The 56,962-nt window shown below is 69.1% G+C and carries 52 protein-coding genes (2 of these 52 running past the window's edge); 33 read left to right on the top strand and 19 right to left on the bottom strand.

Annotation, left to right across the window (positions count from 1 at the left end; translation table 11 throughout):
• From ACYQ1K_RS12430 to alc, 12 genes are all read left to right on the top strand, one after another.
• Positions 1-532: the final stretch of an ABC transporter ATP-binding protein gene (locus ACYQ1K_RS12430; protein ID WP_459983306.1), read on the top strand. The gene continues 590 nt to the left of window position 1, outside the view; the window shows 532 of its 1,122 coding nt (coding positions 591-1,122); its start codon lies off the left edge, out of view; its stop codon occupies positions 530-532.
• The gene (locus ACYQ1K_RS12425; protein ID WP_459983305.1) at positions 529-1,566 is read left to right on the top strand and encodes an ABC transporter ATP-binding protein; all 1,038 of its coding nucleotides are present in this window, start codon (positions 529-531) and stop codon (positions 1,564-1,566) included. Before ACYQ1K_RS12430 ends, ACYQ1K_RS12425 begins: the two co-directional genes overlap by 4 nt.
• Positions 1,563-2,708, top strand: a complete 1,146-nt coding sequence (locus ACYQ1K_RS12420) for a M24 family metallopeptidase (RefSeq protein WP_459983304.1) — start codon at positions 1,563-1,565, stop codon at positions 2,706-2,708. Before ACYQ1K_RS12425 ends, ACYQ1K_RS12420 begins: the two co-directional genes overlap by 4 nt.
• Positions 2,705-4,075, top strand: coding sequence for an amidohydrolase family protein (locus ACYQ1K_RS12415; RefSeq protein ID WP_459983303.1), 1,371 nt, complete (start codon positions 2,705-2,707; stop codon positions 4,073-4,075). The genes ACYQ1K_RS12420 and ACYQ1K_RS12415 overlap by 4 nt, the downstream gene beginning before the upstream one ends.
• A 2-nt stretch (positions 4,076-4,077) precedes the next feature.
• Positions 4,078-5,127, top strand: a complete 1,050-nt coding sequence (locus ACYQ1K_RS12410; protein WP_459983302.1) for a sugar phosphate isomerase/epimerase family protein — start codon at positions 4,078-4,080, stop codon at positions 5,125-5,127.
• A complete protein-coding gene (locus ACYQ1K_RS12405) occupies positions 5,124-6,590 on the top strand; it encodes a chlorohydrolase family protein (RefSeq protein ID WP_459983301.1) in 1,467 nt (488 codons plus the stop codon). Before ACYQ1K_RS12410 ends, ACYQ1K_RS12405 begins: the two co-directional genes overlap by 4 nt.
• Complete coding sequence (locus ACYQ1K_RS12400; RefSeq protein ID WP_459983300.1) at positions 6,587-8,104, top strand: amidohydrolase family protein; 1,518 nt, start codon at positions 6,587-6,589, stop codon at positions 8,102-8,104. Before ACYQ1K_RS12405 ends, ACYQ1K_RS12400 begins: the two co-directional genes overlap by 4 nt.
• Positions 8,101-8,835, top strand: a complete 735-nt coding sequence (locus ACYQ1K_RS12395) for an aspartate/glutamate racemase family protein (protein ID WP_459983299.1) — start codon at positions 8,101-8,103, stop codon at positions 8,833-8,835. Before ACYQ1K_RS12400 ends, ACYQ1K_RS12395 begins: the two co-directional genes overlap by 4 nt.
• Before the next feature lie 64 nt (positions 8,836-8,899).
• The gene (gene aceB, locus ACYQ1K_RS12390; RefSeq protein WP_459983298.1) at positions 8,900-10,498 is read left to right on the top strand and encodes a malate synthase A; all 1,599 of its coding nucleotides are present in this window, start codon (positions 8,900-8,902) and stop codon (positions 10,496-10,498) included.
• Positions 10,495-11,766 (top strand): DUF6986 family protein, encoded by a 1,272-nt coding sequence (locus tag ACYQ1K_RS12385; protein WP_459983297.1) that lies wholly within the window; start codon positions 10,495-10,497, stop codon positions 11,764-11,766. The genes aceB and ACYQ1K_RS12385 overlap by 4 nt, the downstream gene beginning before the upstream one ends.
• Complete coding sequence (gene allB / locus ACYQ1K_RS12380) at positions 11,763-13,115, top strand: allantoinase AllB (protein ID WP_459983296.1); 1,353 nt, start codon at positions 11,763-11,765, stop codon at positions 13,113-13,115. The genes ACYQ1K_RS12385 and allB overlap by 4 nt, the downstream gene beginning before the upstream one ends.
• Positions 13,112-14,140 carry an allantoicase gene (alc, locus tag ACYQ1K_RS12375; protein ID WP_459983295.1) on the top strand — a complete coding sequence of 343 codons (1,029 nt, stop codon included), beginning with the start codon at positions 13,112-13,114 and terminating at the stop codon, positions 14,138-14,140. The genes allB and alc overlap by 4 nt, the downstream gene beginning before the upstream one ends.
• A 4-nt stretch (positions 14,141-14,144) precedes the next feature.
• Here alc and ACYQ1K_RS12370 read toward each other — a convergent pair whose 3' ends face one another.
• On the bottom strand, positions 14,145-15,077 hold the full coding sequence (locus tag ACYQ1K_RS12370; protein ID WP_459983294.1) for a LysR substrate-binding domain-containing protein: 933 nt from the start codon (positions 15,075-15,077) through the stop codon (positions 14,145-14,147).
• An 84-nt stretch (positions 15,078-15,161) separates the two neighbouring features.
• On the opposite strand from ACYQ1K_RS12370, the gene ACYQ1K_RS12365 reads away from it, so the two are divergent.
• From ACYQ1K_RS12365 to ACYQ1K_RS12345, 5 genes are read left to right on the top strand one after another with little or no spacing between them, the layout of a single operon-like run.
• Positions 15,162-16,631 carry a 2-hydroxymuconic semialdehyde dehydrogenase gene (locus ACYQ1K_RS12365; protein WP_459983293.1) on the top strand — a complete coding sequence of 490 codons (1,470 nt, stop codon included), beginning with the start codon at positions 15,162-15,164 and terminating at the stop codon, positions 16,629-16,631.
• Between the two features lie 14 nt (positions 16,632-16,645).
• Positions 16,646-17,449 (top strand): 2-keto-4-pentenoate hydratase, encoded by an 804-nt coding sequence (locus ACYQ1K_RS12360; protein WP_459983292.1) that lies wholly within the window; start codon positions 16,646-16,648, stop codon positions 17,447-17,449.
• Complete coding sequence (locus ACYQ1K_RS12355; RefSeq protein ID WP_459983291.1) at positions 17,442-17,870, top strand: RidA family protein; 429 nt, start codon at positions 17,442-17,444, stop codon at positions 17,868-17,870. Before ACYQ1K_RS12360 ends, ACYQ1K_RS12355 begins: the two co-directional genes overlap by 8 nt.
• Complete coding sequence (locus ACYQ1K_RS12350; protein ID WP_459983290.1) at positions 17,867-18,391, top strand: 3-hydroxyanthranilate 3,4-dioxygenase; 525 nt, start codon at positions 17,867-17,869, stop codon at positions 18,389-18,391. The genes ACYQ1K_RS12355 and ACYQ1K_RS12350 overlap by 4 nt, the downstream gene beginning before the upstream one ends.
• A 4-nt stretch (positions 18,392-18,395) precedes the next feature.
• Positions 18,396-19,412, top strand: a complete 1,017-nt coding sequence (locus ACYQ1K_RS12345; protein WP_459983289.1) for an amidohydrolase family protein — start codon at positions 18,396-18,398, stop codon at positions 19,410-19,412.
• A gap of 464 nt (positions 19,413-19,876) precedes the next feature.
• Here the strand turns inward: ACYQ1K_RS12345 and ACYQ1K_RS12340 are convergent, their stop codons facing one another.
• From ACYQ1K_RS12340 to ACYQ1K_RS12290, 11 genes are all read right to left on the bottom strand, one after another.
• On the bottom strand, positions 19,877-21,385 hold the full coding sequence (locus tag ACYQ1K_RS12340; protein WP_459983288.1) for an AMP-binding protein: 1,509 nt from the start codon (positions 21,383-21,385) through the stop codon (positions 19,877-19,879).
• A gap of 49 nt (positions 21,386-21,434) precedes the next feature.
• A complete protein-coding gene (locus ACYQ1K_RS12335) occupies positions 21,435-22,151 on the bottom strand; it encodes an ABC transporter ATP-binding protein (RefSeq protein ID WP_459983287.1) in 717 nt (238 codons plus the stop codon).
• Complete coding sequence (locus ACYQ1K_RS12330) at positions 22,148-24,007, bottom strand: branched-chain amino acid ABC transporter ATP-binding protein/permease (protein ID WP_459983286.1); 1,860 nt, start codon at positions 24,005-24,007, stop codon at positions 22,148-22,150. Before ACYQ1K_RS12330 ends, ACYQ1K_RS12335 begins: the two co-directional genes overlap by 4 nt.
• Positions 24,004-24,912, bottom strand: coding sequence for a branched-chain amino acid ABC transporter permease (locus tag ACYQ1K_RS12325; protein WP_459983285.1), 909 nt, complete (start codon positions 24,910-24,912; stop codon positions 24,004-24,006). The genes ACYQ1K_RS12330 and ACYQ1K_RS12325 overlap by 4 nt, the downstream gene beginning before the upstream one ends.
• Complete coding sequence (locus ACYQ1K_RS12320) at positions 24,909-26,075, bottom strand: ABC transporter substrate-binding protein (RefSeq protein WP_459983284.1); 1,167 nt, start codon at positions 26,073-26,075, stop codon at positions 24,909-24,911. The genes ACYQ1K_RS12325 and ACYQ1K_RS12320 overlap by 4 nt, the downstream gene beginning before the upstream one ends.
• Before the next feature lie 142 nt (positions 26,076-26,217).
• Entirely contained in the window at positions 26,218-26,712 is a 495-nt protein-coding gene (locus ACYQ1K_RS12315; RefSeq protein WP_459983283.1) for a flavin reductase family protein, read from the bottom strand.
• Positions 26,709-27,476, bottom strand: coding sequence for a creatininase family protein (locus tag ACYQ1K_RS12310; protein WP_459983282.1), 768 nt, complete (start codon positions 27,474-27,476; stop codon positions 26,709-26,711). The genes ACYQ1K_RS12315 and ACYQ1K_RS12310 overlap by 4 nt, the downstream gene beginning before the upstream one ends.
• A gap of 13 nt (positions 27,477-27,489) precedes the next feature.
• Positions 27,490-29,391, bottom strand: a complete 1,902-nt coding sequence (locus tag ACYQ1K_RS12305; RefSeq protein ID WP_459983281.1) for an AMP-dependent synthetase/ligase — start codon at positions 29,389-29,391, stop codon at positions 27,490-27,492.
• Between the two features lie 61 nt (positions 29,392-29,452).
• Positions 29,453-30,232 (bottom strand): enoyl-CoA hydratase/isomerase family protein, encoded by a 780-nt coding sequence (locus ACYQ1K_RS12300; RefSeq protein ID WP_459983280.1) that lies wholly within the window; start codon positions 30,230-30,232, stop codon positions 29,453-29,455.
• 75 nt (positions 30,233-30,307) lie between these two features.
• Positions 30,308-31,162: an enoyl-CoA hydratase/isomerase family protein gene (locus ACYQ1K_RS12295; RefSeq protein WP_459983279.1), complete on the bottom strand. Its 855-nt coding sequence runs from the start codon at positions 31,160-31,162 to the stop codon at positions 30,308-30,310.
• A complete protein-coding gene (locus tag ACYQ1K_RS12290; RefSeq protein WP_459983278.1) occupies positions 31,159-32,349 on the bottom strand; it encodes an LLM class flavin-dependent oxidoreductase in 1,191 nt (396 codons plus the stop codon). Before ACYQ1K_RS12290 ends, ACYQ1K_RS12295 begins: the two co-directional genes overlap by 4 nt.
• Positions 32,350-32,583: 234 nt before the next feature.
• Between ACYQ1K_RS12290 and ACYQ1K_RS12285 the strand changes: the two genes are divergently transcribed.
• A complete protein-coding gene (locus ACYQ1K_RS12285; RefSeq protein ID WP_459983277.1) occupies positions 32,584-33,195 on the top strand; it encodes a TetR/AcrR family transcriptional regulator in 612 nt (203 codons plus the stop codon).
• 117 nt (positions 33,196-33,312) lie between these two features.
• On the top strand, positions 33,313-33,966 hold the full coding sequence (locus ACYQ1K_RS12280; protein WP_459983276.1) for a 2-oxo acid dehydrogenase subunit E2: 654 nt from the start codon (positions 33,313-33,315) through the stop codon (positions 33,964-33,966).
• Positions 33,967-34,080: 114 nt separating this feature from the next.
• Here the strand turns inward: ACYQ1K_RS12280 and ACYQ1K_RS12275 are convergent, their stop codons facing one another.
• Positions 34,081-34,830: an IclR family transcriptional regulator gene (locus ACYQ1K_RS12275; protein WP_459983275.1), complete on the bottom strand. Its 750-nt coding sequence runs from the start codon at positions 34,828-34,830 to the stop codon at positions 34,081-34,083.
• Positions 34,831-34,915: 85 nt separating this feature from the next.
• On the opposite strand from ACYQ1K_RS12275, the gene hutH reads away from it, so the two are divergent.
• The 9 genes from hutH to ACYQ1K_RS12230 all read left to right on the top strand — a co-directional run bounded on the left by hutH (position 34,916) and on the right by ACYQ1K_RS12230 (position 45,389).
• Complete coding sequence (gene hutH / locus ACYQ1K_RS12270; protein WP_459983274.1) at positions 34,916-36,460, top strand: histidine ammonia-lyase; 1,545 nt, start codon at positions 34,916-34,918, stop codon at positions 36,458-36,460.
• Positions 36,457-38,157: a urocanate hydratase gene (hutU, locus tag ACYQ1K_RS12265; RefSeq protein WP_459983273.1), complete on the top strand. Its 1,701-nt coding sequence runs from the start codon at positions 36,457-36,459 to the stop codon at positions 38,155-38,157. The genes hutH and hutU overlap by 4 nt, the downstream gene beginning before the upstream one ends.
• A 4-nt stretch (positions 38,158-38,161) precedes the next feature.
• Complete coding sequence (locus ACYQ1K_RS12260; RefSeq protein WP_459983272.1) at positions 38,162-39,358, top strand: allantoate amidohydrolase; 1,197 nt, start codon at positions 38,162-38,164, stop codon at positions 39,356-39,358.
• The gene (locus ACYQ1K_RS12255) at positions 39,355-40,674 is read left to right on the top strand and encodes a formimidoylglutamate deiminase (RefSeq protein ID WP_459983271.1); all 1,320 of its coding nucleotides are present in this window, start codon (positions 39,355-39,357) and stop codon (positions 40,672-40,674) included. The genes ACYQ1K_RS12260 and ACYQ1K_RS12255 overlap by 4 nt, the downstream gene beginning before the upstream one ends.
• Positions 40,671-41,849, top strand: a complete 1,179-nt coding sequence (gene hutI, locus ACYQ1K_RS12250) for an imidazolonepropionase (RefSeq protein WP_459983270.1) — start codon at positions 40,671-40,673, stop codon at positions 41,847-41,849. Before ACYQ1K_RS12255 ends, hutI begins: the two co-directional genes overlap by 4 nt.
• On the top strand, positions 41,846-43,087 hold the full coding sequence (locus ACYQ1K_RS12245) for a Glu/Leu/Phe/Val family dehydrogenase (RefSeq protein WP_459983269.1): 1,242 nt from the start codon (positions 41,846-41,848) through the stop codon (positions 43,085-43,087). Before hutI ends, ACYQ1K_RS12245 begins: the two co-directional genes overlap by 4 nt.
• 68 nt (positions 43,088-43,155) lie before the next feature.
• Positions 43,156-43,626: a M20/M25/M40 family metallo-hydrolase gene (locus ACYQ1K_RS12240; RefSeq protein WP_459983362.1), complete on the top strand. Its 471-nt coding sequence runs from the start codon at positions 43,156-43,158 to the stop codon at positions 43,624-43,626.
• A complete protein-coding gene (locus ACYQ1K_RS12235) occupies positions 43,623-44,432 on the top strand; it encodes an MBL fold metallo-hydrolase (protein ID WP_459983268.1) in 810 nt (269 codons plus the stop codon). The genes ACYQ1K_RS12240 and ACYQ1K_RS12235 overlap by 4 nt, the downstream gene beginning before the upstream one ends.
• 354 nt (positions 44,433-44,786) lie before the next feature.
• A complete protein-coding gene (locus ACYQ1K_RS12230) occupies positions 44,787-45,389 on the top strand; it encodes a hypothetical protein (protein ID WP_459983267.1) in 603 nt (200 codons plus the stop codon).
• 191 nt (positions 45,390-45,580) lie between these two features.
• Here ACYQ1K_RS12230 and ACYQ1K_RS12225 read toward each other — a convergent pair whose 3' ends face one another.
• From ACYQ1K_RS12225 to ACYQ1K_RS12215, 3 genes are read right to left on the bottom strand one after another with little or no spacing between them, the layout of a single operon-like run.
• The gene (locus ACYQ1K_RS12225) at positions 45,581-46,204 is read right to left on the bottom strand and encodes an HAD family hydrolase (protein WP_459983266.1); all 624 of its coding nucleotides are present in this window, start codon (positions 46,202-46,204) and stop codon (positions 45,581-45,583) included.
• A gap of 44 nt (positions 46,205-46,248) precedes the next feature.
• Positions 46,249-46,992 (bottom strand): alpha/beta fold hydrolase, encoded by a 744-nt coding sequence (locus ACYQ1K_RS12220; RefSeq protein ID WP_459983265.1) that lies wholly within the window; start codon positions 46,990-46,992, stop codon positions 46,249-46,251.
• Between the two features lie 32 nt (positions 46,993-47,024).
• Positions 47,025-47,993 (bottom strand): SDR family NAD(P)-dependent oxidoreductase, encoded by a 969-nt coding sequence (locus ACYQ1K_RS12215; RefSeq protein WP_459983264.1) that lies wholly within the window; start codon positions 47,991-47,993, stop codon positions 47,025-47,027.
• Positions 47,994-48,165: 172 nt separating this feature from the next.
• On the opposite strand from ACYQ1K_RS12215, the gene ACYQ1K_RS12210 reads away from it, so the two are divergent.
• Positions 48,166-49,956, top strand: coding sequence for a flavin-containing monooxygenase (locus tag ACYQ1K_RS12210; RefSeq protein WP_459983263.1), 1,791 nt, complete (start codon positions 48,166-48,168; stop codon positions 49,954-49,956).
• A 22-nt stretch (positions 49,957-49,978) separates the two neighbouring features.
• Entirely contained in the window at positions 49,979-51,403 is a 1,425-nt protein-coding gene (locus ACYQ1K_RS12205; RefSeq protein WP_459983262.1) for an aldehyde dehydrogenase family protein, read from the top strand.
• Positions 51,404-51,469: 66 nt separating this feature from the next.
• Here the strand turns inward: ACYQ1K_RS12205 and ACYQ1K_RS12200 are convergent, their stop codons facing one another.
• The gene (locus tag ACYQ1K_RS12200; RefSeq protein WP_459983261.1) at positions 51,470-52,306 is read right to left on the bottom strand and encodes a class II aldolase/adducin family protein; all 837 of its coding nucleotides are present in this window, start codon (positions 52,304-52,306) and stop codon (positions 51,470-51,472) included.
• A 63-nt stretch (positions 52,307-52,369) separates the two neighbouring features.
• Positions 52,370-53,125 carry a response regulator transcription factor gene (locus ACYQ1K_RS12195; RefSeq protein ID WP_459983260.1) on the bottom strand — a complete coding sequence of 252 codons (756 nt, stop codon included), beginning with the start codon at positions 53,123-53,125 and terminating at the stop codon, positions 52,370-52,372.
• A 226-nt stretch (positions 53,126-53,351) separates the two neighbouring features.
• Here ACYQ1K_RS12195 and ACYQ1K_RS12190 point away from each other — a divergent pair, with 226 nt between their 5' ends.
• From ACYQ1K_RS12190 to ACYQ1K_RS12180, 3 genes are all read left to right on the top strand, one after another.
• On the top strand, positions 53,352-54,041 hold the full coding sequence (locus tag ACYQ1K_RS12190) for a TetR/AcrR family transcriptional regulator (protein WP_459983259.1): 690 nt from the start codon (positions 53,352-53,354) through the stop codon (positions 54,039-54,041).
• Between the two features lie 324 nt (positions 54,042-54,365).
• Positions 54,366-55,370, top strand: a complete 1,005-nt coding sequence (locus ACYQ1K_RS12185) for an NADP-dependent oxidoreductase (protein WP_459983258.1) — start codon at positions 54,366-54,368, stop codon at positions 55,368-55,370.
• Entirely contained in the window at positions 55,367-56,140 is a 774-nt protein-coding gene (locus ACYQ1K_RS12180) for a crotonase/enoyl-CoA hydratase family protein (RefSeq protein ID WP_459983257.1), read from the top strand. The genes ACYQ1K_RS12185 and ACYQ1K_RS12180 overlap by 4 nt, the downstream gene beginning before the upstream one ends.
• A gap of 105 nt (positions 56,141-56,245) precedes the next feature.
• On the opposite strand, the gene ACYQ1K_RS12175 is transcribed toward ACYQ1K_RS12180, so the two are convergent.
• Positions 56,246-56,962, bottom strand: partial view of an enoyl-CoA hydratase-related protein gene (locus tag ACYQ1K_RS12175; RefSeq protein ID WP_459983256.1) — the 3' portion only. Its footprint extends 96 nt past the window's final position; the window shows 717 of its 813 coding nt (coding positions 97-813); its start codon lies beyond the right edge, outside the window — the gene reads right to left on this strand; the stop codon is at positions 56,246-56,248.

Genomic DNA, 56,962 nt, shown 5'->3' with positions numbered 1-56,962 from the left:
CAACGATCCCAAGGCGCTGATCGCGGACGAGCCCACCACCGCGCTGGACGTGACCACCCAGGCGACGATCCTGCGGCTGATGAGGCGGCTCTCCGACGAGCGGGGCGCGGCGATGATCCTGATCAGCCACGATCTCGGCGTGGTGGCGCAGCTGTGCGACACCGTCCAGGTGATGTACGCCGGCAAGACCGTCGAGCGCGGGCCGGCGCTGGAGGTGCTGACCAACCCGAGGCACCGCTACACCGAGGCGTTGCTGCGATCGGTGGTGCGTCGGGACCGGCTGAACGGAAGCACGCTCCCGTCGATCCCCGGCGTACCGCCCAACCTGCGCGAGCTGCCTCCGGGCTGCCCGTTCGAGGCGCGCTGCTCCGTCGGCCACGGCCGCGCGGAGTGCCGCACGGTCGTCCCGCTGTCGCGCAGCTTCGCCTCCGAGCACGGCTCGGTGACGGCGAAGTGCCACTTCCCGGCCGGGGAGCCCGGCTCCGACGGGGCCGGCACCGCCGAGCTCGAGCAGGACGGAGTGCACGCATGACGACCATCGCAGAGGCGCTGCCCGACCGAGGGCCGTCGCGGACCGCGCCGATCCTGCGTGTCGAGGGCCTGGTGAAGGTCTTCGGCGGCAGCAAGCGCCGCCCGGGCACCCGGGTCCTGCACGGGGTCGACCTGGAGATCGGCCGCGGCGAGACGCTCGGCCTGGTCGGCGAGTCCGGCTCCGGGAAGTCGACCACGGGCCGCTGCATCGTGCGGCTGACCGACCCGACGGAGGGCAGCGTGCTCTTCGACGGCGTCGACCTGGCCGCGCTCGGAGGCGAGAGGCTGCGCACGCAGCGTCGCCGGATCCAGATGGTCTTCCAGGACCCGGCGAGCTCGCTGGACTCCCGGATGACCGTGCTGCAGAGCGTCGTCGAGCCCCTGCACGTCCACGGGATCGGGAAGCCGGCGGAGCGCGAAGGCGTCGCGCTGGCGATGCTGGAGCGGGTCGGTCTGGTCGACCGGCTCTGCCGGAGCAAGCCGCACATGCTCTCGGGTGGCCAGCAGCAGCGGGCCGCGATCGCCCGCGCGCTGGTCACCGAGCCGGACCTGGTGATCCTCGACGAGCCGGTCTCCGCGCTCGACGTGTCGGTGCGCGCGCAGGTGCTCAACCTGCTCAAGGACCTCCAGCGCGAGCGTGGGCTCTCCTACCTCTTCATCGTGCACGACCTGGCCATCGCCGAGTACTTCAGCGACCGCGTGATGGTGATGTACGGCGGCCAGATCATGGAGTCCGGTCCGGCAGAGGACCTGTTCCGGGCTCCATCGCATCCCTACACCCAGGCGCTGCTCTCCGCGGTGCCGCTCCCCGACCCTCGGGTCCGCCCGGTCGAGCAGCCGCCGCCGATGGCGGTCGAGGGCAACGCGCCCCGCGTCGCCGACAGCGGCTGCGCGTTCGCCAACCGGTGCCTCCTGCGAGCCGGACGGGACCGGTGCGCCGAGCAGGCTCCCGAGCTGCGCCCCGGGCCGGCGGGCCACCTGGTCGCCTGCCATTTCTCCGACGAGATCACCGACAACGAGAGCGAGACACGATGAGCACCGGACAGGCAAGCGTGGTCGAACGGATCGCCGCGGCGGCGGATCGCCGAGGTCTGGACGCGGTGCTGCTCCTGGGCCTGGAGAACGTCCAGTTCGCGGCGAGCGCGCCGCTGCGCTCGGCCAGCGAGCTGGACCGCCCCAACGTGGTGCTCGTGGCCCGCGACGGCAGGGCGACCGTCTTCACCAGCCAGGAGACCGTCCCCACCGTCGGCCTGATGGCGCCGCACCTGCACGCGATCGGGTACGACGAGCGCGGCGCGGCCTTCCCGAGCGGGATCATCGACCCCGTCTCGGCCGAGCTCGGCCGGCGCTGGCCCGACGGGCCGCGGCTGGGCGTGGAGAGCGACCGGATGAGCATCGGCGTCCGTGACCGGGTCGCCGCTCTGCTGCCCGGTGTCGAGCTTGAGGGGTTCGAGGAGGAGCTGCGCTCTCTGCGGATGGTCAAGTCGAACGCAGACATCGACACGATGACCGAAGCGGCCGGGCACACCGAGCGGGCGCTGCGGCGCACCGTCGCCGAGATCGAGGTCGGTCTCACCGAGCGCCAGCTCGCCGACCGGCTGGTCGCGCACATGCAGGCCTCCGGGTTCACCACGGTCGACCCGCTGGTCGGCGCCGGCCCGAACGCCTGCCGGATCGGGCCGCCCACCGACCGGCCGATGGCGTATGGCGAGTGGGTCCGGATCGACGTGAAGTCGCGCTACCGGGGCTACCTCTACACCGACGTCGGGCGGATGGCCGTGGTCGGCGAGGCCACCGACGGGCAGCGGGCAGCGTACGCCGGGCAGCACGAGCTCAACATGCGGGTGATCGACTTCGTCCGGCCGGGTCGTCGGTGCAGCGAGGTGTACCTGTACGCGCGTCAGGTCTGCGACGAGCTCGGCCTGCGGCTGTTCAACTACGGACACATCGGCATCGGCCACGGCATCGGCGTCGGCGGGACCGAGCGTCCGGTGCTGCACGAGCGTGACGAGGTCGTGATCGAGCCGGGGATGATGCTCAATATCGAGCCGAACACCTACGGGCCGGGCGACGAGATCATGCACATCGAGGACACCCTGCTGGTCACCGACGACGGCGCCGTGGCCATCTCGCACCAGGAGGACTGGACCGAGCTCCCGGTGGCGGGTGGCGCATGAGCCAGGCCCCGACCGGTGCGCGGGTGGAGCTGCTCGTCCGCGATGCCGACTGGGTCGTCACGATGGTCGGCGAGGACATCGCGGGCGGCTGGGTCGCCTGCGAGGGTGGCCGGGTCGTGGCGACCGGGCCGCGGGGGACCGAGCCGGCAGCGGCCGAGGTCCTCGACGCTCGCGGGACGCTGGTCACACCGGGGCTGGTCAACGCCCACCACCACCTCTTCCAGAACCTTACCCGGGCGCACCGCGACACCAGCACCGAGACGCTCGGCGGCTGGCTGCAGGCGCTGCGGCCGCTGTGGGCCAGACTCGACGAGGAGACCGCCTACCTGTCGGCCTGGGTCGGTCTCGCCGACCTGGCGCTCGCCGGCTGCACCACGACGGCCGACCACCTCTACCTGCACCCGGCCCCCGGGCTGGTCGACGCCGGCCTGCGGGCGGCCGCGGAAGTCGGTCTCCGGCTCGACGCGTGCCGCGGGTTCGTCGACGCGCAGGCGCTCGACCTCCCCGGCGCCGAGCCGCTGGACACGGTCCTGGCCGACGCGCAGCGACTGCTCGAGCAGTGGCACGACCCGGCGCCCGGGTCGATGAGCCGGATCTCGGTGGGGCCGACGGCGCTGCCGGCCACCACATCGATCGGACTACGGGCCGTCGCGGACCTGACGCAGCCGTTCGGCGCGCGTTTGCACGTGCACCTGTTCGAGGAGGCCGACGAGGCGCCGCGGGCCCGTGCCCTGCACGGCGCGGACGCGGTCGACCTGCTGGTCGCCGCCGGCTGGTCCGGCCGGGCCTGGATCGCCCACGGCAACCACCTCGCCGAGGACGAGGCGAAGGCGCTGGCCGCCGCCGGCATCGGCGTGGCGCACTGCCCGAGCTCGAACCTGCTGCTCGGCGGACCGCCCGCCCGGGTGCCGATGCTGGCGGCCGCGGGCTGCACGGTGGGTCTCGGCACCGACGGCAACGCCTCGGCAGGGACCTCCTCCCTGTGGGTCGAGGCCCGGACGGCACTGCTGCTCGGTCGGTTGGATGCCGGCGCATCCGGGTTCACCGCGCGAGAGGCCTTCGCGCTCGCGACCGTGGGCGCGGCGGCCTGCCTCGGCCGCGCAGGCGAGGTCGGCGTGCTCGCACCAGGCGCGCAGGCCGACCTGGCGATCTGGGACCTGGGCGGTCCGGCGTACGCCGGTGCCGTCACCGACCCGGTCGAGGCCTGGATCCGCTGCGGCCCCGCCCGCGTCCGGCACACGCTGGTGGCCGGTCGACCGGTGGTCCGCGACGGACTCCTGGTCGCCCCGGGCCTGGACGACGTCCTGGCCGCTCACGACAAGCACGCACGCGCCTGGCAGTTCGCCGGGCACTCGGAAGGAGCATGACGATGAAGGTCGGAGTCGATGGACGCAAGCTGCCCGGTGCCGCCACCCGGGGCCCGTTGGAGAACCTCGAGGCGGCAGCCAAGCTCGGCATGGACGGGGTGTTCTTCCGCACCGTGCTCGACCTGACCCCCGACCTGGACCGCGGTCTCCTGCGCGACCTGAGGCAACGGGCTGACGAGCTGGGGCTCTACCTCGAGATGGGTCTGGCCAAGGTGAACCCCTACGCCAACGCCGAGGCGCCGGAGGTGCGCGAGCTCGGCGGCGGCGACTACCGCCGCGGCATGATCGCGATGATGGAGGTGGCCGCCGAGATCGGCTGCACCGAGCTCTGGGTGGCCACGGCGAACTACAAGCCGAGGCTGCCCGGCTACTTCGTCTTCGACCGGTTCCGCACGGACGTCACCTGGCCCGAGCAGCTGGAGGCGACCGAGCGGTTCCTGCACTCGCTGGCGCCGGCAGCGCGCGATCTCGGTTGCCACCTGAACCTGGAGACGCACGAGGAGATCACCTCCTTCGAGCTGGTGCGCCTGGTCGAGGCGGTCGGACCGGACACGATCGGGATCACCTTCGACACCGGGAACGTGATCGCTCGCGCCGAGGATCCGGTGGCCGCGGCCCGACGCGTGGCGCCGTACGCGCGCATGAGCCACGTCCGCGACATCGCCCTCTTCCGCACCGACTACGGGATCGGGCGGATGCTGGCCCCGTGCGGCGAGGGCGTCATCGACTGGCCGGAGGTGCTGCGCATCCTGGCCGCGCACAACCCCGACCTGCAGCTGTCGATCGAGAACTCCCGGGATCGCACGGTGATGCCGATGCACGTCGAGGACGAGGTCTGGCTGGCCGCGCACCCCGACCTGACCGACGAGGAGCTCGCCGAGGTGCTCCGACTCACCCAGGAGTACGAGGACCGGGCCGCGCGCGGCGAGCTGCCCACCCCCGAATACCTGCTCAGCCACCCGTGTGGCGAGGCCGAGCAGGTGCGCTTCATCGAGACCACCGCCGCCCACCTGCGCGCCGTCCTGGCCGATCTCGCGGTCGCGCCCGGATGAGGACCCGGCTCACCGCCCGCTTCGTGATCGGGCACGACGGCATCGACCACGTCATCCACGAGGACGGCGAGGTTGTCTACGAGGACGACCGCGTCATCCACGTGGGCCACGGCTGGAGCGGCGAGCTGGACCACGACATCGACGAGGGACTGGCGCTGATCGGGCCGGGCTTCGTCGACCTCAATGCGCTCGGCGACATCGACCACGCCGTGTTCGACACCTATCAGGACGCCGATCTCGGTCGTGGCCTGTTCTGGTCCGAGGACTACCTGGGCCGGCGCCGCGACGTCTTCTCCCGCGAGGAGGAGGCGTTCAAGCGGCGCTACGCCTTCGGGCAGCTGCTGCTCAACGGGATCACCACAGCGCTCCCGATCGCCTCGGAGGCCTACAAGGCATGGGCCGAGACGGCCGAGGAGATGCACGATGCCGCGGAGGCGGCCGCCGACCTCGGCCTGCGGGTCTACCTGGGACCGAGCTACCGGTCCTCGGTGCCGGCTATGGACCGCTCCGGAGTGCCGTTCCTCCACGAGGATCTGGTGCTGGGGAAGGCTGGCCTCGACGCCGCGATCGGGTTCGTCGAGGAGGTCGACGGGACGCACGGTGGCCTGGTCCGCGGGATGCTCGCACCATCTCGGATCGAGAACCACCCGCTCGAGGAGCTCCGCCGGACTCGGGAGGCCAGCGATGCGCTCGGCTGCCCGGTGCGGCTGCACGCCGGCCAGACGCTCGCCGAGGTCGCGACGCTCGAGCGCGCGCACGGCATGCGCCCCATCGAGCTGCTCGACGCGATCGGCTTCCTCGGACCGCGCACGCTGGTCCCGCACGCGTGGGCCGTCGCGGGCCACAGCCAGATCGAGGCCACCGGGACCGCCGACCTCGACGCGCTCGCCACCAGCGGCACCACGGTCGTCTTCTGCCCGATGGCGGTGGCGCGGTTCGCCGTCGTCGTCGAGTCCTTCGACCGGTATCTGCAGCACGGCATCCGGATGGGCATGGGCACCGACACCGCGCCCCCGGACATGATCCGGGCGCTGGACACCGGGATGGTCCTCACCAAGGCCGTCGAGCGCACCAAGCGGGCCGGGTCGGTGGGCGACCTGTATCGCGCCGCGACCACCGGTGGCGCTGACGCCCTCGGCCGGCCGGACCTCGGCCAGCTCTCCCCGGGTGCGCAGGCCGACATCGCCGTGTTCTCGTTCGCCGACCCCCGGTTCGGCCCGGTGGACGACCCGATCCGCAGCCTGGTCCTCAACGGCAACGGCCGAGACACCACCCGGGTGGTGGTGGCCGGGCGCACGGTCGTCGAGGACGGTCGGCTGCCGGGCGTCGACGAGGACGCCGACCGAGCCCGCGCGCAGGCCTACCTGGCGACGTACCGGGCCAGCTACTGCGAACGCGACTACCAGCGCCGCCCCGAGAGCGCGCTGTTCCCGCCGACCTTCCGGACGGAGACCCGCAGATGACGACCGCGAATCCACGCACCGCGCCGGAGCCGGCTGACCTCGTCCTGGCGCACGGCACCGTGATCACGATGGATGCCGAGCGGCGGATCCTCGTCGACGGCGCCGTGGCGATGGCTGGTGGCCGGATCACCGCGGTCGGCGACAGTGCGGATGTGCTCGCGCGCTACCACGCAGCCGAGCTCATCGACTGCGGTGGGCAGGTGGTGCTGCCGGGACTGGTTGACGCGCACGGGCATGGCGGGCACGCGCTGCTCAAGACGATCGGCGTGGACTCGCTGTCCTGGTGGATGCGGATCGCGACCCGGGCCTACTTCGAGCACACCTCGACCGACTACTGGCGTGCCGACGCCGCGCTTGCTGCGCTGGAGCGGGTTCGCTTCGGCGTCACCACGGGCGTCAGTGTGCTCGGCTCCCAGCCGCGCTCGGACGTCGCCGAGTTCGGGAACGCCCACGCGGAGGCCTACGCCGCCAGCGGGATGCGGCAGATCCTCGGCGTCGGCCCGGCCGGGCAGCCGTGGCCGCGCGATGTCGGCTGGTGGGAGGACGGGGCGCACCGCACCGCCACGGTCGGCCTGGACGAGATGATGCGCGGCGCCGAGGAGACCATCGCCTGCTGGAACGGCGGCGCCGACGGCCGAGTCCGGGTCTACGTGACGCCGTACACGATGGTCCCGTCGCTGAATCCGAGCGGACCGCTGCCGCCCGACCAGACCGTCGAGCTGACGGCCGAGGACCGCGAGCACTCGGAGCGGATCCGGGACCTGGCCGGCCGCGCCGGCACCCGCATCCATACCGACGCGTTCGGCGGGATGATCCGGCTCGCGCACGCCTGCGACCCGCACGCCCTCCTGGGCCCCGACGTGCACTTCCAGCACGGGTTCGGGCTGGCGCCGGACGAGGTCCGGATCCTCGCCGAGACCGGCACGTCGGTCACCCACGGGCCGGGAGTGGTGGTCGGCGCGTTGCGCGGGCGCTGCCCGGTCACCGAGCTCGTCGACGCCGGAGTCACCGTGGCCGTGACGACCGACGGCTGCGCGCCGATGTCCTCCTTCGACCTCTTCACCGCGATGCGGCAGGCCCAGACGCTGACCCAACTGCAGCTGAAGGACGTCTACTATCTGCCGCCCGGCACGCTGCTGGAGATGGTCACCATCGGTGCTGCGAAGGCCGTGGGCTGGGACGACGAGATCGGCTCGCTCGAGGTCGGCAAGGCCGCGGACGTGATCGTGGTCGACACCCGCCAGGCACACCTGCAGCCGCTGCACATGCCCGTCCAGGCGCTGGTCTACAAGGCCTCCGGCCAGGACGTGGTCACGACCGTCGTCGGCGGCCGGGTGCTGATGCGCGACCGCCGGATGCTCGTAGTCGAGGGCGAGGCTGTGATCGACGAGGCGAACAAGCAGGCCGCGCTGATCATCGAGCGCGGCCGGCTCGCCCGGTTCATCACCGAGCCGGCCTGGGGCTGCTCCCGACAGACCTTCACCAGCCCGGTGCCGTTCGAGGACCCGGCGTGAGCGCCCGAACGACCACCATCCTCGTCGTCAACGTCAACACCACCGCCGCGGTCACGGACCAGATCGTGGCCGTGGCCCGGGAGGCGGCGGGCCCGGGAACGGAGGTCGTCGGGCTCACCCCGCGCGTGGGCGCGGAGTCGGTCGAGGGCTGGTTCGAGAGCCACCTCTCCGCGGTCGCTGTGATCGACGCGGTGCTGGCCCACGAGGCGCCGTTCGACGCCGTCGTGCAAGCCGGCTTCGGCGAGCACGGCGTCGAGGCGCTCCGCGAGCTGCTCGACGTCCCGGTCGTCGACATCACCGAGGCGGCGGCGATGACCGCCTGCCTGGTGGGGCGCAGCTTCAGCGTGGTCACCACGCTGGACCGTGCGGTCGGGCTGATCGAGGACCGGCTCCGGCTCACCGGCATCGCCGACCGGTGCGCGTCGGTGCGGGCCACCGACATCCCCGTCCTCGAGCTCGAGCGCGACCCCGCGCGTGCCGTCGAGAGGATCGTCGAGGAGTCCGTCGCGGCCGTCCGAGACGACCGGGCCGAGGTGATCTGCCTGGGCTGCGCTGGGATGGCGGGCCTGGAGGAGGCTGTCCGAGCGGCTGCCAGGGTCCCGGTGGTTGACGGGGTGCGCGCCGCCGTCCGCCTCGCCGAGTCGCTGGTCGCGCTCGGTCTGAGCACCAGCAAGTCCCGCTCCTACGCGCCACCGCGCGCCAAAGCGTTCCGCGGCTGGCCGCTCGCCTGATGTTCCGCGCCGGGCCCGTGCGCTGGCGCGCATGACCGATACCGTTCGAGAGAGAGGCACCATCATGACCGTCCGTGTCGTCGGCCCGTCCGTCCCAGGCTCGAAGGAGATCCTCACGGCGGAGGCGCTCGCCTTCGTCGAGTCCCTTCAGAAACGGTTCAGTGCGCGGCGCGACGAGCTGCTGCTGGCGCGGAGCGTCCGACGAGACGAGGTCGCCCGGACCGGTCGATTGGACTTCCTGCCCGCCACCGCCGAGGTCCGGGCGCGCGAGTGGACAGTCGCGCCGCCACCGGAGCGGCTGCGCGACCGGCGGGTCGAGATCACCGGACCGACCAGTCGGAAGATGACGATCAACGCCCTGAACAGCGGGGCGAAGGTGTGGCTGGCCGACCTCGAGGATGCCAACACTCCGCACTGGGCCAACGTCGTGGACGGCCAGGCCAACCTGCGCGACGCCGTGCGCGGCCAGATCGCCTTCACCTCCGAAGACGGCAAGGAGTACGCACTGCGCGACGATGTGGAGCGGCCCGTCATCGTGATGCGGCCGCGCGGCTGGCACTTCGATGACGTGCACGTGGAGGTCGACGGCCGGCCGGTGGTCGCCGCTCTGCTCGACTTCGGGCTCTACTTCTTCCACAACGCCGCGGCGCTGGCGGCGGCTGGGGAGGGTCCGTTCTTCTACCTGCCGAAGATGGAGAGCCACCTCGAGGCGCGGCTGTGGAACGACGTCTTCACCATCGCCCAGGCCGAGCTGGGGATCCCGCACGGCACGGTCCGCGCCACGGCGCTGATCGAGACCATCCCGGCCGCGTTCGAGATGGACGAGATCCTCTACGAGCTGCGCGACCACGCCGCCGGGCTCAACGCCGGCCGCTGGGACTACCTGTTCAGCATCATCAAGTACTTCCGGGACGCGGGCGAGGAGTTCGTGCTGCCGGACCGCAACGTGATCGCCATGACGTCGCCGTTCATGCGGGCCTACGCCGAGCTGCTGGTGCAGACCTGCCACCGACGCGGTGCCCACGCGATCGGCGGGATGGCGGCGTTCATCCCGAGCCGCCGGGACGCCGACGTCAACACCCGGGCCTTCGCGAAGGTCCGCGAGGACAAGGAGCGCGAGGCCGGCCAGGGTTTCGACGGCTCGTGGGTCGCTCACCCCGACCTCGTGCCTGTTTGCCGGGAGGCATTCGACGCGGTCCTCGGCGACCGCGCGAACCAGGTCGCGCGACGGCGTCCTGACGTCACGGTCACCGCAGCCGACCTGCTCGACCTCGCCTCGACCCCGGGGGCGGCGACCCGTGAGGGACTGCGCGGGAACGTCGAGGTCGCCCTGCTCTACCTGGACGCGTGGCTGCGCGGCAACGGGGCCGTCGGGATCCACAACCTGATGGAGGACGCGGCCACCGCAGAGATCTCCCGCTCGCAGATCTGGCAGTGGATCGTCAACGGCACGAAGCTCGACAGTGGCGAGGTGGTCACGCGAGAGCTGGTCAGAGCGATCCTCGACGACGAGCTCGACCGGATCCTCGCCGAGCGCGCGGACGACCCCGGCAACCGGCTCGCTGAGGCGCGTGACCTTTTCGGGACCGTCGTCCTAGACCCTGCGTACGTCGACTTCCTCACGGTGCCGGCGTACGCGCTGGTCGCGAACGTGCAGCAGTGAGCGAACTGCTCGTGGACCAGGTGCTGACCGGCCTGCTCGCCCTGGCTGAGGACCGGCTCGCGGCGGCCGACGCGGCGTTGATGGCGGCGTACCCCGGCCCGGTACGCCGGCGTCAGCCGGTGCATACCTGCTACGTGAGCGCCGACGCCTTCAGCAGCGACATCACCGGGATCTGGGGTGGCATGGCGGCGTCCCTGCTGGACGAGCACGGCGCCCCGGACGCCCTGGTCCGGCTCACCGGGCTCGAGCCCCCGGTGGTCGGCGAGGCCACCGCGCGGCTGCGGGTCAAGCTTAGAAGGAACCCCGTCGAGGATGTGCGAATCGACTTCGAGGATGGGTACGGCGCGCCCCCGCCCGAGCGCGAGGACGCGGATGCGACCCGTGCCGGCGCCGATCTCGCGGAGTTGCTCGCCGAGCCGGGGGCGCCGTTCGTGGCCGGGCTGCGGATCCGCAGTCTCGGCCCGGCGAGCCGGGCCCGGGCCCTGCGCACGCTGGTCCGGTTCGTCGGCGCCTACGCGGGTGCCGGCGGCACAAAGCCGCTCACCGTGACACTGCCGAAGGTCACCAGCAGCGACCAGGTCGCGGTGCTCGCCGACGCGTGCACGATGCTCGAGACGACGCTCGATCTGCCGTTCGGGCTGTTCCGCATCGAGCTGCAGATCGAGACGCCGCAGTCGGTGCTCGCCCCCGGGGGCCGCGTGATGGTCCCGGTGTTGCTGCGGGCAGGAGGGCAGCGGGTCACCGGGCTGCACTACGGCACCTACGACTACTCGGCCAGCTGTGGCGTCGCTGCTGCCCAGCAGAGCCTGGAACACCCGGTAGCCGACTTCGCGAAGGGCTTCCTGCAGCTCGCGGCTGCCGATGCCGGGGTTCTGGTCAGCGACGGGTCGTCCAACGTGCTGCCGATCGGCGACCGAGACGCTGTCCACGCCGCCTGGCGACTGCATGCTCGCCTGGTGCGCCGCAGCCTGGACGCCGGTCTCTACCAAGGGTGGGACCTGCACCCGGGGCAGCTCATCTCGCGATACCTGGCGACCTACGTGTTCTTCCGCGAGGGCCTGGATACGGCGCTCTCTCGCCTGAACGCGTACGCGGCAAGGAGCCGCGGTGCGGTGCTCGATGAGCCGGCGACTGCACGCGCGCTAGCGGGCTTCCTCCTGCGCGGTCTGGAGTGCGGCGCGCTCGACGAGGACGAGGTCCTCGGTCCGCTCCAGTGGGACCGGTCCAACCTCGTCGCGATGGCGCGCCCGGCGGCGGCTCGCTCGTGAGCCGGCCCGCCTCTGACCTGGTGCTCCGAGCCCGGACGGTCCACACGCCGGATGGTCCGGTCGCGGCCTCGGTCGTGGTGACCGACGGCGTGGTTATCGAGGTCGCTCCCTTCGAGCACCCTCCTCCGAGCCGGGAGCTGATCGACCTTGCCCCGGACGAGGTGCTGTTGCCCGGCCTGGTCGACTGCCACGTGCACATCAACGAGCCGGGGCGGACCGAGTGGGAGGGGTTCGCGTCGGCGACCCGTGCGGCCGCGGCGGGCGGCGTCACGACGCTGGTCGACATGCCGCTCAACAGTATCCCGACGACCGTCGACCTCACGGCGCTCGAGGTCAAGCAGAGGGCGGCGGACGGGTCCGTGCACGTCGACGTCGCCTTCTGGGGCGGCGCCGTGCCGGACCACCTCGGCGACCTGGAGCCGCTACACCGGGCGGGGGTGGTCGGGTTCAAGTGCTTCCTGCTGGACTCCGGTATCCCGGAGTTCCCGCCGCTGGACCCCGAGCGTCTGGCGGGCGCGATGCGCATCATCGCCGGGTTCGACGGCCTCCTCATCGCCCACGCCGAGGATCCTGGCGCCATCGCTGCGGCGGTGCCGGCCGCCGGCGCCGATTACCGTCGCTTCCTGGCCTCGCGCCCCGACGCGGCCGAGGAGAAGGCGGTCGCGCTGCTGCTCCGGCTGGCCGCGGAGACCGGCTGTCGGGTCCACGTGGTGCACGTCTCGAGTGCTGCGACGCTGCCGCTGCTTTCCGCGGCCCGGGCCCGTGGCGTCAGAGTCACCGCGGAGACGTGTCCGCACTACCTGACCTTCGGTGCTGACGAGATCGGCGTCGGCGCCACCGAGTTCAAGTGCTGCCCACCCATCCGGGACCCGCAGCACCGCGAGGCGCTGTGGGCGGCGCTCGCCGACGGCACCCTGGACCTGGTCGTCTCCGACCACTCGCCCTCGACGCCGGACCTGAAGCAACGAGACACCGGCGACTTCGGCGCCGCCTGGGGTGGGATCGCGTCGTTGCAGCTGAGCCTGCCGGCGGTCTGGACCGGTGCCCGCTCGAGGGGGCTAGGTCTGGACCGGGTCGTCTCCTGGATGGCCGCCGGACCCGCCGACTTGGTCGGCCTACCCGGCAAAGGACGGATCGAGCCCGGCGCCAGTGCGGACTTCTGCGTCTTCGCGCCCGAGGCCGTCTTCACCGTCGACGCGAGTGCGCTGCACCACCGCCACCCGCTCACGCCGTACGCCGGGTGGGACCTGCACGGCGTCGTTCGTAGCAGCTGGCTGCGCGGGCGACGGATCGACACAGACAACGACGCCGCGCCGATGGGCCGGCTGCTGACCCGAGGAGAACGATGAGCACCGCCGACGAGCCGACCTTCACGCGTGACCTGGACCTGGCCTCGCGTGCGATGGGCGGGAGCGTGGTCTTCGCCAACGACGAGTTCTTCGCCGAGCGGGAGAACCTGATCAACCCAGGCCCTGCGACCTTCGCGCCCGAGGACTTCGGCCACAAGGGCAAGGTGTACGACGGCTGGGAGACCCGTCGCCGGCGCGAACCCGGACACGACCATGCTGTGGTCCGACTCGGCGTGCCGGGCTCGATCACCGGTCTCGTGGTCGACACCGCCTGGTTCACCGGCAACTATCCGCCTGAGGTCTCGGTCGAGGCGGCGGCGGTCGAAGGCTATCCGAGCGTCGCGGAGCTCGCCGCCGTGAGCTGGGTGCCATTGGTGCCGCGCTCACCGATCGGCGGTGACCGCCGCAACCTGTTCGCCGTCGACGACGACCGCGTCTACACCCACGTCCGGCTCTCGATCTACCCCGACGGCGGGGTGGCGAGACTGCGCGTGCACGGCTGGGCTGCCCCCGAGCCGCGGCTGCTCACGGGGACGGTGGACCTTGCCGGGCTCGCCCAGGGCGGCAGGGTGCTCGACTGCTCCAACCGGCACTACTCCTCCCCGGACCAGATCCTGCTGCCGGACAGGGCCCGGACGATGGGGGAGGGCTGGGAGAACGCCCGCCGTCGCGACAATGGCCACGACCATGTCCTGGTCGCGCTCGGTGCACGCGGTCGGGTACGCCGGATCGAGGTCGACACGTCGTACTTCGTCGGCAACGCGCCCGGTGAGGCCGCGATTCTTGGCACCGACAGCACCCACGACGGACTGGCCGCTGCCGCCTGGCGTGAGCTGGTGCCGCGGTCGCGGCTCCAGCCGGACACCCGGCACTTCTTCGACGTCCCCGACCGAGAGCCGGTCACCCACGTCCGCCTCGAGGTCTTTCCAGACGGTGGCGTGGCCCGGCTCCGGGTGGACGGCGAGGTCGACCATGAGGTCCTCGACCACTACGCCCGTGAGCGGGAGCAGCGGCTCGGCCGCTGACTCCTCAGGAGTTCTCGGGGTCGAGGCCGGCGGCCTGCTGGCTCAGGTGGCTTAGCAGCGCTTGTGCGGCGGGGGACAGCGGCCCGCCCGCGGGCCGAGTCACCCCGACCGCCCGCCGGATCGCTGTGAGCCGAGTGTTGATGACTCGCAACTTGTCGTCCTGGGTGGCGATGAGCATCGGCAGCGTCGCGATGAAGTCCGTGGTGACCAACAGTTCGCGCAGGGTCAGGATCGAGGTGCACTCGATCCGGTTGGCTGGCAACGGCACGCCTTCGTGCAGGAACACGTCCTCGAGCTCACGGCGCAGGGTCGTCTGCTCGACGGGGATGACCCAGGGATAGTCGGCGAGCTGCTTGAGCGAGGGCGAACGAATCGAATGCACCGGATGGTCGATGCGCGCGACGGGACGGACCGGCTCGCGGTAGAGCATGTGCTGGACTAGGCTGTTCGGCGCCTTGGTGGTCAGCCGGCCGACCACGAGATCGACCTCGCCGGCGAGCAGCGCGGTCTGCAGCACGTCCGGCGTCGCCTCGCGGACGACGACCGTCAGTCGCGGGTGATCCTGCTTGAGGGCCGCGATGGCACGGGGCAGCAGCAGGTTCGAGCCGGCGAGATGGGTGCCGACGGTCACCGTGCCGAGGTCGGCGTTCGTCAGAAGGTCGAGGTGCTTGTCGGCCTGCCGGAGCTGGGCGATCACGGCGCGGGCGTGCTCCAAGAAGCTCTCCCCGAACAGCGTCGGCGTCACCCCCCGGGGACCCCGGTCGAACAGGGTCACGCCGAGGATCTCCTCCACCTCACGCAGACCGCGCGTCACGACCGGTTGGGTGATGTGCAGCGCGCTGGCAGCACCCACGACACTGCCTGCATCGGCGATCGAGACGACAAGGGACAGGTGACGCAGCTTCAAGCGTCCGTCGAGGAGACGATCGTTGCTCACACCCACAGCATATGCCCATGAAGGCATGACAAACCCGTGAAAGAGCATTGGACGGACATGTCAGGCGATTTCTACGCTCGACGCATGTCCACTTCCACGGTCCCCGAGATCCTGAACTTCATCGGCGGCACCTTCGTTGAGGGCGAGAGCTCCTTCGACGACGTCAACCCGGTCGACGGCACTCTCGTCGCCCGCGTCCACGAGGCCGGCCAGGAACAGGTCGACGCGGCCGTCAATGCAGCACGGCGGGCGCTGGACGGCCCCTGGGGGCGTGCGACGGTGGCCGAACGCGCAGCCGCACTTCGCCGGGTGGCCGACCGGATCGAGGCCCGGTTCGAGGACTTCGTCGCCGCCGAGGTGAGCGACACCGGCAAGCCGGTGACCCAGGCCCGTCAGCTCGACGTCGCCCGCGCCGTCACCAACTTCCGCTCGTTCGCAGACACCGTGAGCGCCGAGGGAGTAGACGCGTTCCTCACCGACCTCCCCGGCGGCCAGCAGGCGCTGAACTACGCGGTTACCAAGCCGCTCGGCGTGGTCGCCGTGATCGTGCCTTGGAACCTTCCGCTGCTGCTGCTCACCTGGAAGGTCGCACCAGCTCTCGCTTGCGGCAACGCCGTCGTGGTCAAGCCCTCGGAGGAGACCCCGGCGACTGCTACCCTGCTCGGCGAGGTCCTCGTCGAGGCCGGCATCCCGGCGGGCGTCTACAACGTCGTACATGGCTTCGGTCCGGGCTCGGCCGGCGAGTTCCTGACCACCCACGACGGCATCGACGGCGTGACCTTCACCGGCGAGTCATCGACCGGCGCAGCGATCATGCGTGCGGTGGCGCCCGCGGTACGACCGGTCTCCTTCGAGCTCGGCGGCAAGAACGCCGCCCTCGTCTTCGCCGACGCGGATCTGGACCGGTCGGTCGACGGCCTGGCTCGGTCGATCTTCACCAACACCGGTCAGGTCTGCCTCTGCACCGAGCGCGTCTACATCGAGCGCGCTGTCTATGACGAGGTGGTCGACGGCCTCGTCGCCCGGGCCCGCGGCCTCGTCCTCGGCCGTCCGGACGACCCCGCCACGACGACCGGCCCGCTGATCTCCGCCGCCCACCGCGACAAGGTGCAGGGCTACCTCAAGCTCGCCCAGGACGAGGGTGCCGAGGTGCTCGTCGGCGGTGGTGTGCCGGTCCTCGGCGACGGCCTGGACGCGGGAGCGTGGATCGAGCCGACGCTGTGGGCCGGGCTCGACAACTCAGCACGGGTGGCACGCGAGGAAGTCTTCGGGCCAGTGGCCGCGCTGACGCCGTTCGACACCGAGGACGAGGCCGTGCGGCTCGCGAATGACACCCGCTACGGTCTGGCCGCCGCCGTCTGGACCCGGGACCTGCAGCGCGGTCACCGTGTCGCCCAGCAGATGCGCGTCGGGATGTCGTGGGTGAACACCTGGTACCTGCGTGATCTGCGCTCGCCGTTCGGCGGCGTCGGACTGTCGGGCATCGGCCGTGAGGGCGGCCGACACTCGCTGCACTTCTACACCGAGCCGACCAACGTGTGCGTGCAGCTGTGAGCGCGGCAGGAATCATGAACGGCGAGATCCCTGGGGTCGAGATGCTGGCCGCAGTCCTCGACGATGCGATCTGCTCGGCGTCCGCAGTCCCGCAGCTCACCGCGAGCCGCGACCTCGATCTGGGGACGGCCTACCGCATCCAGGCGGCCGGGATCAGGCTTCGAGTCGACCGGGGTGAGTCTGTCGTCGGCGCCAAGCTGGGTTTCACCAGCAAGGCCAAGGCCGAGCAGATGGGCGTCTCCGACGTGATCGCCGGGGTGCTCACCTCCGGCATGCACCTCGATGACGGCGGCACGGTAGACCTGGCCCGGCTCATCCATCCGCGGATCGAACCCGAGATCGCCTTCCGGCTAAGTCGCGCGATCGATCCGTTGGACCCCCTCGAAAATGTGTGGTCGGCGGTCGACGCGGTGGCGCCGGCGATGGAGGTCATCGACAGCCGCTACCGCGACTTCAGCTTCAGCCTGGCCGACGTGGTCGCTGACAACACCTCCGCCGCGGGCTACGTCGTCGGCGGCTGGCTCGACCCGGCCGGCGTCGAACTGAACGACCTCGGTGTCACGCTCGAGGTGGACGGTGACGTCGTCGAGACCGGGACGACCGCCGCGATCCTGGGCCATCCGGTGCGAGCGGTCGCGGCGATCGCCCGGATGGCCCGCAGCTTCGGCCTGGCCCTGCCTGCCGGATCGACCATCCTCGCCGGCGCCGCCACCGCCGCGGTGTCGTTGCCCCGATCCTCCGGCGCCGTGGTGACCGCGACCGTCAGCGGCCTTGGCCGGGTCGGCGTCGTGGTGGGTGGAGGCGATCCTCGTGGCTGAGGCCATCACCGTGGACGGCAAGGCCCGCCCCCGCGGCCGGTTCCCGCACGTCAAGGTCGTCGGCGAGCTGGTCTTCGTCTCCGGCACCAGCAGCCGCCGTCCGGACAACTCCTTCGCGGGCGTCGCCGCCGACGAGCTTGGGGTCGTCGACCTCGACATCCGGGTCCAGACACGCGCCGTACTGGAGAACATCCGCGACATCCTGGCCGCGGTCGGCGCGACGCTCGCCGACCTGGTTCAAGTCACGACCTACCTGGTGAACATGAACGACTTCGGCGGCTACAACGAGGTCTACGCGACGTACTTCGACGAGGCCGGTCCGACCCGCACCACCGTTGCCGTGCACCAGCTGCCTCATCCCCATCTGCTGATCGAGATCCAGGCGATCGCCTGCCTGCCCACCAAGGAGGACGCACCATGACCACCATCCCCCCGGTCTTCAACTTCGAGAAGTGGGTTGCCGAGCACGCCGACATGCTCAAGCCGCCGGTCAACAACCAGCAGATGTGGGAGCCCATGGGCGACTTCATCGTGCAGGTGGTCGGGGGCCCGAACCAGCGCACCGACTATCACCTGGACCCGTTCGAGGAATGGTTCTATCAGGTGCGCGGCGACATGCACGTGAACCTGATGACCGAGGACGGCCCGCAGCGGGTCGACATCCGTGAGGGTGAGATGTGGATGCTGCCGCGCAACGTGCACCACTCCCCGCAGCGACCCCAAGCGGGCTCGATCGGCATCGTGATAGAGCGCATCCGCGAAGAGGGCACCCTGGAGAAGTTCGTCTGGTTCTGCCTGGAGTGCCACGCCCCTGTGCACGAGGTCGAGCTCCAGGTGCGCGACATCGTCGCTGACCTGCCGCCTGTCTTCGAGCAGTTCTACGGCTCCGTCGAGGCTCGCACATGCGGCAGCTGCGGTGCCCTGCATCCAGGCAAGGGGTGACTCGGTGACCAAGACGCCGACGGACCTTCCGCCGGGGCCATGCTCGGGCACGGTCGATGTGCACACCCACTTCGTGCCGAAGGGCTGGCCAGACCTGGGGGCCGCACAGCCATGGCTGCGGATCGACTCGGAGCGGGAGGCGATGATCATGGTCGCCTCCGAGGAGTTCCGCCGGATCGAGGCGAACTGTTGGAGTGCCGAGGAGCGGCTGACCGACATGGACGCCGACGGGGTCGCTCTCCAGGTGGTCTCGCCGACGCCGGTCTTCTTCTCCTATGACATGCCTGGGATCGAGGCGGAGAAGGTGTGCCGCATCTTCAACGACCTCGCCCTGGAGATCTGCGAGCCGGGCGGAGGGCGGCTGCTGCCGTTCTGCCAAGTGCCGCTGCAGGACCCTGACGCGGCCTGCCGTGAGCTGGACCGGGCCGTGGCCGCTGGCCACGCCGGCGTCGAGATCGGCAACCACGTCGGCGACCGCGACTTGGACGACGAGGGCATCGTCACCTTCCTCCAGCACGCGGCCGACGCCGGGGTGCCGGTCTTCGTGCACCCATGGGACATGCCGTCCGGCCCGCGGCACGACCGATGGATGGCCCGCTGGCTCGCTGGGATGCCTGCCGAGACTCACCTGTCGATCATCTCGTTGATCCTCGGCGGCGTCTTCGACAAGGTGCCGGACTCGCTGCGGATCTGCTTTGCGCACGGCGGTGGCTCGTTCGCCTTTTGGCTGGGCCGGTTCGAGAACGCCTGGCACACGCGCAACGACGTCATCGGCGCATCCCAGCTGCCTCCTTCGGCGTATCTGGAGCGGTTCAGCGTGGACTCCGTTGTCTTCGAGTCGACCGCACTCCGCACCCTGGTCGACACGCTCGGCGCGTCGCAGGTGATCGTCGGCAGCGACTATCCCTACCCGCTGGGGGAGCGCCCGGCGGGAAAGGTGGTGCACCAAGCGGTCTTTCTGACGGATATGCAGCGCGAGCAGATTCTTAGCGAGAACGCCTTGCGATTTCTCGGTCGCTGACGCACGAGGGTCTCGCGCCGTCTCCGCCTCGGGACTTGACGCCATGCGTCGGTTCACGTCGCTCGGCCCGCCTTGCGGAGCGGTTGCCAGGCTCTGCACCTGCACCTGGTTGCTGCCGAAGGCACTGGAGCGACCTCCGCGCGTGCTGGGCCAGCGTGGCCGCTGGTGCCTGAAGCGAGGGCTGGGTGGGCCTGGGGGTCGATCGCGGGCGCGCCCGAACGGTCCGGTGACGACGACCGTCCGCCTCCCTGTTGGGCCGCATGACACGGCGTCGGTCCGATGCGTGTCCCGCTCGATCGAGCAGGCGAGCCATCCACGTCACACGCGACGCATCGCCCGTCTGAGAATCCGTTGGTGAGGGCAGGCTCCCTGGCGGGCCTTTGCATTGGACGATCCGTCCGGCCATTTCTTGGGGGCATGCTCGCGGATACTTTCCACCGGGCGGCGTAGATACGTCCTTCGCCTCATAGGTGGGTACGCAGGACGTACTTCTGGATCTTGCCGGTCGCGGTCTTGGGCAGTTGGTCGGTGATCACCACTTTCTTCGGCACCTTGAAGCCTGCCACCCTCTCCCGAGCGAACCCGATCAGCGCTGCCTCGTCACTCATGGCCCCCGGGCGGAGGACAACGAAGGCGGCCGGTACCTCGCCCCAATGGTCGTGGCTCATCGCCACGACAGCGACCTCGACGACATCAGGGTGAGCGGCGAGTGTCTGCTCGATCTCGATGCTCGCGATGTTCTCCCCGCCGGAGATGATGATGTCCTTGGAGCGATCACGCAGCTCGAGGTAGCCGTCGGGATGCATCACGGCCAGGTCCCCGGTGTAGAACCATCCGTCGCGGATCGCCTCTTGCGTCGCCTCGGGGTCACGGAAGTATCCCCGCATGACGTTGTTGCCGCGCAGGGCGACCTCCCCCACACTCGCGCCATCGGCCGGCACGTCGACGCCGTCCGAGCCGACGACGCGGGCGTATCCGCCCAGAATGTTGGCATTGCCCTGACGTGCCTTGAGACGTGCCTGCTCGGCCGCAGGCAGCTGCGACCATTCGGGATGCCAGTCGCACACAGCCGCAGGACCGTAGGTCTCGGTCAGACCATAGAGGTGGGTGACATCGATGTTGAGGTCGGCGAGCTTCGCCAGGAGGGCGGGGGACGGCGGGGCTCCTCCGGTGGCCACTCGCAGTGGGTGGTCGGCGGCGATCGGCGTGGCGAGCTGGTGGCCAGCCAGGCTGATCAGCACGGTGGGCGCAGCGTTGAGGTGGGTGATGCCCACCTCGCCGATCTGCTGCCAGATCCGGACCGGATCGATGACATCGAGGCACACGTGGGTGCCGCCGGCGGCCGTCACCGCCCAGGTGTAGGTCCACCCGTTGCAGTGGAACATCGGCAACGTCCACAAGAACACGCTGTCCATCGTCAGCCTGCTGTGCGCCACCATCGCGAGTGCCTGGAAGTACGCGCCCCGGTGTTCGTACATGACGCCCTTGGGGCGCCCGGTCGTGCCGCTGGTGTAGTTGATCGAGAGCAGGTCGTGCTCGTCGGCGACGGAGCGCATCGTGGGTGAGGCCCCTACGATCTCGCGCTCGTACTCTGCGGCACTCATCGTCGGCACGCCGAGCTCGAGGGCGACGTCCTCGAAGACCTCCTCGAACAGGAGCAGCCTGACCCCGGCATGTTCGAGAAGCGGCTGGAGCTCGCTGCGGCTGAGTCGATGGTTGAGCGGGACGAGCACGGCTCCGATGCCGGGGACCGAGTAGTGCGCCTCGAGCGCCATGAGGCAGTTGCGGGTGAGGGTGGCGACCCGGTCACCGGGCCGGATCCCGCGGGCCTCGAGTGCACCGCCGGCGCGCCGACAGCGGTCGGCGAACTGCGCGTACGTCAGTCGGACATCCTGGTCGATGACCGCCGTGCGATCGGCGTAGATCGTCTCCGCCCGGCTGAGGAAGTCCAGAGGCGTTGCCACTACATGCATGCCCTTCTTCTTTCTGATTTGATCCCGTGACGGGGTGGCGATTCACAGCTCATCCGGTGTGACCGAGGTAGGCCTCCCGGACCACGTCGTTGCCGATGAGATCCTTCGCGTCGCCGCTGAACCGGATGCTTCCGCGCTCGATCACATAGGCGCGGTCGGAGATCTCCAACGCCCGTTGGGCGTTCTGCTCGACCAGCAGCACCGTCGTGCCGAGCTCGCGGATCTGTGCGATCAGGTCGAAGACCTTCTGCGTCGCCAGCGGCGACAGGCCGAGGGACGGCTCGTCGAGCATGAGCAGCCGAGGTCGGCGCATCAAGCCCCGGCCCAGTGCCAGCATCTGTTGTTGGCCCCCGGAGAGACTGTAGGCCAACTGGCCGGCGCGCTCCTCGAGGATGGGGAAGAGCCCCTGGACACGTGCCAGCTCCTCATCGATGCCGCTTCGCCGCCCCCAGGCCCCGAGCAGCAGGTTCTCTCGGACGGTCAGGCGGGGGAACACATGCCGGCCCTCAGGCACGAGGACCAGACCGCGCCGAGCGATGCGGTCGGCCCGGAGCCTGTCTATCGCTTCGCCACGGAACCGGACCTCGCCCGAGGTGGGAGCCTGCAGCCCGGCGATGGACCGCAGCAGCGTGCTCTTCCCGGCCCCGTTGGCGCCGACCAGTGCGACGAGCTCACCCTCGCCCACCCTCAGCGAGACGCCGGTGAGCGCGCGCACGCCGCCGTAGTGCTTCGACAGCTTCATGACCTCGAGCAGATTGTGGGTCACCGTGTCGCTCCCAAGTAGGCGCCGACGACCCGAGGATGCTGCTGGACCTCGGCGGGGGAGCCCTCGGCGATCGTCACTCCGTGGTCGATCGCTGTCACTCTGTCCGATACCTTCATCAGCAGCGACATGTCGTGCTCGATCAAGGCGACGGCGATGCCGCAGTCGCGGATGGCGCGGATGAGCTGCTCGAGCTGAAGCGACTCCGTCGGGTTCATGCCCGCAGCGGGCTCGTCGAGCAGGAGCACATCGGGCCGACCCAGGAGCGAGCGCGCGATCTCGACGCGGCGCTGGTCGCCGTACGCCAGGGTGGTGGCGATGCGATCCCTCGCCTCGGCGAGTCCCACGAGCTCCAGAAGCGCGATCGTGCGAGCTGTCACGTCCTCCTCGACGGCGCGGAGGCGACGGGAACCGAACAGAACGGCCCGAGGGGAGACCGGATATTCGGCGTGCGCAGCCAACAGCACGTTCTCCAGGACGGTCTTGCCCGGTATCAGGCGAATGTTCTGGAAGGTGCGCGCGATGCCGGATCGGTTGATGGCGTCCGGCGGGCTTCCGACCTGATCGTCGCCGTGCAGGGTCACCGTGCCGCCATCGGGACGCTGCAGCCCCGACAGGATGTTCATCAGTGTCGTCTTGCCGGCGCCATTGGGCCCGATCACTCCGAGGACCTCGCCGGCACGCAGTTGCAGGGTGACACTCTCGAGCGCCCGCACGCCTCCGAAGGAGCAGCTGACGTCGGCCGCGTTCAGCACCACTGCCCCGATGCGAGCACGGTGTCGTGGTCTGAGGGCATCCGTCGCGACGCGGTCGGTGCGGTGGCGGACGCGGGCGGTCAGAGGAGCGATTCCGCGAGGTAGCAACCGTAGGCACAGGACGAGCAGGACTGCCAGGACCATCATGCGAGCCTCTGGGTGCGCTTGGACGACCGACAAGTCACCCGCCCACTCCTGCAGGACCACCCACAACACGGCTCCGACGACGGGTCCCCACTGGGTCCCAGCACCGCCGACGATCACCATGAGCAACAGCGTCATGTTGTCCTGGAGTTGGAAGTTGTCCGGGTTGATGAACTGCTGCATGTGGCCGTAGAAGGCGCCGATCAGTCCGCCGCACGCCGCGCCGGAGGCGTAGGCGAGCAACTTGTAGCGCCGTGGCGCGATTCCGACCGAAGCGGCCACGACCTCGTCCTCCCGAATGGCGATCCAGGCGCGGCCGACCGACGAGCGGGTCACACGTGAGATGGCGACCAGGACGACGATCGCGATGACGAGCGCCGCGTAGTAGAGCGAGGTCGGGGTGTCGAGGATGCGCCCCGGAAGCTCCGGAGGAGGGACGTTGGTGATGCCGAAGGGGCCGTTGGTCAGAGCGACCCAGTTGATCGCCAACTGACGTACGACCTCACCCAAGGCCAAGGTCATGATCGCCAGGTAATCGCTGCGGGCTCGCAGGGTCGGATATCCGAGTGCTGCGCCGCAGAGGGCTGCCACGAGCGCCGCTATTGGCAGGTCGATCAGCTCGAGCCACCACAACGATCCCCCCTCGAGGCCCGCATGGCCGATGGCGACCTTGACCGTGACGATGGAGGTGAAGTAGGCGCCGATCGCGAAGAAGGCGATGAATCCGAGGTCGAGGAGTCCGGTGTATCCGACGAGCAGGTTGAGGCCGGAGGCCAGCACGACGTAGACGAGCGTCGCCACGAGCACTCTGATCCAGCGATCCGATCCGACGACTGCCGGCACGAGGATCGCGACCGCCAGGACGAGGTACGGCGGCAACCAGCGAAGCCGACTTCGAATGGCCGAGCCATGACCGCGCAGCACGTCGACCGTGCTCACGCCTGTTCCATCGGCGCTCATGCTCGCTCCATCACGCGGATGCCGAGCAAGCCCTGGGGGCGCACCCACAGCACGATGCCGAGGACCAGGAAGGCGACGACGTCCTGGTAGGCCGAGCCGTTCGGCATGTAGGCCACCGCACAGGTCTCGACGAGGCCCAGAGCCACGCCGCCGACGAACGTTCCTCGGATGTTCCCTACACCGCCGACGACCGCAGCGACGATCCCTTTCAGTGCTGGGATCTGCCCCATCGAGGCGCTCACGAACTGATATTTCGTGGAGTAGAGGATCCCCGCCAGGGCCGCCAGCATGCTGGCGACCACGAAGGTGACCATGATGACGCGCTCGGTGTCGATGCCCATCAGTCGGGCGGTGGCCTGATCCTGAGCGGTGGCACGGATGCCGCGCCCGAGTGGGGTCTTGCCGATGAAGAGGTGGAGGCCGACCATGGTGGCCGCGCTGACCGCGAAGATCACCAGATCGATGTTCGCGACTCTCGCCTGGCCGATCGGGAACGAACCGCTCACCGGATTTCCGAACGCGGACTGATTGGCTCCGAACAGCAACTGGCCCAGGCCCTGGAGGAAGAACTGCGCCGCGAGCGATGCGGTCAGCAGGGTCAGGACAGGTGCCCGGCGCAGGGGACGGTAGGCCAACCTGTCCACGCAGACCCCGGCGATGCCTGCGACCAGGATCCCGACGGCCACGGCCGGGACGAATCCCAGATCCGGCAGGTCGAGCTGATGCCCGAGGACGTTGAGGCCGTCCACCCAGAACAGCACCGTGACGTAGGAGCCGATCATGAAGATGGCGCTGAAGGCGAAGTTCACCATGCCGAGCACGCTGTAGACCAGCGTGAACGCCACTCCTGTCAGGCCATAGATGCAGCCGAGCATCAGCGCATCGAGCAGATAGCTGAGTATCACGACTCGCCCTGTGCCTGGATGAACTGCCCGTGGCTGACCTTCACGAAGTAGATCTTCGCGATCCGGTCATGCTTGGAGTCGAACGAGTTCGCTCCGGTGATGCCGTCGGTCAGGCGCGTCTTCGGCAGCGCCGCCTCGATGCCGGCTCTGGTGTCGCCTCCGTCCTTGATCGCCCGCGCCACGAGTTGCAGGGCGTCGTAGCCCAGTGCGGCCGCGGACGTCGGCTCGTCGCCGAATTCGTGTCGGTAGGCAGCGACGAACTTCTGCACCGTCGCAGTCTGGATGGAGGGCACGAAGGTGCCGTAGGCCATCATGCCCTCCACCGCGGGGCCACCCAGCTTCATCAGCTCGTTGGCGAGGCTTCCATCGATGCCGAGCAGCTGGCCTTCGAACCCGGCGGCGCGCGCCTGCTGGGCAATCTTGGCTGCCTCCGTGTAGAACCCGCCGACGTACAGCGCGTCGGCTCCGGATCCCATCGCCGAGGCGATCTGGCTCTGGAAGGCCGTTGTTCCGACCTGGTAGGCCGCCTTGTAGGTCACCTCGCCACCGGACGCCTCGACACCCTTGATGAAGGCGGTGGCTGCCCCCGATCCGTAGTCATCCTGCTGGTAGAGGACGGCGATCTTCTTCAGCCCGAGAGTGCTCGCTGCGTAGTCCCCGTACTGCAGGCCCTGGGCCGCATCGGTCGGGACGTTACGGAAGAAGTAGGGCGAGATCCCGCTGAGCTTCGGGCTGGTCACCGAGGAGGCGACGACGGGAAGCTTGCACTGGTTCACCACCGGGATCGAGGCCAGAGCCACGCTGGAGAAGGAATAGCCGAGGACGGCCTTCACAGAGCCGTCGTCACAGAGCTTCTGAGCCACCACCGGCCCGTTGCTGGGCTTTCCTTGGTCGTCCTCGATCTTCAGCCGCAGCTTCTTGCCGTCCAGGCCGCCGGCCCTGTTGATGTCATCGATCGCCAGTTGGGCGCCGTTGCGGACATTGACTCCATAGCTGGCGAAGTCACCCGTCAGCGTGGCGGTGAAGCCGAGGACGATCTGGTTGCCTGAGCCGGACCCTCCTCCCGTCGAGGCGGAATCGGAGCCGCTCGAACATCCCGAGAGGGCGGATGTCGCCAGAGCCGTGACGGACAGAGCAATGGCGGTGATGCGGGACTTGCTCATTGGATCTCCTTGGATGGTCGAAGCGGCGAACCGCGTGCGGGAGTGCCCGAGATCGCGCGACGTCGTGCGTCGTGCGAGAAGAGGTCAGCCGGAGCGACTGGGCCGACTGTGGTCCTTGCGCTCGCCTGCGCAAGGAGCGTGACTAGGCGAGCTTCCCGAAGTTGCTGCGATGGAAGACGAGGGGCTGGCCACCGCCCTCGGCGACGGCGTGGAGCCTCAGCAGCACGATGACGTGGTCGCCGGCCTCCAGCTCTCGGTCGATCGTGCAGTCGAACTGGGCGACACCGTCCGCAAGCGTCACCGCCCCGTCGTCAGTGACCCGAACGACGACGTCCCGGAACCTGTCTTCGACGGCGCCGGAGAGCTGTCGGCACAGATCACCTTGGTGTTCGGCCAGGACTGTGACCCCCAGATGCGCCGCGCGACGCAGATCAGGCCACGTCTTGGAGGCCTTCGCGATCGAGAACGAGACGAGGGGCGGGTCGAGTGAGACCGACGTGAAGGAGGATGCCGCCAAGCCGACGAGCGCCCCGTCGATATGGGCAGCGACGGCAACGACGCCGGTCGGGAAGACTCCGAAAGCATCGCGTAGCTGCCGCGCTCCAAGGCTCGGGGATTCCGAACGCATCGTGCTCATGCTCCGTTCGCCTTTGCATAGTCGACGACGAGCTCCGTCACGCCCTCGAGGGCGGCATGTCCGATCGTTTCGGACATGCCGGCGGGAGTGCCGAGGACTCCGTTGTGCGAGACCGCATCGATCCCTTCGAGAAATGCCCTGTCGAGGAACTCCTCGTCGACGGTGCCGCGGTAGCCGGCGACAGCACGGTCGGCGCGCACCTTCTCTGGGTGAAGGGCCAACATGACCGACGTCTCGACGACATCGGCGTGGCCGCCGACATGCGCTCCCACTCCCGATACCGAGTCAGCCGCCGCGCGCCAGGCGTCAAGAACCGCTGCACTCTCGCCGTAGACCAGCACGTGGAGGCGAGGACCGACGGCGGCGACGAGACGTGGCGCAAACTGGCGCATGATGGGGTAGTTGCCGATATGGCCCGAGAAGAGAAGGACTCTGTGGAAGCCGTGTGCGGCCAGATGGGCGCAGTAGTCGAGGCAGACAGCCTCGAGGGTCGAGGCACGCAGCGACAGCGTGCCGGGAAAGCCGAGATGGTGGGGTGAGTGGCCGACCCTGACCGTGGGCAGGACCAAGGCGTCGCCGAGCCGCCGAGCGATCCTGATGGCGAGGGCATCCGCGTGGTCGCTGTCCACAGACAGGGGCAGGTGGGGCCCGTGTTGCTCGATGGCGGCCAGAGGAAGGATCGCCGTACGGAAGCCGGCGGCGATGGCCTCGGCGATCTCGGGACTGGTGAGCGCTTCGATTCGAAGCTCGTCATTGTGTGTCATCCCAGCCGCCGTGTCAGTTCGCGGGGCTGTCGGGAAGCCGTACGTGCCGAGCGAACTCATCCTGCTCGACGGCGTCGTACATGTCGTCGATGACCTCCTTGAACGACGTCAGGATGCTGGCTCGCCGGATCGTCCCCTTGAGGGTCAGCTCGCCCTTCGCGAGCGAGAGTGCGCGCGGCGGGACCCGGAAGTCCTTGACCTGGACAGGGCGTGCCAGGTCCGCATTGATCGCAGCGATCCAGGACTGCAGACCTCGTGCGAGGGCTGCGTCGCCGAGTGCCGCCGCGTCCTCGGAGGGCCAGATCAGGGCGGTGAGATACTTGCGACCGTCTCCGACGACCACCGCTTCTTCGATGAGCGGACTGGCTTTGAGGCGTACTTCGATCGGCTGCGGGCTGATGGTCTTGCCGCCCGTCGTGATCACGACGTCTTTCGCCCGACCGATGAGCTTGACTTCACCGGCATCGTCGATCTCGACGAGGTCGCCGGTGTGGTACCACCCCTCGTCCATGACCTCGGAGGCGGCCTCGGGATCGTTCCAGTAGCCTGCGAAGAGCAGCGGGGCCTTGACCAGGAGCTCACCGTCATCGGTCACCTTGATCGCCCACCGAGGGTCAGGAACGCTCTTGCCCACCGTCCCTGGCGGAGGGAACGACCGATCCCACTGCACCAGGACGGCGCCGCAGGTCTCAGTGGTGCCATAGAGCTCACGCAGATCCAAGCCCCACACCTGCCAGAGCGCGTGGACCTCGGGGGTCATGGCTCCCGAGGCTGTCCATGCGACCGTGATGCGGTCCATCCCGACCTTGCGACGAAGGGGGAGGAAGACGCACCGGAGCGCGATCTTGTACGGAGCTCTCAGGTGCCACGGGATATCGCCTGCCTGCCAGCGCCGCGCCGCGACCAGTCGGCCGAGCTTCATGGCGACGCGGTACGCCGCACGGAACAGTGCGGGCGAAGCTTTGAGCTCTGCGAGCGCCTCGCTGAGAAGCTTCTCGTGCATCCGAGGAGGCCAGACCACAGCCGTGGGGCGGACGCCGACGAGTGCCTGGCTGCGCTGGTCCATCCGGCAGAAGGTGATCACCAGGCGGGTCATGATGGGCACGTACACCCCCACCAAGGCCGGTGCCACGTGCGAGAGACCCAAGAACCCGACCAGATCGTGCCGGACCGTCGCGACCTCGGGGTAGTGCGTTCCGAACGAGAGCACCGAGTACTGCAGCGTGCGGTGGGTGTGGACGACACCCTTGGGTGCGCCCGTGGAGCCTGAGGTGTAGAACAACGCAGCCGGCTGGTCGATCTCACCCAGGTCTACCAGCTCATCGAACAGCCACGGTTCGCTCTCGGCCAACCCGCGCCCGACCTCTCGGAGGGCCGTCCAGGTTCGCGATGTCACCTCTGCCGGGAGGCCGCTCGGCTCGACGTCGAAGCCAATCACCGCACGAAGGGCAGGAAGCGACCCGACGACGTCGGCGACTTTGGCGATGTCATCGGCGCTCTCCGCGACGACCACCCTCGTCTCGCTGTGCTCAAGTGCCTGCTTGGTCTCGACAACGGAGCTGGTGGGATACAGCCCGACGGGGATCCCGCCCGCCGACAGGATGCCCAGAGCGGTCACCACCCACTCGGGGCGCGCCGGCGACATGATCGCCACTCGCTCCCCGGGCACCACGCCGAGCGCGTGGAGGCCGAGCGCGACCTCGCGAACGCCCTCGGCGTACTCACCCCAGGTGGTGGGAACAGCTCGGACGCCGTCCCAGAGACTGAAGGCGACCTCGTCAGGCTCGGCCTGGGCGCGTGCGCGCAGCATCTGGGGGAAGGTCTGCTCGACGGCTTCGAACCTGGCGGTGCTGAACAAGGCAGGCGCGAAGCGGCCATGCGTGATCGCGGGAGCACGTGGAGGTGTGAGAGCCATGATCAGGCCTCCTGTTCCGCGTGCGAGTCCCACCACGGTGGGTGGACCTGGGACCATACGTTCATGCTGAAGAAGCCTCCTGTCGTGAAGCTCCAGGTGAGGTGTGCGACGGAGTCGACGGCTTCACCTTCGGTGATCGGCTCCAACGCTCGCGCAGGCTGCGTGCGACGGGGTCGTCGAAGTAGGCGGCGACCTGGCGAAGGGTCAACCCCGACCAGCGCTCGTCGTCTGCCTCACTGATGTTGTTGACGGCTCGTTTGAGAGCCGCGTAGAGAACGGGCGCCTTTCCGCCCTCCGCCTGTGCCCGGCTGACGGCCTCTGCCACCAGCCGGTCTGGCTCGACGACAGTGTCCACGAGTCCAAGCGTCGTGGCCTGCTCCGCGCCGATGAGGTCACCGCTCAAGAGCAGCTCCCGTGCGGCCCTCATCCCGATCACGCGGATGACGCGGGCGATGCCCTTCTCCGCTGGCAGGAGTCCGTGTCGGATCTCAGGAAAGCCGAACCGTGCGTGCGGCGCTGCCAGGACGACGTCTGCGAAGGAGGCTAGCTCGACTCCGCCGCCGACGCAGAAGCCGTTGACGGCCGCGACGACGGGACGGGGATAGCGGTCCATCGCGACGAGCATCGCGTGGAAGTCGCGCATCCTGCCGTCGATCTCGCTCCGACCGACGCCCTCCAGCTCCTTGATGTCGCCGCCCGCGCTGTAGAAGCGACCGCCGGCGCCGGTGATCACCACCGGAGGCGGATCCTCGCGCTCTGCGATTTGAAGGAAGATCTCCCCGATGCGACGCACCGCCGACCGGTTCATCGCATTCGCGGGTGGCCGGTCAAGGGTGACCATCAGGATCCCGTCCCGATCCGCCGTGCGAACCCCTCCACCCTCATCTGATGGTTCTGGCATGTGGCCGAGTCCCCTCTACTCGTGCGTGGCCGGGACGAGGACCGACCGGCCCTCGCCGCGCGCGGAGGGATACTGCGGCGCCCGACTCTCGCGGAACGCCTGCCTGGCCTCCCGATAGTCCGCACTGGCGAAGCCGATCGTCTCGAGTGCGGCGGAGAGCTCGTGCTGAGGCAGAGCGTTGGTCAGCCAGCCCGTGTTCAACGAGCGTTTGGTCCAACCGATGGCCTGCTGCGACCCGAGGGCCAGCTCGGTGGCGATCTCCAGCGCCCGGTCCAGGACCCGCTCCTTCGGCTCGACCAGACTGACCAGGCCGATGCGCTCCGCCTCGAGGCCCGTCAGCTTCGCCGAGGTCAGCTGGTAGTACTTCGCCTTCGCCATGCCGACCAGCAGCGGCCAGATGAGTGAGGAGTGGTCGCCGGCGACGACACCAACCCTCGTGTGCCCGTCGGACAAGGTGGCGTCCTCGGCAGCGACGCTGATGTCGGCGAGGAGCGCCATCGACAGGCCCCAGCCGACCGCCGGGCCGTTGATGGCGGAGATGACTGGCTTGTCCATGTTCAGGAGGGTCATGATCCGTCGGCGTTCGGTCTCACCCAACGCGATCGCCTCGTCGAACGTGGGATCCGGCTGGCGCACGTCCATGCCGGTGCAGAAGCCACGTCCAGCGCCGGTGACCACGACCACGCGTGTCGCGGGGTCACGCTCGACATCGACCCAGACATCGGACATCGCCTTGAACATAGGCATCGTGAGGGCATTGAGCCTATCGGGACGGTTGATCGTGATGAGAAGGACGCCGTGCGGCCGCCGCTCGATCAGGATCTCGTGTGGATACTTCGCGAAGATGTCGTCGGGATGCAAGTCGTTCATCTGTTCTGTCCGATCGTGATGGTGTCGCGCGGCCTGTCCGCTGACGCTTCGAGGGCCGCGATCTCGGCGTAGTGCGCGGGCCGCGCTTCGCGGATGTCGGCGAGCACCTTCTCGGAGGAGCGCACGACCGACCGCGGGTTCTTGAAGGTCGGAATGACGTACTTTCCGAACAGCTCGATCGACTTCATCAGCTCCTGGTGCGGCAGTCCGTCGATGCGCATGGTGATGGCATCGACGCCGGCGTCGGCGAAGCGCTTCACTTGTGCGATGCAGGCCTCAGGATCGCCGACGATGAACCCGGCCGACTCCTCCAGCATGTAGCGCTGATCGCTGAAGTCGATCTCGTTCACCGCACCGAGGTAGGCGTAGTCGCTGGAGAGCTTCGCAAGCCGGGCGTAGGCATCGGTCGACAATGCGACGGTCTCGGTCAGCGTCGAGGCCCACTGTCGAGCCTCCTCGTTCGTCTCGGCGCAATGCATGCCCCCCGAGACCGCCACGACCTTCTGCGCCTGGACGGGGAAGACATGCTCGGCCGCAAGAAGCTCCTCGTCGTAGATGTCGAGAAGGCTCTGCAGGAAGTCGAAACCCAGGTAGTGACCGCCCATGATGGCTCCGATGCCCAGCTGCGCAGCAGAGCGCACCGACTCCGGGCTGCCGGTCGCCATCAGAATCGGTGGGTAGGGCTGCTGGACATGCTTGGGCACCAAGCTGCGCGGCGGGATCTTGTAGTGCTCCCCGGCGAAGGAGAACAGGTCGCTGGACATGGCGCGTCGGATGACCTCGATGCCCTCGAGGAGCTGCGCCTTGTTCTCACTCGGAGAGACCTCGAATGCTCGCAGGGCGAGCGTCGTGTTCCCGCGGCCCACGCCGAGGGCCACCCGACCGTTGGACAGGATGTCCTCGGTCGCCAGCCGCTCGGCGACCCGCAGCGCATGGTTGATCCGCGTCGGCAGGAGCGTGACCAGGTGGATGAACTGGATCCGGCTGGTCAAGGCCATGAGATAGGGGTAAAGCACCTCCGGTGCCGAGGTCGACGCAGTGCCGATCGCCACGTGCTGCTCGGAGGTCCCGAAGGCATCGAACCCGACCGACTCAGCAAGAAGGACCTCGTCGATGAGCTCGCGGTAACGCTGCTCGTGTGTGTGACCTGGAGCGGTCTCACCCTCGCTCATGAAGATGAATCGCATCTCTGTACCGCTTTCTTGGTTGTTAATACGGATTAACGTAGATCGTGATTCGGCACACGTCAAGGGCCCGGCTCCAACCGTGGTGTGGACCTTACGCGGGCAAATTGATGTTAATCGAGATTAACTGCTGGCGCGACTGCGGGTGACTGAGTCGTGCACGCCGTCACCTACGGGCGGCCACCAGCGGCAGTGCGACACCGGAACGACGGGGGACCGACAAGTAGGGTGGGCCTGATGAGCACGAAGCAGGTGCCGGAGAAGAGCCCGGCCAACACGGCGCGTCGCGATCAGCTGATCGCCGTCGCGGCGGACCTCTTCCTGAAACATTCCTACGACGCCGTCACGGTAGAGATGATCGCCGCGGGCGCGGGCATCTCCGGACCGGGGCTCTACCGGCACTTCCCCAACAAGCAGGCCCTGCTCATTGCCGTGCTGGAAACACCTCTGCAGTCTGTGCACAGCGCCGCTCGTAGGATCGCGGAGACCAGCGCCAACCCCGAAGATGCCCTTGTCGGAATGGTCGAGTCGCACATACGTCTCAGTCTTGACGGCGTGCCCAGCCCCCTCATCCTCACGAAGAACGAACTCGCCCTGCCGGAGGCCGACCGTCGACGCATACGTCGAGAAATGGCGATGTACGCCGAGGAGTGGGTCTCGGTCGTCGCTGCCCTGAGACCAGATCTCTCAGAGCCAGAGGCGAGGCTCCTCACGCATGCGGTCTTCGGGATGCTCAACACCGCAGCGACCCTCCAGAAGGGTCTTGACTCCGAGTCGGTCGTGTCGACGATGCGCCAAGCCGCGCTGGACGCGCTGCTCGGGGCCCGAACCGGCCCACGCGGCCGGTAGAACGCGGCTCGACGAGGCGCACACGAGCGAGCCCGTGGGGGCGATCTGCGCCCAGCACCCGCCCTCGGGTTCGGTCCGCTGCCGTGCCGACGCCGCCGGGCTCGGTGTGCGGACGGCGTGGCGAGGGCAGCCAACGCGAACGACGGCCCGGGCGTTGGCGGCCGACGCCCTCGGCTCGTGCCGGGCGCAGAGCCTGACCCCGCAGCTTGTTCGCCAGCGGCGCCGAGCCTGGCAGGAGGCCGGCAGCAGTCTCGCCGTCCGCTCCGGTCGGTTCCGGACCCTGCAGGCCTGCCTGTCCTGGGCGTACAACGAACGCCTCATCGACCCCCAGCCGCTGCGGCTGATGCGCGGTCCCGCACGCGCCGAGCCCCGGCGCCCCCCGAGCCGTCGAGGAGGTGCAGGCCCTGCTCGTCACCGCCGCAGGTCGGAATCCTGGGGCTCGGGGTGGTCGTAGAACGCGCAGTCGTCGTACGTAGCCCCGCGCATGGTGCCGCCATCGCGGTCCGTCAGATGGCACACCTGGCCCTCAGCTACGGCCACCGCCTCGTAGATGGTGCGCGGACGCAGGTCGGTTCCTCGCCGACGTCAAGAGCCGCCTCGAGCGAGGGCAATTCGATGTCTGAGCGGCACCCCGCGGTCCTGTGCAAAGGCGCGCCGACGACTGGCGACCGGCAAATCGCCGATGCCTCGAGGCAGAGGGGAAGCGCGTTCGACTACAGGCGTCCGCGGCGTGCGCTGCAGAAGCGGCCCCGACGGCATGCAGGTGGTTGAGCCCCGGGCACGTAACACTCACGAGGAGCAAGCGGCATGAATACCAAGGAACGATGGTTGCCGACGTCCAGGTCCCGACCGGTGACTGGCGTGTCGACAACTGAAGCGACGACGTCAGTGCCCGGCCAGGCGCCGCGACACCACGTGGGCGGTCTGCGACACGGCGCGCGCCAGGTCACCGCCGTCCGCCTCGCCGATCGGATAGGTGACGGCGATGCCGGCGACGGGGTGTCCGTTGTGGTCGAGCACGGCTGCGGCGACGCTGGCCAGGCCCGCGGTCACCTCGCCGTCCTCGACGGCGTACCCGCGTCGCCTCGTCTCCGCGAGCAGAGACCGTAGCGCAGTGGGCGACTGGGGTCCGCGTCCGGTGCGGTCGGCGAACGAGGTGCGATCGGGATAGATGGCCGTCACCTGGGCTCCGGGCAACTGGGCCAGCATGGCGCGCCCGCTGGCGGTCAGGTGGGAGGGGAGCCGCACGCCGACGTCCGTCACCAGCGGTGGTCGTCCGGGTGCACGATCTTCGAGGATGTAGAGCACGTCCCGCCCGTGCAGCACGGCGAGGTGGGCGTTGTGTCCGGTCTGGTCGACGAGCTGGGCGAGCGGTCGTCGCGCGAGCCGCTGCAGTGGCTCCTGCCGCACGTATCCACTGCCGACCTCGAAGGCCGCGACCCCGAGACCGTACGTGTGCTCGTCGACCAGATGGGTGACGAAGCCTTCCTCGATCATCGCGTTGATCAGGTGATAGGCGCTGCTGCGCGGCAGGTCGCACGCGCGTGTGATCGCCTCGAGTGCAACGGGGTCAGCCTGCGTGGCCAGATAGCGCAGCACCCGCAAGGTCTTCGTCGCTGCTGGGACCTGGCTCACGTCACTCCCACAAAAGTCTCGGATCCGAGACGAATACTAGCGCGACGGGGTCGCCGCGTGGCGGTCGAGCCACTTCAATGAAGGCATGGAATCTGTTGTTGTCGGCTGCGGCCCTGTCTCGTTCGAGGACGTCGTGGCGGTGGCTCGCCATGGCGCGGGCGTGAGTCTGTCCCCGGAGGCCGTCGAGGCGATCGGGAAGGCCCGCGCCGTCATCGAGGACCTCGCGGCTTCGCCGACGCCGCACTACGGCGTCTCCACCGGGTTCGGGGCGTTGGCCACCCGTCACATCGCCCCCGAGCTCCGCGCCCAGCTGCAGCGCTCGTTGGTGCGCTCGCATGCGGCCGGCAGCGGTCCCGAGGTCGAGCGCGAGGTCGTCCGGGCGCTGATGCTGCTCCGGCTGTCCACGCTGGCCACCGGCCATACTGGCGTGCGTCTGGAGACGGCCGAGCTGCTGGCGGCGCTGCTGACCTACGGCATCACTCCCGTTGTCCACGAGTACGGCTCGCTCGGTTGCTCGGGCGACCTAGCACCCCTCGCCCACTGCGCGCTCGCGCTGATGGGGGAGGGTCCGGTGCGCCTGCACGACGGCACGCTGACGACGGCGGGTGCGGCACTTGCCGCGGCCGGCCTCGAGCCGATCGAGCTGCAGGAGAAGGAGGGCCTTGCTCTGATCAACGGCACGGACGGCATGCTCGGCATGCTGGTGCTGGCGATCGACGACCTCACCGAGCTGCTGAGGGTCGCCGACATCAGCGCCGCGATGTCGGTCGAGGGCCAGCTCGGCACCGATCGCGTCTTCGCTCCCGAGCTGCAGGCGATCCGCCCGCACCCCGGCCAGGGCCTCTCGGCCGCCAACCTGGTCGCGATCCTGCGCGACTCCGGCGTGGTCGCCTCCCACCGGGGTCCTGACTGCAACCGCGTGCAGGACGCCTACTCCCTGCGCTGCTCGCCCCAGGTGCACGGCGCCGCCCGCGACACCGTGGCCCATGCGGCCACCGTCGCCGGCCGCGAGCTTGCCTCCGCCGTCGACAACCCGGTCGTCCTGGCAGAGGAGAGCCGGGTCGAGTCCAACGGCAACTTCCACGGAGCGCCCGTCGCCTACGTGCTCGACTTCTTGGCCATCGTGGCCGCCGACGTCGCCTCGATCGCCGAGCGCCGTACCGACCGCTTCCTCGACAAGGCGCGCAACCACGGCCTGCCGCCGTTCCTCGCCGACGACCCTGGCGTCGACTCCGGCTTGATGATCGCGCAGTACACCCAGGCCGCGATCGTCTCCGAGCTCAAGCGCCTCGCCGCGCCGGCCTCGGTCGACTCCATCCCGTCGAGCGCGATGCAGGAGGACCACGTCTCGATGGGCTGGTCCGCGGCCCGCAAGCTGCGTCGCTCGGTCGACGGCCTGAGCCGAGTGCTGGCCGTGGAGCTGATGACGGCCGCCCGGGCGCTGGACCTGCGCGCACCGCTCGAGCCCAGCCCGGCCACCGGCGCGGTCGTGAAGCTGCTGCGTGACGCCGGTGTCGGTGGTCCGGGCACCGACCGCTTCCTCGCCCCCGAGATCGACGCCACCCACCAGCTCGTCGTCGGCCGTGCCGTCACGGCCGCGGTCTCGAACGTGATCGGAGAACTGGCATGACCAATGAGCACAAGACCGTCGGGCAGGACAACCCTCGTCTTCCCATCCAGGCCGCGACTGGACCTGCGCTGACCGCGAAGTCGTGGCAGACCGAGGCCCCGCTGCGGATGCTGATGAACAACCTCGACCCCGAGAACGCCGAACGTCCCGAGGACCTGGTCGTCTACGGCGGCACCGGCAAGGCCGCCCGCAACTGGGAGGCGTACGACGCACTCGTCCGCACCCTGCGCGCCCTCGAGCCCGACGAGACCATGCTCGTGCAGTCCGGGAAGCCCGTGGGCGTCATGCGCACCCACGAGTGGGCGCCCCGCGTGCTGATCGCCAACTCGAACCTGGTCGGCGACTGGGCGAACTGGGAGGAGTTCCGCCGACTGGAGGAGCTCGGCCTGACGATGTACGGCCAGATGACCGCCGGCTCCTGGATCTACATCGGCACCCAGGGCATCCTCCAGGGCACCTTCGAGACCTTCGCGGCGGTCGCCGACAAGAGGTTCGGGGGCAGTCTGGCCGGCACGATCACCCTGACCGCCGGCCTCGGCGGCATGGGCGGCGCCCAGCCGCTGGCGGTGACGATGAACGACGGCGTCGCGATCTGCGTCGACGTCGACCAGAGCAGGATCACGCGTCGGATCGAGCACCGCTACCTCGACATTCAGGCGGACGACCTCGATCACGCCCTCGAGCTCGCCGTCGCTGCCCGTGACGAGAAGCGTGGCTTGTCCATCGGTCTGCTGGGCAACGCCGCCGAGATCTTCCCGAAGCTGCGGGAGATGAAGGCGCCGATCGACATCGTCACCGACCAGACCTCGGCCCACGACCCGTTGTCCTACCTGCCGGTCGGGGTGCCGTTCGAGGAGTGGCACCAGCGCGCCGAGCGCGATCCGGGGGGCTTCACCAAGGAGGCTCAGGCCTCGATGGCCGTGCACGTGCGGGCCATGGTGGAGTTCCAGGACGCCGGTGCCGAGGTCTTCGACTACGGCAACTCGATCCGCGACGAGGCCCGCAAGGGCGGTTACGACCGCGCCTTCGAGTTCCCCGGCTTCGTCCCGGCCTACATCCGACCGCTGTTCTGCGAGGGCAAGGGCCCGTTCCGGTGGGCCGCACTGTCCGGCGACCCCGCGGACATCGCCGCCACGGACAAGGCGATCCTCGAGCTCTTCCCCGACAACGAGCGGCTGCGCAAGTGGATCACCATGGCGCAGGAGCGCGTGCACTTCCAGGGCCTACCGGCTCGGATCTGCTGGCTCGGGTACGGCGAGCGTCACCTCGCGGGCCTGAAGTTCAACGAGATGGTCAAGAGCGGCGAGCTCAAGGCGCCGATCGTGATCGGCCGCGATCACCTCGACTGCGGCTCCGTCGCCTCGCCCTACCGCGAGACCGAGGCGATGCTCGACGGCTCCGACGCGATCGCGGACTGGGCGCTGCTCAACGCCCTGGTCAACACGGCCTCGGGTGCCACCTGGGTCTCGATCCACCACGGCGGCGGGGTCGGCATGGGTCGCTCCATCCACGCCGGCCAGGTCACCGTCGCCGACGGCACCGACCTTGCTGCCGAGAAGATCGAGCGGGTGCTCACCAACGACCCCGGCATGGGTGTCATCCGCCATGTCGACGCGGGCTACGACCGCGCCGTGGAGGTTGCCGCCGAGCGCGGCGTCGCCATCCCGATGCAGCACCGTCCGATGCAGGAGGTCTGATCCGGTGGACCAGGTTGCCGACTTCGAGCAGATGTGGCGTGACCTCGCGCCCATCGGGCGCTCGGCGTCCTCGGGGGGCTACTTCCGTCAGCCCTGGCTCGATGCCGAGCTCGAGCTTCGCGCGTGGTTCCGCGAGCAGGCGACCGCACGGGGGCTGGAGACCGCGGAGGACCCGTTCGGCAACCTGGTCGCGTGGTGGGGCCCGGAGGCCGCGGCGGGCAAGGTGCTCACCGGCTCCCACCTCGACTCCGTCCTCGACGGCGGAGCCTACGACGGCCCGCTCGGCGTCGTCTCCTCCTTCGCTGCCGTCGACCTGATGCGCGACCGCGGTGTCCGTCCGACCCGCCGCCTCGGGATCGCAGCATTCGTCGAGGAGGAGGGCTCTCGCTTCGGTCGCGCATGCCTGGGCTCTCGTCTCGCCGTGGGCGCCACCAGCTGGCTCGACGCCCGCGAGCTCACCGACCGTGACGGCGTACGCCTGGGCGATGTCGTCGCGGGCGGCGAGTCCACACTGCTCGAGGGCGTCGACACCTATGTCGAGCTCCATGTCGAGCAGGGTCGCGGCCTCGTCGACCGCGACGCGGCCGTCGGCGTCGGCAGCGCCATCTGGCCGCACGGACGCTTCCGCTTCGACGTCGCCGGCCGAGCCGACCATGCGGGCACCACGCGTATGGAGGATCGGCACGACCCCATGCTGACCTTCGCGATGACGGCCCTGGCCGCCAGCAAGCAGGCCCGACTCCTCGGGCAGCGCGCCACGTTCGGTCGGATCGACGTGCGACCCAATGGCACCAACGCCGTGCCTTCCCACGTCACGGCCTGGCTCGACGCACGTGCCGAGTCGGACGCCGCCCTCTCGAGGCTTCTCGAGGCGATCGAGCGGCAGGCGGCCGATCGGGCCGCGCGCGACGGCACCACGTTGACGGTGACGCCGGAGTCCGTGAGTGGCACGGTCACCTTCGACGGCCCCTTGCGCGACGAGCTGTCCAGACGGCTCGGAAACCTCCCGGTCCTGCCGACCCAGGCCGGTCACGACGCCGGCATCCTGCAGGAAGCGGGGATCCGCACGGCGATGCTGTTCGTCCGCAACCCGACGGGTGTCTCCCACTCTTCCGAGGAGACGGCCGCGACCGCCGACTGTCTCGCCGGAGTCGAGGCCCTGGCAGACACGCTGACCGAGTTGGTGGAGGGCCAGCCATGACCGCGTACCTCCTCGAGCGCGCTTGGGTCGATGGGCGGGTGCGCGACGCCGTGCGCGTCGACATCGAGGATGGCCGGTTCACCCACGTCGAACCGGACTTCGAGAGCGCCGCGCTTCCTGGCCTCACCTTGCCCGGCCTGACCCTGCCCGGTCTCGCCAACACCCACAGCCATGCCTTCCACCGAGCTCTGCGTGGGCGCACCCAGACAGGCCGCGGCACCTTCTGGACCTGGCGCGACCAGATGTACGCCGTGGCGGGGCGCCTTGACCCCGACACCTACTACGAGCTCGCGAAGGCGACCTACGCCGAGATGCTCGCCGCCGGCTTCACCGCGGTCGGCGAGTTCCACTACCTGCACCACCGGCCCAATGGCGCGCCGTACGTCGACGTGAACGCGATGGGACATGCACTGCTCGAGGCAGCCTCCGATGTCGGGATCCGCCTGACGCTCCTCGACACGCTCTATCTCTCGAGCGGGTTCGGCGCACCACCTGAGGGTGTGCAGCGGCGCTTCGACGACCACACCGCCGAGGAGTGGCAACGGCGGGTGGCCGCCCTGACCGAACAGGCTGATGGCCCTCAGGCCCGCGTCGGCGTCGCTGCGCACTCGGTGCGGGCCGTCCCCGCCGAGGCTCTCAAGGCGCTCGCGCCCCACGCGGAGGCCGGCGTCCCGGTCCACGTGCACCTCTCCGAGCAGGTCAAGGAGAACGACGACTGCCGGGCGGCGTACGGCGTCACCCCCACACGCCTTCTCGCCGACCACGGCGTCCTCGGGCCGACCACGAGTGCCGTGCACGCGACCCACCTGACGGACGAGGACGTCCGGCTGCTCGGCGAGGCGCGGGCCTATGCCGCGTTCTGTCCCACCACCGAGCGCGACCTGGGCGACGGCATCGGTCCGAGCCGCTCGCTGCGCGATGCCGGCGCCCGGCTGACGCTCGGCTCGGACAGCCACGCGATCATCGACCCCTTCGAGGAGATGCGGGCACTCGAGCTCCATGAGCGCCTGGCTTCCCAAGAACGTGGACATTGGAGCGCCGCCGAGCTGCTCGTCGCGGCCACCACGGACGGGCACGCGAGCCTCGGCTTCGCCGACGCTGGAGCCATCGCCGTCGGCCAGCGTGCCGACCTGGTCACCCTCGATCTTGCCTCGCCCCGGACGGCCGCGACCGGACGCGACGAGCACACGGCCGTGTTCGCCGCCAGCGCCGCAGACGTCACCCATGTCGTCGTGGACGGGCGGGTCGTCTTCGACGGCGACCACGAACAGGTCGGGCATCAGCTCGACTCCGCCATCGGAAAGGTCTGGGCATGAGTCTGCTCATCACCAACATCGGCGAGCTCGTGACCAACGACCCGACCGCCGACGACCTCCTCGGCATCCGCAACGAGGCAGCGATCGTCCTCGACCACGACATGGTCGTCTGGGTCGGGTCGGCTGCCGAGGCACCCGCCGCCGATGAGTCGATCGACGTCGAGGGCCGAGCCGTGCTTCCGGGATTCGTCGACAGCCACAGCCATCTGGTCTTCGCCGGAGACCGATCCCAGGAGTTCCAGGCGCGGATGTCGGGGCAGCCCTACTCAGCGGGCGGCATCCGGGCCACCGTCGCCGCCACCCGTGCTGCGAGCGACGAGGAGCTCGCCGCGGGCGTCGCCCGCCATGTCGAGGAGATGCGGCGGCAGGGCACGACGACGGTCGAGATCAAGTCCGGCTACGGCCTCACCGTCCAGGACGAGGCGCGAGCCCTGCGCATCGCTCGCGAGTTCACCCACGAGACCACGTTCCTCGGCGCCCACGTCGTCCCACCGGAGTACGCCGACGATCCGGCCGGCTACGTCGACCTGGTGACCGGCCCGATGCTCGAGGCCGTCGCTCCGCACGCCCGTTGGATCGACGTGTTCTGCGAGCGCGGCGCCTTCGACGCCGATCAAGCACGGACCATCCTGAAGGCCGGCGACGCCGGGGGTCTGCGCGGTCGGTTGCACGCCAACCAGCTGGGCCACGGTCCCGGCGTACAGCTGGCCGCCGAGCTCGGCCTGACCGCCGTCGACCACTGCACCTACCTGACCGACGACGATGTCCACGCCCTGCGGGACGCGGGCACCATCGCCACGCTGCTTCCTGGCGTCGAGTTCAGCACCCGGCAGCCCTACCCCTCGGGCCGCAGGCTGCGCGACGCCGGCGTCACCGTGGCGCTGGCCAGCGACTGCAACCCGGGCTCCTGCTACACCAGCTCGCTCTCGTTCTGCATCGCGCTCGCAGTCCGAGAGATGGGCATGACCCCCGCCGAAGCCGTGTGGGCGGCCACTGCCGGGGGTGCGGCCGCTCTCGGGCGCTCGGACGTCGGTCGACTCACGCCTGGCAGCCGGGCTCATCTTCAGCTGCTCGACGCGCCGAGCCACGTGCACCTCGCCTACCGACCCGGCGTACCGCTCGTGCGCAGGACCTGGACAGATGGCACCACCGACGCCGGAAGGAATGACACGTGAACAACCCGCTGGCCGACGCACGTTCCCAGCTCGCCGATGCCATCAAGATCCTCGGCTACGACCAAGGCATGTACGACCTTCTTGCGGCTCCGCGCCGCGAGGTCACGGTCTCCATCCCGCTTCGCCGCGACGACGGTACGACGCAGGTCGTCACCGGGCATCGGGTCCAGCACAACTACTCGCGAGGACCGGCCAAGGGCGGTCTGCGGTACAGCCCGGCCGTCGACATCGACGAGGTCCGCGCCCTGGCGATGTGGATGACGTGGAAGTGCGCGCTCCTCGACGTGCCGTACGGCGGAGCCAAAGGTGGCGTCGCCCTCGACCCGCGCGACTACTCGTCCGCGGAGCTGGAGCGAGTCACGCGCCGCTACACCTCGGAGATCCGGCCGCTGATCGGGCCCAGCCATGACATCCCGGCACCGGACATCGGCACCGACGAGCAGACCATGGCCTGGATGATGGACACCTACTCGGTCGGGGCGGGTCACACCGTGCTGGGCGTCGTCACTGGCAAGCCCCTCAGCCTCGGCGGATCACGAGGACGAGCCGCCGCGACGTCGCGAGGCGTCGTCCATGTGACCCTGGCGGCCATGGCAGAGCTCGGGATCGCCGTGAGCGGCAGCTCTGCTGCCGTCCAGGGCTTCGGCAAGGTGGGGAGAGGTGCGGCCAGATATCTGGCCGAGTCTGGCGTCAAGGTGGTCGCAGCGAGCGATCAGTACGGCGGCGTCCACGACGAGCGCGGCCTCGACCTCGGCGCCCTCGAGCGGCACGTCGACGAGACGGGATCGGTGACCGGCTTCGCCGGCGCTCGCTCGATCGACAACGCTGACCTCCTCGAGCTGGTCGTCGACGTCCTCGTCCCGGCGGCCGTGGAGAGTGTCATCCACGGCGACAACGCCAGCCAGGTGCGCGCCCGCCTCGTGGTGGAAGGCGCCAACGGGCCGGTCACCGTGGAGGCCGACCGCATCCTCGAGAGACGCGGCATCACCGTCGTTCCCGACATCTTGGCGAACGCCGGTGGCGTCGTTGTCTCCTACTTCGAGTGGGTCCAGGCCAACCAGGCCTACTGGTGGACCGAGGAGGAAGTGGAGGCCCGCCTCGCCGCCCGCATGATCTCCGCTTGGGAGGACGTTCTGCGCCACTCGCGTCGCCTCGGCGTGACGCTGCGTGCCGCTGCGACCTGCCTTGCGGTCGAGCGTGTCGCTGAAGCGCACCAGCAGCGTGGCCTTTATCCGTGATCTGGTCGGGAGCGCGGTCCGAGCGTGAAGCGGCCGCATCTGGACATAGCGAGATGCCCAGATGAGATATCGAGGGTGGTGTCGCCGCCAACGTCGTCGCTCCTTCGTGCACCTTCGTGGTCGACCGACGGACGTTGCCCGGCGACACGCTCGACATGGTCCTCGCCGGCCTGCGGGAGAAGATCGACGCGCCGTGCCCGACCGCGTCCTACGAGCTCGAGCCTCTCGTCGACGTGGAGGCTTCGGAGATGCCGGCCGGCCATCCGTTCCCCACATTCGTGGCGGCGGCGACCGCCGGCCCTACGGGGCGCCGGCTCACCGGTCTCTCGCTCGGCACCGACGGACGCTTTCTGCGCAATCAGCTGAGCATTCCCACGGTGATCTACGGGCCAGGCTCAATCGGACAGGCCCACACCACCGACGAGTGGGTGGCCATTGACGAGTTGGCAGCCGCTTCGAGTTCTTTCGCCCGGGTCTACAGCCGTTTCACGCGACGCGACGCCGGACCGAAGCTGAGTGCCATCAAGGAGAACCCATGACTGATGCGCCGCTCGACAGTGCTGGACGAACCACTCGGATCACCGCCGACGCAAACGCGCTCCCTGTGGCAGATCCTTGGTTCCAGGTCCGCGAAGTCGATGAGGCGATCACCCTGTTCCGGGAGCCACATGTCGATCCGTGGATCAGTGCCAACATCTGGCACATCCGTGGACAGCGGATGGATCTGCTCATCGACACCGGGACTGGGGTCGCGCCGCTGCTTCCAGAGATCCTGCGGCGCTATCCCGGCCGCGAGCCTGTTGTGGTGCTCACCCACGCCCACCTGGATCACATGGGCTCTGCGCATGAGTTTGCCGAATGCTGGGCCCACGCCCTCGAGCCGACCGCCGAGCACGGTCTCGGAACGCTCTCCGGCCCTGAGTTGATCCGCACGCTCGGCGCTACCGATCTCCCGTTCGACCCGCCGGGAGACGTGATGGTGTCGGCACGTCCGAGCCGCGACTACGCGATCGATGACTATGAGCTGCGGCCGGTGGTGCCCACCCGCCGTCTCAAGGACGGCGACGCGATCGAGCTCGGGGACCGGACCCTCACGGTGCTGCATCTTCCAGGTCACACGCCAGGCAGCATCGCGCTCCACGATGCGGTGACGAGGACGTTGTTCACAGGTGACGTGATCTACGACCGGCCGTTCCTGCTTGACAACGTGCACGGGAGCAATATCTACGACTACAGGCGCAGCATGCGCCGTCTGCTCGACCTTCTGTCGAGTTCGTGCACGCGGGCCATGGCGAGAGCTTCGACGGAAAGCGTCTCCACGAGCTTGCAGAGGACTACCTCGTAAGCACCCACCCGGTCACCAAGAGGCGGCCGCTGTGACGCAACCTCTCCCACCCGCGCCACAGCTCGGGTCCGGACCAGATCCGAGCCAGTACGTCCAAGACACATGTCCAGCCGGCGAACGGCGCTGTCGGCCGGCAACGGAGCGCAGCGTGGCCGGGGCAGCAAGGTTGGGCATGGAGATCGCAGCGTCCGGCACCAATCCGGTGAGCTGACCGGAGAGCGCCGTTCCGCACGCCTGCGGCCGAACGCCAGGTCTAGACCATGTGGTGTAGGTCGCAGCACAATGCGCCGATCGGGCCCACACTCGCGCGGTGAAGATGCTAGGCAAGGTTGCCACGCTGACCCGGAGAGTCAGATGAGGTCGACCGATCGCCGCAAGTTGGCTGCGCGCTACGTCGTGTTCGCCGATGCGGGCGTGCAGTATGAATTTGCCCAAGCCGCGGAGTCGGCGTTCCAGGTCCTGGCACGGCTAGACCAGTGGGCCGGACGAGCCACCCTCGTGCTGGACGGCGAGACGTCAACCGAAAGGCGCCGCTTCCTCAGGCGCGCCGCCTGGGCGCCGGTCGAGACGCTGAGGGTGACCGCCGGTCTGGCGGGAGCATGGGAGGCCGGTCGCGACGTGCCGGCGCAGACCGCCGCCTTGGGCGGCTGCGATGCAGAACAAGCGCTCACCGCGACGATGGGACACGTGGTCTGCAAGCTGGCCCGAGACCTCGCCGACGTAGCCGTGGGCGAACAGCGCGACCACCCGGCGTACGGCCAGACGCTGCGTCTCGCCGCGGAGTTGCAGGCCCTCCACACGATCCTCGACAGGGTCGGCTGCGGGTCTGACACCGGTTGCGTGCGAGCGCACCCTCCGGAGCCGTGGAGGCGCCGGGTGGAGGATGTTGAGGTGACCGAGGTGCGCGCCGTCCTGCTCGCCCACGGCGAGGGCGCGTCGAGCAACCGCCAGCCCTGACGTCCACCACGCTGGCTGCGCGTAGCAGAAACTCTGACGGTGATCATCGTGGACTGATGGGCCCACAGCGACTCGGACCGCGATTCCGAGGGATCTGGTCGAGAAGGCGCGCTATTGCGCAGAGCGTCGTCGGGAGATCGACGTCGACAGCGAGACTCGTCGAGTCCGGAGGCAACCAGTATGAAAGCGAGCTAGGTGAGCACCCCGAACCAGGTCGTCAGGGCATCGATCGTGGTGTGGCTGTCCCGGTGCAAGATCCCCTGGACGCCGAGCCGCGCGGCACCGTCCAGGTTCTGCTGTAGGTCGTCGATGAGGAGGGCTGATTCGGGCCCGACGCCGAGTCGGTCGCAGGCGATCTGGTAGATGAGCCTCGAGGGCTTGCGGGTGCCCACCTGCCCCGAGATGACGACGACGTCGGCCAGCGCGTCCAGGTCGTACCCGCGGTAGGCATCGTCCCCGAGAGAGTTGGTGACGAGGGCGACGGGGATGCCGCGCTCCCGCAGTGCAACGAGCGCTCCCAGCATCCGCTCGTCGGGAGTCAGCGCCTCCTGGATGACGCTGACGACCCTTGCCCCGGCGGCGTCGATGCCGCGACCGCGCAGGCACTCTCGGATGCCGGCGTCGAACTCGCTCTCAGAGATGCGTCCACATTCGTGGTCGACGAGGAGTCGCGCCGCTCCGGCGTCCTCGTGGAAGAGCCGGGAGAGGAGATCCGGACCGCCGCCGAGGAGACGCGATGCCTTGCTGAAGGCGTCAGGGACGCTGGAGGTGAGGACGCCCCCGAAGTCGGAGAGGACAGCTGCCGGAGTAGCCACGGCAGAGACGATATATGAAGATGAAGTCAACCTCAAAAACGGGGTTACTCCGATTCCTTCCAGAAGGCCACGAGAGCGTCTGCAGCCCGTCCCGGCTCTTCGCCCATCCACCAGTGGCCGGTGCCGGGCAGGGGGACGACCTGGGCGCCTACTGACGCCGCGACCGCCGCAGTCGTCTCCGGGTTCGTGTAGGGGTCCTCGGGCGTCTCGAACATGAGCGCAGGCCGACGCTCCGCGGAAGCGAGGCGACCTCCGAGCTCACGCATGTAAGGCTGCACGGCGGAGCGATAGAGGGCGAGGATCGCCCTGCCCATGGGTTCGTCGAACCCGTCCGCCATGCTGCGGCCTAGCGTCGCCAGAATCCCATACTTCTCGGCGAACACACTGCGCTCGGTGTTCACCATCTCCTTGATGAGCGCCTCGCCTTCCCCAGGCGTCTGCCAGATCTTCGCGGTGGGGTGCCAGACGTAGTCGGGATGGATGATCCCGCAGCAGTCGGCAGCCCAGGTGCGGAGAAGGTCAGGGCGGTCCGCGGCCACGGCATAGGTATGGCCCGCCCCCCAGTCATGACCGACGAGGTCGACGGGTTCGCCGATCGCCTCGAGCTCACCGATGAGCCACGCGGCATACTCGCGCGCAGTGCAGGCGAATCCGGCAGGGATCGGTGCTCCGAAGCCGGGTGGGGACAGCACGGCGATGTCGTCGACCCCGCGCTCGTCCAATGCTGCGAGGAGATCGCCCCAGACGGCGCCTGTCTCGGGAACGCCGTGCACGAATACCTTCACCATGTGGTTCCTCCCTTTCCCTCTCAGGGGGCAGCTCAGACAAAGGCGGTCGGCGGAGTCGGCATGCTGGAGAAGACGCCCAGCGACCTGACGCGATCGTAGAACTCTGGCTCATAGGCCCGCTCGGGATCGGCGCGCACCTCGGCGTCGAGGATCTTGGCGTCCTCTCCCACGAGAATGCGCCACCGGCGCTCGCGAACACCGTCGAGGATGATGCTCGCTGCCTGGGCCGCCGTGGTGGGCGCGTTGGTGCGGAACTGATCGGCGATGGTCGTCAGCTCTGATTGAAGCGTCTCAGCCGACGCGGTCGACCCGTCACGTCGGTGGGCGGCCTCATCGGCCTTGTGACCGGCGTCGTGCTCGTCAGCGAGGAGATAGGAGTTGGTGTTGGTCACGAGCGAGGTGCCGACGTGCCCGGGCATCACGACCGAGACACTTACCTGCGGCGCGCGAAGGCGGAGGTCGGTGATGAGGGCTTCGCTGAAGCCGCGGACTGCGAACTTGGCGGCGCTGTAGGCGACGAGCGACTCCGTCGGGCTGAGCCCGCCCCAGAAGCCGTTGACGCTGCTCATGTTGATGATGCGTGAGTCGGCGCTGCGGAGAAGGAGCGGGAGGAAGGTGCGCACGCCGAGGTACACCCCGCCCCAGTTGACGTTGAACACCTTCTCCCACTGCTCCCGGGTGTCGTCGAGAAGACTGTAGCCCCCGCCGATGCCGGCGATGTTGAAGAGCAGGTCGACGCGGTCGGTGGCATGTGCGGACTCGACGTGGGACCGGAAGGCGACGAGGTCCTCCTCCTTGGACACATCGGCGGTGAAGGATGAGACTGTCACGGCGCCGCGCGCGTCCGCCTGCGCCATGGCGAGCGTCTCCTGGTGGTTGGTCACCGAGACGTCACACAGCGCAACGCGGCAACCTGCCCGTGCCAGTTGGAGGGCGAGCTCACGACCGATGCCGGCTCCACCCCCGGTGACGACGGCGAGCTTCCCATCGAACGTCTCCATTGTGCTCTCCTCGTTTCGCTCAGCGCATGGACCGACGTGCTGAACGTAGACAGGCGCGGTGGGCCCCGACAGTGCACCAAGGTGGACTGTGCGCAAGCTCTCCGGCCTTCTTAGCGTGAGCTCTCATCGGCCCGGTGCGTCACCGGGGCCGCGAGTGAGGAGGTGTTCCCGGATGGGGAACCAAGACGGGGCTGCGCGCGCCTCTGCGGCGCCGGACACGGTCGACGTCGTCGTCGTCGGAGCCGGCTTCGCCGGTCTGTACCTGCTGCACCGGTTGCGGGAGCGTGGCTTCTCGACCGTCGTCGTGGAGGCGGGCAGCGACGTGGGCGGGACCTGGTTCTGGAACCGCTATCCCGGCCTTCGGTGTGACATCCCGACCACCGACTACAGCTACAGCTGGGATCCCGACCTCGAGGACGAGTGGGAGTGGTCGGAGAAGTTCGCCACGCAGCCGGAGATCCTGCGCTACCTGCAGTACGTCGCCGAGAAGCACGACTTGCGACGGAGCATCCGCTTCTCCACCCGTGTGCTCGGCTCCACCTGGGTGGAGGAGAGGTCGACATGGACTGTGCGGCTCGACACGGGGGAGGACCTTCGGGCTCGCTACGTCGTCATGGCGACCGGCGTCCTCTCAGCGCCCAAGGACATCGACATCTCGGGGGCGGAGACCTTCGCGGGCGACACCTTCTCCACTGCCCGCTGGCCTGAGGTGCCCGTGGACTTCACCGGCCGTCGCGTCGCCGTGATCGGCACCGGTTCCTCGGGCATCCAGGTCATTCCGGTCATCACCCGGCAGGCGGCCGAGGTCATCGTCTTCCAGCGCACACCGGCCTACTCTCTGCCGGCGCACAACGGGCCGGCGCCGGCCTATCGCAAGGACCTCCTGCGGGAGGACCGCGCGGCCTACCGAGAAGCCGCGCGCTGGTCCTCCGGCGGCGTTCCGATCGACCCTCCGAGACTTCGAGCGAGCGAGCTGACCACCGCCGAGCAGCGTGAGCGCTGCGAGATCGCGTGGGGCGCGGGCGAGATCGCGGCGGTCAACTCGGTGTTCGAGGACTACATCACCGACCAGGCAGCGAACGACGTCTTCGCAGAGTTCCTTCGCGACAAGATCCGAGCCGCGGTGAGCAACCCGTCGACGGCATCTGCGCTGTGCCCGAGCGACTTCCCGTTCATGGCGAAGAGACCCTGCTTCGACGCCGGCTACTACGAGGCGTTCAACCAGCCGCACGTCACGCTCGTCGACCTCCGTCAGGAGCCGATCGATCGCATGACCGAGAAGGGCATCGCGACCGTCGAGGGTGAGTACGAGGTGGACGCGATCGTCTTCGCGACAGGCTACGACGCCTTCACCGGCGCGCTGCTCCGCATGGACATCCGCGGTCGTGACGGTCGCACACTTCGTGAACGCTGGGAGGACGGCCCCGCGACGTACCTGGGCCTGATGGTCAACGGCTTCCCCAACCTGTTCACCGTGACGGGACCAGGAAGCCCCTCCGTACTGTCGAACATGCCGGTCGCCATCGAGCAGCACGTCGAGTGGATCACCGACTGCCTCCAGGACATGAGGGCCCGAGGCTTGCACACCATCGAGCCGACCGGAACGGCTGTCGATGGGTGGATCGAGCACGTCAACCATTGCGCCGACATGACACTGCTGCCGAGGGCGAACTCCTGGTATGTCGGGGCGAACGTGCCGGGCAAGCCGCGCGTGTTCATGCCGTACGTCGGTGGAGTAGGTGTCTTCCGTGCGACGTGCGATGAGGTCGCCGCTCATGAGTATCTCGGCTTCCGTCTGGGCGGGCCCGCGGGCATCCAGGTCAACGACGGAACCGTCGAGGTGCTCCAGCCGGCGATCCGGGCCCGAGTGGGGTCGAAGGTGCCGGAGGTCCTCGACGCCTATGCGCCACCGGGGCTCGCCAACCCTCGTCTGCTCGTGGCGGCGCGAATCGACCGGACCTAACCCCGACATCTCTGGAGATCAGATGGACCACGCACGACACTTCTACATCGACGGCAAGTGGGTAGACCCGTACGGCACCCGCACCCTGCCAGTCATCAACCCGGCGACCGAGCAGGAGATCGCGACCATCCCGTTGGGCGATGTCCTCGACGTCGACATCGCGGTGGCCGCCGCGCGCGCAGCCTTCACCACCTACTCCCAGACCTCGGTGGAGGAGCGAGTCGCGCTGCTCCAACGGGTCGCCGAGGTCTACGGGAGGAGGGCGGAGGAGATCGGAGAGACGATCAGCCGGGAGATGGGTGCGCCTCGACGGCTGGCCGTCGACGTCCAGGCGGCCGTCGGACCGATCCACCTCGACAAGGCGATCACGGCCCTGCAGTCGTTCCGTTTCGAACACGAGATGGGCTCGACCCTCGTGATCCGGGAGCCGATCGGCGTCTGCGCCCTGATCACGCCCTGGAACTGGCCGATCCACCAGATCGTCCCGAAGGTCGCCGCGGCCCTGGCCACCGGATGCACGATGGTCCTCAAGCCCTCCGAGCTCGCACCGCTCAATGCCATCCTCTTCGCTGAGGTGCTCGACGAGGCAGGCGTGCCCGCGGGTGTCTTCAACCTGATCAACGGCGATGGGCCCACGGTCGGCACCGCGCTCGCGGCGCACCCCGACGTCGACATGATCTCCTTCACGGGGTCGACGCGCGCCGGCGTCGAGGTCGCACGCAACGCCGCGCCGACGGTCAAACGTGTCACGCAGGAGCTCGGAGGCAAGTCGGCGAACATCGTCCTCGACGATGCATCGCTCGAGGAGGTCGTGTCGAGGGACGTGGCCGCGATGTGTACGAACGCCGGCCAGAACTGCAACGCACCCTCGCGCATGTTGGTGCCCTTTGCGCGCATGGACGAGGCGGCGGCGGTTGCGGCACAAGCGGCGGAGAGCATCCGCATCGGTGACCCCTCGCTCGACGGCACACATCTCGGCCCGGCCGCGTCGGCCGAGCAGCTCGAGCGCGTGCAGGGCCACATCAAGCGCGGCCTCGCCGAAGGAGCCACGTTGGTCACCGGCGGTCCCGAGCGGCCCGCGGGCGTCGAGACCGGCTACTTCGTGCGGCCCACCGTCTTCTCGCACGTCACGAACGACATGGCGATCGCACGCGAGGAGATCTTCGGACCGGTCCTCGTCCTCATCGGCTACCACGACGAGGACGACGCGGTCCGGATCGCCAACGACTCCGAGTACGGACTGTCTGGATGGGTCTCCGGCGACCCGGAGCGGGCACGAAGGGTCGCCCGACGGATCCGCAGCGGCGAGGTCCACCTCAACGGCGCAGACACTGACTTCGCCGCCCCCTACGGTGGATACCGCCGGTCCGGCAACGGCCGAGAGTTCGGCGCGTTCGGCTTCGAGGAGTTCCTCGAGACGAAGTCGATCCTCGGATACGCCCCCTGATCCGGCAGGACCGCAGCAACGACGAAGGGCCGCCCTCGGGCGGCCCTTCGCGATTCTCCGTCGACGTCAGTCGAAGAGATCCGGATCGGTGCGGCAGATCTCGTCCCACAGCGGCTGGAAGTTGAACCACCCCGCCCAGTGGGTGCCGTTCTGCTCTGCCGTGTACGACGCCCACTCGTGCCTGATCGGCAACGGCTCGCCCGCCGCCATGGCGGCGAGCTGGGCCTGGCACGACCGCTCGAGCGAGAGAAACCAGAACACAGCCTCGTCCACGGTCTCACCGACCGTGAACAACCCGTGGTTGCGGTGAATGGCCGCCTTGTGGGGACCGAGCCCGGCCGCGACCTGGCGGCCGGCCTCGATCTCGAAGACCACGGCGCCACCCTGCTCCTCGACGACGGCGTGGTCCTCGTAGAAGTTGCAGGCGTCCTGGGTGAGCGGGGCGAGGGGGATGCCCAGAGAGCTGAACGCCTTGCCGTAGACCGAGTGGGAATGGGCGGCCGAGACCACATCCGGTCGTGCCTGGTGGATGGCGGAGTGAAGGACGAAGGCCGCGCGGTTGATCGGCTGATTGCCGTACACGACGTCGCCGTCATGGTTGACGAGCACGAGGTCGCTCACCCGCATGTGGCGGAAGCTGCGTCCGAACGGATTCACCCAGAAGTGGTCGGGGAACTCCGGGTCCCGAACGGTGATGTGTCCAGCGACGCCCTCGGAGAAGCCGAAGCGCCCGAAGAGGCGCAAGGCCCCCGCAAGACGCTGCTGACGGTGCAGTCGCTCGTCGGCGGGGCAGTCGAAGACCGGCGGTCGGGGTAGGTCCGGAACGGCCTGGGGGGTCAAGGCGACCCCATCGATGGTGCGATCCGAGACCGCGACGCCGGCGGCGTCGGCATGGGGGGTCATGAGGACTCGCCTCCTTTTCCTGACGACGGAGGATGACCGAGCGGCGCCCGGCCGTCTTCGACATTAGGAAGGGCGTGAGGGGCTGACCAGTGCACCTTCGTGCAGTAGCGCCGACCCTGCATGGCGTGCGACGAACTCGGCTCGGGACCGGCACCCTGACGAGGCGAGGATTCGGCTGACGTACTTCTTGACCGTGTCGACGCTCAGACACAGCTGGGTGGCGATCTCCTTGTTCGCTCGCCCTTCGCAGACCATCACCGCGACCCCGCGGAGCCGCTCGCTCAGCCCAGCAGACCATGCCGAGTCGGTATCGCCGGTCGGGAGCCGTCGGCTCATGGGGGAGAGGTGGCGCGCGAGCAGACCCAGCGCGACGCCGTCGGCCGGTGAGACCAGATCAGGCTCGGGGTCGGTGATGCCGACGAGGGCGTGGCCGCCGAGCGGCAACTCGAGGTGCATGGCTGCGGACGAGCGGTAGCCCCACTTGCGCATATGGCCATCGATGTAACCCCGGGCCCATGGAGGGAGGCTCGTGAGCCCCGTCAGGTCACTGAAGCGGTCCGCGCGGAGCGCGCGGCACGACTCGGCGGTCGAGAGCGGGTCATAGCGGTGCCAATGCTCCTGATAGGCGGGCCAGCTCACCGTGCAGGATCCGAGCAGTGAGGGTCGCTGGTCGTAGAATGCGGACTCGATCGAGGACCCTGAGAAGCACGTCATGTGGTGGAAGCCGAACACGCTGGCCAGCGAATCGAGCAGAATGCCCTTGAAGTCATCGATCGTGCCCGCCGCGTCGCAGCGTTCGAGCACCGTGAACACGCGCATGTACTGCTCCACCGGGAGGGAAGCCGTGGGCGGTGAGTCCGAGCTCCGAGTCATCACTGGGGACATCGGTTCCCTCCTCCGCAGACGCAGGCACTGGCACGCCGTGAACCATCATATGTGACGCCGGTCATAGTGTATATGAACGTGGACTCATATTTAACTCAATCTGCAGTTGACGTCACTTTCGTGCTACGTTTCCGATCCTGACCATGGGCGAGGGGACGTGATGACGAAGTCGACAGCGGGTGTGATGGACACCGTGCGCTCGACCGTGGAGCCGTGGACCCCCAAGGAGCCGCCGTCCACGAAGCGAGGTGCGCGGACGCGGGCCGCCCTGGTCGCGGCGGCGCGCACCATCTTCGAGCGGGACGGGTTCATCAACTCGCGGTTGAGTGACATCACGACCGAGGCGAAGTGCTCGGCCGGCGCCTTCTACACCTACTTCGACAGCAAGGAGGAGGCGCTCGTCGCGGTGCTGGAGTCCGTGCAGGACGACATGATGCACCCGGGTCTGCCGCGCGTTCCAGAGGAGGAGCGGCACCTGCGCGACGTGATCGCTGCGAGCAACCGTGCGTACTTGGAGGCGTACCGGCGCAACGCCAAGCTCATGCTCCTTCTCGAGCAGGTCGCGACCCTCGACCCGATGTTCGCCGAGCTTCGCCTCCAGCGCAGCCGGGCCTTTGCGGAGCGCAACGCTCAGAAGATCCAGCAATTGCAGGACGCCGGCCTCGCCGACGCCTCGCTGGACCTGAAGATGACCTCCTGGGCGCTGTCGTCCATGATCAGCAGGCTGGCCTACCTGGGCCTCGTCCTCGGGGAGCCGTTCGACTTCGAGCAGCTCGTCGACACGATCACGACCCTCTGGCTCAACGCCTTGCGCGTCGACGTGGCCGGATCGCCGGCTGGCGCCAGCTAGACCCCGTGAGGCTGGCCAGGCACCGGCGTCATCGCGCAGGCAATCTGTCGCGACGGGTCGCCTGAGCGCCGCCTGGGCGCAGACCGCTCAGCGCAGCCGGCATGCGCTCGCCGGGGTACGTCGCGTGTGAACGGACCTGACGAGACGAAGCTCCTGACCTCGGTCTCTCTCGCTTGGCGTCGCGAGGCGACGTGTGTCGTGCTCGGACGGAATGCAGTCGTCCGGGAGCTCCTTCTTAAATGAAGTTGAATTCGTCCTCATTTCTTGGGACGATGGCACCAACCACCCGTCCATCACGACGCCCACCCACCGAAGGGGTCCCTCATGCCACGAAGCCAAGAAGTCCACCTCGTCCGCCGTCCGGTCGGCGAGCCGCAGCCTGCTGACTTCGACCTTGTCAAGGTCGAGCTGCCCGACGACGTCGGCCCTGGTGAGCTGCTGGTGCGAAACACCTGGATGTCGGTCGACCCCTACATGCGGGGCCGGATGGACGACGTGAAGTCCTACATCGCACCGTTCGCGCTGAAGGCGCCGCTGGACGGCTCGGCGATCGGGACCGTCGTCGCCTCCGGGGACGACCGCGTGCCTATCGGTGCGGAGGTCCGCCATGACCTGGGATGGCGGGAGTACGCCCTGGTGCCCGCTGACAGTGTGACGGTCGTCGACACCTCGGTCGCTCCCGCACCGGCCTATCTCGGAGTGCTGGGCATGACAGGCTTGACGGCCTACGTCGGACTCACACGGATCGCGCCGGTCCGCGAGGGCGACATCGTGTTCATCTCGGGCGCGGCCGGTGCCGTCGGTCTCGTCGCGAAGACTGTCGCGCGCTCGCAAGGTGCCGCTTGTGTGATCGGCTCAGCGGGCGGCCCGGACAAGGCGCGGCGTCTGGTCGAGGAGTTCGGCTACGACGCGGCGATCGACTATCGCGAAGGAAGACTGGGCAGGCAGCTCGCAGCAGTCGCGCCCGACGGAGTCGACGTCTACTTCGACAACGTCGGAGGCGATCACCTTCGCGCCGCCTTGTCCAACCTCCGCGACAACGCACGCATCGCCTTGTGTGGCGCGATCTCGCTCTACAATGCAACACAGCCCGTGCCGGGTCCGGACAACCTCGGCGCCGCGATCGTGCATCGAGCTTCCTTGCGGGGGTTCCTCGTCTTCGACCACTTCGACCTCTATGACGAATACCTCGCCAAGGCCGTCGGCTGGCTCGCCTCCGGGGAGCTGACCGACGAGCAGACCGTCGTCGACGGCATCGACCATGCGGTTGAGGCGTTCCGGAGCCTGCTCGCAGGAGGGAACACCGGGAAGATGGTCGTCCGGCTGTGACCGACGCGATCCTGGCGACTCCGGCCGAGGCCGACCCGCGGGTGCTGATCGTCACCTTGAACCGCCCAGAGGCCCGCAACGCCATCGACGGCGAGGTGGCCCGCGGCCTCGCCGTCGCCGTCGACCGGTTGGATGCTGACCCCTCGCTGCGAGCCGGCGTCCTCGTGGGAGCCGGGCGGGGGTTCAGCGCCGGCATGGACCTCAAGGCGTTCCTGGGCGGGGAGATGCCTTTCATCGAGGGTCGCGGCTTCGCGGGCCTCACCGAGCAGCCTCCGCGCAAGCCGCTGATCGCGGCGGTCGAGGGCTTCGCGGTTGCCGGAGGGCTCGAGGTAGCGCTTGCGTGCGACCTCATCGTGGCGGCCAGGGACGCGAAGATGGGACTGCCGGAGGTCACCCGCTCCCTGGTCGCCGCCGGCGGCGGCCTCCTCAGGCTCGCCCAGCGCATCCCTTATCACGTCGCGGTGGAGCTCGCACTGACCGGTGACCATCTGCCGGTGCCGCGACTGCACGAGGTCGGTCTCATCAACCGGATGGTCGAGCCGGGGGAGGCGCTCGCGGTGGCGATCGAGCTTGCCAGCAGGATCGCGAACAATGCGCCGCTCGCTGTCGAGGGATCGAAGCACATCCTCGAGCGGGCGGCCGACTGGGGCATGAGGGACGGCTGGAGCGGTCAGCAGGAGACGGCGCTCGCGGTGAGTGCCTCAGCGGACGCCCGTGAGGGTGCCGCAGCCTTCGCGGAACGGCGTGCGCCGCGCTGGCAAGGACGCTGAGCTGGCCCGAGTGGTCGGGCATGACCGACTCCTCGACACGCAGACGCCGCCACAGCAATCAGCTGTGGCGGCGTATCCGTGTGCCGGTCGAGACCTGACTCGATCTCAGGAGAGCGCGAGACCGTGGAACGCCGGCGGGCGTCCCTCGAGGTAGCTGGTGACACCCTCGGTGAAGTCGGGACTCGTGAAGGAGTCCAACATGAGCTGGTTCGCGTGGTCCACGGCTTCGGCAAGAGTGCTCTCCTGGGCCTGGTCGACCTGCTGCTTGATGGCGAGCATCGCCGCGGGCGAGCAGTACGTCCCGAGCTCCTCGGCGTAGGCGACGGCCGCGTCGAGAAGCTGGTCGGGCTCGAAGACCCGGTCCACCAGGCCCAGCTGCAGGGCCTCCTCGCCGAGCACGACCCGTGAGGACACCAGCACGTCGAGAGCCCGACTGCGCCCGATGAGTCGCGGAAGCAACCAGGCCACGCCGTACTCGGCGATCAGGCCTCGTCGAGAGAAGGCGGCCGTGAGCTTCGCCTTCGGAGTGGCGAACCGCATGTCGCAGTAGAGCGCCTCGACCAGCCCCAGGCCCGCTGCGGCGCCGTTGATCGCGGCGATGAGCGGCTTGCGGAAGGCCAGAGGCCGCTGGCGAGGGGGCTCTCGTCGCACGAGCGCGGTGTAGTCGGTGTCCCCGACCTCTTGGAGATCGTCCATGTCGGCGCCGGCGCAGAAGCCCCTCCCGGCCCCGGTGAGGACGACCGCCCGCACGTCAGGGTCGGCCTCAGCCTCGTCGAGCAGGGCGAAGTAGCGCGCCTCCAAGGCGTCGTTCCACGCGTTGAG

Source organism: Nocardioides sp. AN3, from assembly GCF_054653495.1.
Note: the sequence above shows the minus strand (reverse complement) of the source record. Positions and strands in the feature narration are given on the sequence as shown.

Bases quoted from the DNA above. Each gene is read 5' to 3' on its own strand.
- ACYQ1K_RS12220 (WP_459983265.1), bottom strand. From the start codon at position 46,992: ATGGTGAAGGTATTCGTGCACGGCGTTCCCGAGACAGGCGCCGTCTGG.
- ACYQ1K_RS12255 (WP_459983271.1), top strand. From the start codon at position 39,355: ATGACCGCGTACCTCCTCGAGCGCGCTTGGGTCGATGGGCGGGTGCGC.
- ACYQ1K_RS12420 (WP_459983304.1), top strand. From the start codon at position 1,563: ATGAGCACCGGACAGGCAAGCGTGGTCGAACGGATCGCCGCGGCGGCG.
- ACYQ1K_RS12405 (WP_459983301.1), top strand. From the start codon at position 5,124: ATGAGGACCCGGCTCACCGCCCGCTTCGTGATCGGGCACGACGGCATC.
- ACYQ1K_RS12210 (WP_459983263.1), top strand. From the start codon at position 48,166: ATGGGGAACCAAGACGGGGCTGCGCGCGCCTCTGCGGCGCCGGACACG.
- aceB (WP_459983298.1), top strand. From the start codon at position 8,900: ATGACCGTCCGTGTCGTCGGCCCGTCCGTCCCAGGCTCGAAGGAGATC.
- ACYQ1K_RS12415 (WP_459983303.1), top strand. From the start codon at position 2,705: ATGAGCCAGGCCCCGACCGGTGCGCGGGTGGAGCTGCTCGTCCGCGAT.
- ACYQ1K_RS12310 (WP_459983282.1), bottom strand. From the start codon at position 27,476: ATGACACACAATGACGAGCTTCGAATCGAAGCGCTCACCAGTCCCGAG.
- ACYQ1K_RS12200 (WP_459983261.1), bottom strand. From the start codon at position 52,306: ATGACCCCCCATGCCGACGCCGCCGGCGTCGCGGTCTCGGATCGCACC.
- hutI (WP_459983270.1), top strand. From the start codon at position 40,671: ATGAGTCTGCTCATCACCAACATCGGCGAGCTCGTGACCAACGACCCG.
- hutH (WP_459983274.1), top strand. From the start codon at position 34,916: ATGGAATCTGTTGTTGTCGGCTGCGGCCCTGTCTCGTTCGAGGACGTC.
- ACYQ1K_RS12185 (WP_459983258.1), top strand. From the start codon at position 54,366: ATGCCACGAAGCCAAGAAGTCCACCTCGTCCGCCGTCCGGTCGGCGAG.
- ACYQ1K_RS12360 (WP_459983292.1), top strand. From the start codon at position 16,646: ATGAACGGCGAGATCCCTGGGGTCGAGATGCTGGCCGCAGTCCTCGAC.
- ACYQ1K_RS12215 (WP_459983264.1), bottom strand. From the start codon at position 47,993: ATGGAGACGTTCGATGGGAAGCTCGCCGTCGTCACCGGGGGTGGAGCC.
- ACYQ1K_RS12315 (WP_459983283.1), bottom strand. From the start codon at position 26,712: ATGAGCACGATGCGTTCGGAATCCCCGAGCCTTGGAGCGCGGCAGCTA.
- hutU (WP_459983273.1), top strand. From the start codon at position 36,457: ATGACCAATGAGCACAAGACCGTCGGGCAGGACAACCCTCGTCTTCCC.
- ACYQ1K_RS12400 (WP_459983300.1), top strand. From the start codon at position 6,587: ATGACGACCGCGAATCCACGCACCGCGCCGGAGCCGGCTGACCTCGTC.
- ACYQ1K_RS12305 (WP_459983281.1), bottom strand. From the start codon at position 29,391: ATGGCTCTCACACCTCCACGTGCTCCCGCGATCACGCATGGCCGCTTC.
- ACYQ1K_RS12190 (WP_459983259.1), top strand. From the start codon at position 53,352: ATGACGAAGTCGACAGCGGGTGTGATGGACACCGTGCGCTCGACCGTG.
- ACYQ1K_RS12365 (WP_459983293.1), top strand. From the start codon at position 15,162: ATGTCCACTTCCACGGTCCCCGAGATCCTGAACTTCATCGGCGGCACC.
- ACYQ1K_RS12230 (WP_459983267.1), top strand. From the start codon at position 44,787: ATGAGGTCGACCGATCGCCGCAAGTTGGCTGCGCGCTACGTCGTGTTC.
- ACYQ1K_RS12425 (WP_459983305.1), top strand. From the start codon at position 529: ATGACGACCATCGCAGAGGCGCTGCCCGACCGAGGGCCGTCGCGGACC.
- ACYQ1K_RS12295 (WP_459983279.1), bottom strand. From the start codon at position 31,162: ATGAACGACTTGCATCCCGACGACATCTTCGCGAAGTATCCACACGAG.
- ACYQ1K_RS12320 (WP_459983284.1), bottom strand. From the start codon at position 26,075: ATGAGCAAGTCCCGCATCACCGCCATTGCTCTGTCCGTCACGGCTCTG.
- ACYQ1K_RS12350 (WP_459983290.1), top strand. From the start codon at position 17,867: ATGACCACCATCCCCCCGGTCTTCAACTTCGAGAAGTGGGTTGCCGAG.
- ACYQ1K_RS12235 (WP_459983268.1), top strand. From the start codon at position 43,623: ATGACTGATGCGCCGCTCGACAGTGCTGGACGAACCACTCGGATCACC.
- ACYQ1K_RS12290 (WP_459983278.1), bottom strand. From the start codon at position 32,349: ATGCGATTCATCTTCATGAGCGAGGGTGAGACCGCTCCAGGTCACACA.
- ACYQ1K_RS12330 (WP_459983286.1), bottom strand. From the start codon at position 24,007: ATGAGCGCCGATGGAACAGGCGTGAGCACGGTCGACGTGCTGCGCGGT.
- ACYQ1K_RS12195 (WP_459983260.1), bottom strand. From the start codon at position 53,125: ATGCGCGTGTTCACGGTGCTCGAACGCTGCGACGCGGCGGGCACGATC.
- ACYQ1K_RS12340 (WP_459983288.1), bottom strand. From the start codon at position 21,385: ATGCATGTAGTGGCAACGCCTCTGGACTTCCTCAGCCGGGCGGAGACG.
- ACYQ1K_RS12300 (WP_459983280.1), bottom strand. From the start codon at position 30,232: ATGGTCACCCTTGACCGGCCACCCGCGAATGCGATGAACCGGTCGGCG.
- ACYQ1K_RS12205 (WP_459983262.1), top strand. From the start codon at position 49,979: ATGGACCACGCACGACACTTCTACATCGACGGCAAGTGGGTAGACCCG.
- alc (WP_459983295.1), top strand. From the start codon at position 13,112: ATGAGCACCGCCGACGAGCCGACCTTCACGCGTGACCTGGACCTGGCC.
- ACYQ1K_RS12285 (WP_459983277.1), top strand. From the start codon at position 32,584: ATGAGCACGAAGCAGGTGCCGGAGAAGAGCCCGGCCAACACGGCGCGT.
- ACYQ1K_RS12410 (WP_459983302.1), top strand. From the start codon at position 4,078: ATGAAGGTCGGAGTCGATGGACGCAAGCTGCCCGGTGCCGCCACCCGG.